This is a genomic window from Weissella minor (genome assembly GCF_001437425.1).
GTDB lineage: Bacteria > Bacillota > Bacilli > Lactobacillales > Lactobacillaceae > Weissella > Weissella minor.
The window spans coordinates 488,033-545,703 of record NZ_JQCD01000024.1; the positions used below are offsets into that span (position 1 = coordinate 488,033).

The window sequence follows — 57,671 nt, forward strand, 5'->3', positions numbered from 1 at the left end:
CACAGACTACATTCGCCGTATGTCCTTGAATAATCTCCTGATACATCATCATACATAGCTTAAATGCAACAACAGATGAATTAAACGAACCACGGCCACCTTTAAGAATGATGTTTGATTTCTTCGTGTTCCAAACCTTATAAAAATGTGGATTGATATTCTTAGATAGAACAAACGGTTTATCATTCATCATTCAAATCTCCTAATTCACTAATATCATCAACGATAACAGCCCTAGTTGACGTGTTATCACCCATCGACTGCGTATATTCAATCAATTGTTTACGGGCTTTATCTCGATCATGTAACTCAATATGTGGGCCATCTTTCCCAATGCTAATGTTCTTAATTAGGCTTGTGTCTATCTTGTCTTTGTCTTTAAATTGCATCCAAGACTTATGATATTTAATAGGTTCATCATTTGTATCTAGATATGCATCACCATCTGAATCTGTCGCCAACTCATCGTACTGACCAAACTCCACAAAGTCTCCAATGTCAGCTCTTGCTTCCGTAGCTAAGTCTTCCATAAAGTCAAACATACCGACTGATAGTTCTTTAAACTTGGCTTTACTCAACTCTGAAATGGCAGATTGAACGTTAGCATTTGTTAGCATGCTTGAACCATTTACTTTAGCAACTGAATAGCTAACATCATAGACATTTATGTAAGCTTGGGTTGCATTAGCCAGTCGCACATACTCTATTGCAAAGGCTTTTTGATTATCTTTTAATTCACTCTCAGCTAAATCTTCAATCGCTTTTTGTGTCACATATGACGTTGCAACGTTTTTATGTTGCGTTGCACTTTTGTTGCAACGCTTTCTGGTGGCGTATTATCAGTAATAGATTCATCGTCCCACTTATAGCGAGACTTCCAAGAACGAATAGTAGATTCTGACTTACCAGTCTTATTTGCAATGTCCTTAATCTTCATTCCTGCTAAGTAGTCTTGCTTAGCTTCTTCTTTAATATTCATTACATACACTCACCTCCTCTAATAAGTAGCCACTTGAGTCTTCAACTTAGACTTGTGTGGCTTCTGTTTTTTCTTATGTATTCCCTTTGTCTGCTTATGCTTTTTCTGCTTGTTATCAATTGTTCCAATAATCTGAACTTCTAGTCTGCGTTGCATTGTCACATCTGTTCACCTCCTAATTTTGTGTACAAAAAAAAAGCAACCAACTTAATGATTACTCTTTTAAAATCAATCAAGGTCTTCACTTGAAATTCCGCTTTGGAGCATTTTTCGGTACACTACTTTAGCTCTTTGAATTCTAAAATCCATATAATGATCTTCAAAATTTGCTTCATCATTTGCAAACAATCTTTGCAACTTTGGAATTATATATGCATATACAAAAATCTGTTTTTTAATATACTCTTTTGTTCTTTCGTCTAAGTTATAATCATCTTGCATGTCCATATATGTAATATTGCTTGGAATTACTGTTTTAGACGAGTCTATGACGGTCGTAAGATCATTATCAAATTTAAACTGAATTTCATATAAGGTACCCGTGTTGTCCTTTTCTAAAATTTTTAATCCCACTGTTTTAATTTTTTCATCTGTCGCAACATGCAAGTCAATCGCAGCCATCTGACCGATATCTTCACTTCTACCAGTTATTTTACTGTCATCTTCAATATTACCGATGTTACCTACAAATGCAGTCATGAACGGAATTTCAAAATAACTATCTAATTTTTTTGAATCTGAATATTTCCAATAAATCCAGCTGAACAAACGTAAATCTTTAATAGGATGTGTCTGAACGAAATTATCCCCTATTAAATTTTCATTTATTCTCTCCAGAGTCTTGTAATTTTGAGTCCATACGGTGTAGTAAAATCTATTTTCCATTTTAAAAAAAACTACTTGTATATATTCTTTCTTAACATTTTTATCATGGCTTAAAAGATCTGTCCGCTTATTTTTCCAAACATTCCTTGATGGCTTAGGTACAACTGCAGTTGCCAGAAGTACCTCCACTTGTAATTCTCCCTCATCAACTGTATTAATAATCTGCTTGAACATTACAGTATCTTCTTGCCATTCAGATTCCATTCTCAACCTGGGATCTTCTGGGCTAAGATTAATTCTTTTGAGTGAACGCTGATCTGCAGGTACATATTCAATTTTTTTATTTATTAAAATTTTATCCTTAATTTTCTCAAAAGAGTCTATCTCTGTACTTAATCCAAAATATGATATTGCCGCATTATTTTTCATCTAGTCTCCCCTTCTAAAACAAAGATACCATCAACACGCACCAACCCTCTAAGCAAAAAAGAAGGCAGTAAACTCCACTTAGGCTCTATTTTTAAAACCAGTTCATACGGGTTGCTTTGCAATCCCATCACACAAAAAATACTTGTGGTAATTTTTTTATCTCTTGAAGAATCCTTCAACGCGTCAAATGGCGAAATTTCAATCTTATCTCTTTCTTGGGTAACTTGATACATATTTGTAAGATTCTTCATGTACGCTGTATCCGTCAAATTAAACGTCATTGATGGTTCACTCTTAACAATTAATGATGCTTTACAATATGTCAATAATTTCATTTTCCATTTTTGAAGACCTATTATGTGCATCGTTCCTTCCAGAAAAAAGCCTTCATCAAAAGCTTCATTACTTAAAAATATAATGTCGTTTTTTGATGTATCACTATTATCTAATTCATAATTATTGGGATTCTCTATAATTTTATAATTCATATTGACTTGAATTCTTTTTACAAATGTTCTCCAAAACCAGACTAGGACTTTCCAAATTATAAAAGGACACATTCCTAGTAAAAACATAATACACGAGTTACCAAGACCATAAAAAAATTTCCCCGTGTTTTTATCAAACGAGTCATATATAAATTCTTTAACAAAGGCTTGAAGATAAACAGTATAAAAAGAAGTAAAAATTAAACTTATAAACCCTTTTATAAACTTGTCAAATTCCTCTTTAATATAATTAGGCATCAGTTATCACGCTATTCATAATTTTTAAGACATCAATTAAATTATTTTCATTAGTGTAAATACATTTTAAAATTCCAAGTCTAGTTAAACTGAAACTATAGGTCTTCGTTATGAGGTATATATTTTCGATGTTTTGTTCGTCTTTAAAATTCAATAACGGAAGATTCTCGGTTCCATCTATAATATATTTCAACTCTTCATTTATAACATCTTCATACACTTCATCACCATTTGTGGTCTCAATGGTGATTTTTCTTATATCACCATGTTTTAGAGCTAATTCAATGACTTGCTTAAAGTCGCATGTATCTAAAATAAAGGGGTGAGCATTTGTAGATTCAAACAAATTCCGGAATTTACCATTCACTTGTATCGCTTTATAGTATGCAGTAGAATCGTAAGGAACAGTCATTACATTCTCAAATTTTAGTATGTAATCTTGTTGTTTTGCTAAATCTACTTTACTGTTAACAATTAATAGCTTAGCTAGATAAGTCTTCATATCAGCTTCCCCCTTTCTTTATTACTACATTCTACCTAATACATATTTAAATGTCCAAATTCACACAGTGGAATATGGGGAATTTTTTCTAAGAGGGAAACAATTAATGCTCCCAATAGGATTTGAACCTACGACCCTACTGCTCTACCAACTGAGTTATAGTAACATGCAATATGTGAAATTATTTTAACTCATCGTTCTTTACCCCAGTCACTGCTTCCATGCCTTCAGTCGTTACTACCAGCTGCCTACCAAACTTACACACAGAACCTTCCGGGAACTTTTGTGGATATTTCTTTAACATCTGTCGTACATAGTCATCGGCTTTCCCCCATAATTTGGTGGCTTCCTTTGATGACATTATGTTTTCCACATTCAAGTCAATCATAGCTAACTTACATATTTTCATTAATAAAATGTAGAACAACTCCTAATAAAATCATTCCAATACTTGTAACAAGATACCACTTAATTTTTATATTTTTTTTAGACATATTAGTTATGATCATGGAAAAACTTAGATACATCAGTGAAAGAGTACTTCTCCCCTTATCTAATTATGTATTCTTTTTCCTTGATTGTTTCTCCTTTCAACATTTATTTTATATCATATTTTTTCTTTCCAATTGATACCGCGCATGAAAGCGAAATGTTCTTGGATCATCTAAATTCTGCTGTATCAAGAAATAGTCAGTAATATGAATACTACGCTTCAATCGCTTGTTTCCAAGCTGCATAATGTTTGCAATATCATGATAAGGTACTTTCGAACTGTTATGACCATAAATCATAAAATCAATATCACTGCTATATGTTTGCTTATTTTTTGCAAAACTTCCAAATAGCGCAACTTGTTGTAAATTGAATTCAGAGGCCATTTCTTCTGAAAATGCTTTAATCTCTTCTTGCGTTGGTGTTGTTACCAGTGATTTAACAGCCTCTGTATAGCTTTGCACCAATTCAGGCGTAAGTGTCATCCGAGCGGACTCTAACCTACTGACTTCACCGCTAGACATCCCCATAATATCAGCTATTTGATTGGTTGTAATTTGGCTGTCTATCCGCACATCCCACATTACTCCCATTTCAACTTTTAGTTCAGTTTCTTTACTAGCAAATTGTCCAATATCAAAGTTCATATCTCTTACCCCGAGCCTTTTATATACATCAATTACCTGCTAATAAATATTGATCGCAGATGATTTTTCCAAGGCAAGTATTTTTACTTTTTTAATGAATGGCACAACTAACGCAATTATTTGAAGGATAAGCGTTATCGTTAATAACTTTTCTGTTCGGCTAAATTTTTCCATGTTTACTCCTATTTTAAAATACAACAAAAAGAATCCCATTGTAGCAATTTACTTTCCAAACAAGTTTTCTTGTTATATGTCAGCCTTTTCCCTTTTTAATGAATATCCTTACTTTATAGTTCACTTTAACTTATTTTTCGTGCCAATTATTTGGATCAATTATATTAAATTTAACTAATCCATTATAAAAACTTTCTCTCAACTCAATTGTTTTAATAATATGGGTGCCATTTTTTGTGTAATCTACAGTTTTCACCATTTTTTCTTTAGACATATTAGGTTCGTTAAAAATGAAGATGCACAGAATTTAAAACTAAGCTGTGTTATTACCACGTTACATGATATTCATATGGGTACTATTGTGCGCTTTTATCAACTTTAACCGCAATTCTTATACCATTAATGAACTTCATTTCCCTTTCTAGTTTATTTTTTGTCGTTATTCAATTTTTTAAGTTCAGCCCATCTAAAATTGCTTGTGTCTGTTAATTTTCTAACACCACTTTACCCAGTAACGAATTTGATAATTAACAGAACAAATGCGGTAACGAACAACACACTTACTACCTGATTAACTAACTTCAACTTTTCATCTCTTGTCATAATCCCTCACTTGTTAAGTAATAAAATTACACGAAAACTGGCCAGCATGTAGTCTTTCATCTGAAACTCTTCCGTAATCATTGAGCTTCCAACCACTTCCCTAAGTATATTTATATTGTACTACTTTTAGCAGTCACTAAGTATTCATATTCAACGTTAACTAATATACTTCTTTTTTCCAAAAAGTTAAATTCGCTACAATTGTTACGCCTCTCACATTTACACTTTTTATACTTTTGTCACAAACTCCCACATTTTTTTGCCAGATTTTCATTAATCCTCGTCCATAATATTTAAATTTGAACAGTATTCAACATTTTTTTAAATAAACTTAGCATGTCACATCGCTTTATATACGCTTATTTTATCTGGCGTTTCTAAAACGGATATATTGTCACCTCTTTTCTGTAGTTGATTTTGATAAAATAAAACCGATTTAAAATTTATCAAATTCACAAAAAGCCACCACTGCGTGGCCACAGAAATTAGGTGCAATAAACTGATTCACATTAAAAGCTGTAGGAGTATTGTGTTATGGACAACAATAAAGATATCATTCAAAACGATACACAGAATGGGATAACTGTATATCCAGTAGATGATAATGCTACTAATGATGTTTATACTGAGCAGTCAGTTCCACACCAAGTAAAAGGATGGAATTGGGGTGCATTCATGTATCATATATTCTGGGGAATTGGAAACAATAGTTATCTTCCCCTCCTATGTTTTATTCCAATTTTTAATATTATTTGGATATTTGTTTGTGGCGCCAAAGGAAATGAATGGGCATGGAAAAAAGGAGACTATAAAGATGTTGAGACATTTATAGCCGTCCAAAAAACTTGGAATCGTGCTGGTATCGCTCAGTTCATTTTCTTGGTAATATCTCTTATTCTTTATTTCCTGTTTTTATTCATTCTTATGATAATCGTCGCAAGTATGTATTAATTTAAATTCGATATGAGGTAAATGTATGCATGGTGAAAAGACGTCAGTACCTGAAGAAATAAAAGGATGGAATTGGGGTGCTTTTAGTTTTAATATCATTTGGGGCATTGCTAATAAATCTTATTTACCATTACTCGCACTGATTCCAATTTTTAATATTATCTGGGTATTTGTTTGTGGCTTTAGAGGCAGTGAATGGGCGTGGAAAAAAGGTGGATTTCAAAATAATGCAACTGACATTGACCGATTCCAGCTTATTCAAAAAACTTGGAAACGTTCAGGGTTTTGGTTTTTACTTATTAATTTGATTGGAATTGTCCTTATTAGTGGGACCCTTGTAATAACACGACAACACGGTATCACGCCTACAAAAGTAGAAAAAGTAAAAATTGATCCAGTATTAAGTAAAAATAATGACAGTTCCACATACACAGAAGTTGTTTCTATTTTAGGAGAACCTGAAAAAACATTTCACCCTTCGCAACACGACATTACTTCTCTTAAAAATTTGGATACACCTGCCTCTTACACCGCCATTTGGGGTAACTCGAATAATCATGTCATAATGAATTTTACTGGGTTTGATTATACGATTGAAAACTCAAAAGTTACCGGTATAAATGCTGTATTTAGAAATGGTAAAGTTATACAAAAAGGCGACTTTTCTAATTAAAATAATTGCCACCCATTGGTGGCATACATAAATAAAGATTTTATCCTTAAAACTATGGCACCATTGTAGAAAGCCATCTCCAATAAGCTTATGGCAATTCAACGATTATTTTGGATGTTGCACCTATAAAAAAATGACTCCTTGAGAATCAACTCGTTTAATTTTGCCTATGACAGCAATTAAACGAGTTGGTTTCAATGAATCATTATTGTCAGCTTAAATTAAATCAATCTCAAATTTCATATTTTGAGCTCAAGCACCTTTTATGTTTATACAACAATTGTAATGCTTGAATTAATAATCACCATAATCAAGATCCTTCAATAAATTAATGAATATAGACAGTAATAACGGTTACCAATCCAAAAATAACCCCAGGCACATTTGAAATGATAATGGGCCAATCCTTGTAGGTCTTTAACCAACCATATGAAGTCCAAAGACAAGCATTAATTGTTGCAACAAGTGGTTGGATAACAGAAACGGGTTCTCCATTGAAGTTACTCATAATTTGTGGGATGTATGAAACATACATTGAAATACATGTTAACATCGCCAACTTACTAAGTAATTTTAGGTGCTTAACACGTTTAGGATCAACCGCCTCGGCTCCTTCAGGATATTTATCCGTATCTACTCTCATCATGTTTACCTCTTTTTTCTTAATTTTGAAATTATTATACATAAATTAAAACTAAATAAACAAAAGAAATTAGAATTTTCGACGACATTTACTTACCATGACAATGAATGACGTCTTTACTTATTGTCATTTTTTCAAAATAAAAAAGACTCCTAAATTTAGGAGCCTTTTTTATTACTGTGCCGTATAACCACCATCGACAACGAATTCAGAACCCGTTGCAAACTTAGATTCATCAGATGCTAAGTAGACACACATGTATGCAATGTCGTTTGGCTCACCTAAATGACCCATTGGTGTCTTCGTACGTTCAGACATCATGGCTTCAGCAGGTGTTCCTTCAACCATTGGGGTCTTAATGTAACCTGGGTGTACGGTGTTAATACGTACATTGTAGTCATTATTACTTGTGTACAACGCTGCTGACTTTGAGAGGAGACGTACGCCCCCTTTACTTGCATTGTATGCAACCAAATTGGGATCACCCACAAATCCTTCAATTGAAGACATATTAATAACAGATGCCCCTTTTTCTGAATGCTTCATGCGTTGCACCGCTAAACGTGTTCCAAAGAAGACACTATCCAAATTAACCCCAATTGTCTTATGCCAATCTTCAGTTGTGGCATGTTCGATATCTCCTGGCAATCCAATCCCAGCATTATTAACGAGTGTCGTAACAGGTCCGAACAACTTCTCAGTTTCATCAAAGATCTCCGTCCAACGTGTTTCTTCTGAAACGTCCTGCTGTAGGAAAACAACTTCATCAGCTGTTCCCAATTCTTGAGCGGCAGCCTCTCCAACTTCAGCCTTGCGACCTGTAATGACAACTTTAGCGCCTTCTTCAAGGAACTTTTGAGCTACAGCATAACCAATACCCATTGTTCCACCAGTAACAATTGCGACTTTTCCATCTAATCGATTTGACATATCTATATGCTCCTTTATGACATTCTTCATTTGTATACGCTTTCATTATACAACTTTACGCAGTATTTAACGAAAAAATTCATTCAAACAGCTAAATTTTATGCCTTTAACAATTAAAAAAAAGCAGATAGCTTAATCTACAAAGCTACCTACTTTTTTAATGTTTCCAGCGATCAAGTCCACGCATAAACTTTTTCGTGTACATATATTTCACAAAAAATTTCTCAATTTTATTCATATCTGAAGCTAAAAATTTTTCATAATTATATGTGTACATCTCATCAAAAGACAAATCTTGGACAAATGCACCATCTTGATAACAATTTTCACAATATTTAGTGGAAATTGTTCCGTCAGCGTTCTTACCACCCAATGTATTTTTATCAATTGGCATCCCACAGCTTTGACATAAATTAGTTTTCGCCATATCATGACTCCCTATCATCTCATTTTTATCACAGAAAAAAAGCAGCTCTTTAAGCTGCTTTCTTCATTAAAATTACTTATCTTCAAGTTGCTTTGAAATGTTTTCAAGATGCTTTTCCATCTTCTTTTTCAATTCAATATCTTCTTTCAAATATTCACGTACATCTTTAACAAATCCTGATTTTTCTAAGTTCAATCCCATCATTTCATCACCCTTTTCGCATTATTTAATAGTTAAAATTATATCGATTTTCTTGAATAAGCACAACTATTAAATTAATCATTATCCTGTATTCACCGCCCTTAAAACATGGTAGGATATTTAAAAATCAATAAGGAGCTTTCAGATGACAATTTCAAACATCTTAGCTATTGCTGGATGTGCCCTCGTAATCATTTGGTTTTTACTACGGTACCTGAAAGTTGAAGGCCAATTCACAGTTATTCCGGCGATTGGATTAGCATTACTCATTGCTAGCCTTTTATTCACATAATTGTAACCACATCTAGGTAATTTCTAGGATGTGGTTTTTTTATTGACTGAAAATGAGAAAAAGATTAGTATTGAATTCATAAACTATGAGACTTAAGCATTAAAGGAGCCTGCTATGACCAAAGAATTTCCAATTAATCAAAATTTAACACGTGTCGTCCCTAATATTATTCGCGCCTATGATGACCGTTTCAGCCAAATCGATGACATTATTAAATTAACCATCGGGGAACCTGACTTTAATGTTCCTGAGGTAAGTAAACAAGCCGTGATTGATAGCGTCACAGCCGATGATTCACACTATGCGCCAGCACTAGGAACAATCCCTCTCCGCCATGCCATTTCTGATTTTCTTTTAGATCGTTATGACTTAAACTATTCCGCAGAAGAAGAAATCATTGTGACAGTCGGTGCAACTGAAGCCATTTACGACACAATTGCTGCATTTGTTAACCCTGGTGATAAGGTATTGATTCCAACGCCAACATTCCCGCTCTATGAATCTGACACACTCATTATTGGCGCTGATCCAGTCTTAATCGACACAGAAAAAGACGGATTTATCCTGACTGCTGATGCGCTTCGCGCAGTACTAGATGAGTATGGTGATGCTGCTAAAGTCCTAGTCCTAAATTATCCAGGAAATCCAACTGGTCGTACTTATTCAGCAGATGAATTAAAAGCTTTGGCTGAAGTCTTAGCAGATACGAATATCGTTGTGATTGCGGATGAAATCTACTCAGAATTAGTTTATGATGAACCACACCATTCAATTGCTGAATACCTCCCTGAACAAACATTAATCCTAAATGGTGTGTCAAAATCACACGCGATGACCGGTTATCGCTTAGGCTTTATTGCTGGACCTAAGCCACTTATCAAAGGACCAGCCCTAGTACATCAAGTCGCTGTCACGACAACGCCAAATCCAATGGCTGCAGCTGCAACGGTCGCTCTTGGAACACCTGAAGGTAAGGCCGCCACAGAAGAGATGAAAGTTGCGTATAAAGAACGTCGTGACTACTTAGTTAAATCTTTGCACGAACTTGGCTTTGAATTAGAAAACCCAGAAGGTGCCTTCTACTTGTTCCCTCGTATCTTGCCATCATATGGCAATGATGACGGTCAATTTGCGATTGACCTTGCGGAAGAAGCCCATGTCGCAACCGTAACTGGACAAGCATTTGGTCCTGGTGGTGAAGGTCATTTCCGTATCAGCTATGCCTCAAGCTTGGAAACACTTCAAGAAGCCGTGGCACGTTTGACTGAATTCGTAAACAAACACGCATAATAAAAAGAGCTAACTCACGTAGTTAGCTCTTTTTTATTTTAAACAAACATACTTAGAATCAATACGACAATCAATCCAATTACGGCAATCAGAGTTTCAAGCACTGTCCAAATTTGCAGCGTCTGCTTAACGGACAAGTCAAAGTACTCTTTGAACATCCAGAACCCCGCATCGTTCACATGCGATGCTGCTAATGAACCGGCACCAATAACTAATACCATTAAGGCTGGGTTAACACCAGCCCCCACCATCAAAGGCTGAACCAATCCTGCAGCCGTCAAAGCGGCAACTGTCGCTGAACCAAGGGCTACACGAAGAATTACGGTAATAATCCAAGCAAGTAATAATGGTGATAATGATGAACCCATAAAGATCTTCGCAATCTCTTCAGAAATTCCACCATCAATCAAAATCTGCTTAAAGGCAGCACCACCACCAATAATCAATAGCAACATGGCAATTGATTTCACGGCTTCTTCAACTGTGGCACCAATTTGCTTCGCATTCTTACGTTGGTGCAAGCCCATTGACCACAAGGCGAATGCCAAAGAAATAATCATCGCACCAACTGGGTTTCCAATCATGGCCATAAATGAATCTAACCCAACTGGTTTTGCTGGCGCAACACCATCATGCATAACAACCGTATAAATGGTCGTCACACCCATTAAGATAACTGGGAATAAACTTGTCAAAATGGCTAGCCCAAATGAAGGCGTTTCAGCAATTTTGAATTCTTTAATTTCACCAAAGGCACTAAGCTTTTTCTTCATCTGAAAGGCTTCTGGGGCATAGCATTGTGCAACCTTAGTAAAGACTGGCCCGGCAATAACTGCCGCAATCAAAGCAATAATCAAACCATACATCAATACGTGCCCTGGGTTAGCGCCAAGTGCACCTGTAATTGCTGTTGGTGCTGGATGTGGTGGCAAAAATCCATGTGTAACGGATAGCGCTGCCGCCATTGGAATTCCCAAGTAAAGTAAAGGCACACCAACTTCTAATGCAATTGCAAAGACAATCGGAATTAAAATAACCATTCCAACTTCAAAGAATAACGCAATTCCTAAAATAAATGATGCAACCATCACCGCAATTTGCACATACTTGCGTCCAAAAATATCAATCAGTGTATGGGCAATTCGATAAGCACCACCTGAATCAGATACTAAACGCCCTAAAATTGCCCCGAATCCAAAGACAATCGCCAATTCCCCAAGTGATCCACCAATACCTTTTTCAATTGAAATAGGTATCTCGGCTAGGTTCATCCCCAAGCCAAGTCCTACTACAACTGAAGTAAAAATAAGTGAGATGAAAGTATTCATCTTCACTTTGATAATTAGAAATAGCAATAAAGCAATTCCTAAAAACAAAACTAAAATAGATTGCATGTCCGTACTCCATTCATCGAAATAAATTGTGAAATAATAGTTGATAACAGATATTCTAACACACTAGTCTATACATGTGAATGCGCTTACACAACGCTTGTGAAATTAATCTAAGCTGCTTGTATAAAATCGATATTTATTTCATATCTGACTCACAGTCGTCTGTCTATTTCTAGCATATGGATTGAGTTGCTAACTGGTTTCATTAAAATATTATTCTAAGCTGTTGACTTTAAATGAGATAAGTTTTAATATTACTCTAACAAAGCAACTAGAAACAGCTACACACATGATAAAGGAGCATCATCTATGACTACAAAACTTGGAATTATTGGAATGGGTCACGTTGGAGGCGCTGTCGCTGAAGGTGCTATCTTTCAAGGCCTAGCAGACGATTACGTCTTACTTGATTCAGATCCCGCTCGCCTTGATGCGGAAGTACTCGATTTAATTGAAGCACAACCAAATCTTGCCCACCACGCAAACATTATTTCAAATGACTGGGACGCATTAGATGATGCGGATGTCATTGTTTCAGCACTTGGGAATATCGGATTGCAAAAGACAGCTCCTGGTGGAAATGCCCGATTCATTGAAGCTGAATACAATGCTGAGCAAATTAAGAGTGTGTCAGAAAAGCTAAAAGCGACTAAGTTTAATGGTGTTTTGGTTGTCATTACGAATCCAAATGATGTCATTGTTAGTCTTTATCAACATTTTACTGGCTATGCTCGGGAAAAGGTGATTGGAACTGGAACCCTGCTTGATACAGCCCGCATGAAGACTGCTGTCAGCCATCTATTCGATATTGATCCACGTTCAGTCCAAGGCTATAATCTTGGAGAACATGGAAATTCACAATTCACGGCATGGTCAAGTGTCACTATTCTAGACCAACCCATTGTTGACGTTGCTGAAGAAAAAGGTATTGATTTAAACAAAATTGCTGAGACTTCTCGCGATAATGGTTTCCGTGTTTTCAATGGAAAAGGTTATACCAGTTACGCCATTGCCGCCTCTGCCCTCCGTTTAACTGAAACAATCCTAAACGATAGTCATGAACTACTACCTGTTTCAACATTCCGTGATGACAATGAAGTAGCGTTATCATTCCCAAGTGTTGTCGGTCGTGATGGTGTCCTTGGGCACAGTCAATTAGAACTTACCGATGAAGAAACTGAAAAGTACAATGCTTCATATGATTTCGTCCTTGGGCGTTATCAAGACCTCCTAGAAAAATTTGGCGCATAGTTAGCGCATAAAAAAAGATCAACCGGATGAACTTTCGGTTGATCTTTTTTTATTTAGAATAGGCCTGTAATCTTACCTGTCTCATCAATATCAATATCATTCGCTGCTGGATGTTTAGGTAATCCAGGCATCGTTAAAATACTTCCTGTTAACGCAACCAAGAAACCAGCTCCTAACTTTGGCACAAATTCACGAACATGAATGGTGAAGCCTTTTGGTGCCCCCAACTTCTTTGGATCATCTGATAACGAGTACTGCGTCTTTGCCATAATAATTGGTAACTTATCCCAACCATATTTTGCAAAACGCTTCAATTGTTTCTCCGCTTTATCTGAAAGTTCTACACCATCAGCCCCATAAATGGTCTGAGCAATCTTATTCAGCTTTGTCTTGGGGTCATCTAATGGCGCATATAGCGCTGTGAAGTTTGCAGGTTCCTCTGTTGCGCGGACAACACCTTGAGCTAGTTCTGTTGCCCCCGCGCCCCCTTGGCCCCAAACATCAGCCACATACGCAGGTACATCAAATTTGGCAGCATAACGTTCAATCGCCTCTAATTCTGCTTCAGTATCCGTAACGAATTGATTGATTGCCACGACCACCGGTACACCATAACGTTTCATACTAGTTAAATGTTGCCCTAAATTAGACAAACCTTGTTCAAGCGCATCAACATCAGGTTGTTTAAGTGCATCCTTTGCAACGCCCCCATGCATCTTTAATGCCCGTACAGTTGCAACAATGACAATTGTATCAGGTGTCTTGCCCAACAATGGTACCTTAAAGTCTAAGAACTTTTCACCACCTAAATCAGCCCCAAAACCAGCCTCTGTCACTGTATAATTTGCTAAGCGTAATGCCGTTTTAGTAGCTTGAACCGAATTTGTGCCTTGTGCAATATTAGCAAATGGTCCACCGTGAATCAAAGTCGGTGTATGCGCCAGTGTTTGCACTAAATTAGGGTGAATCGCATCTTTTAGTAATGTGGTTAGTGCCCCGGCAACACCTAAATCTTTAACGGTAACGGGTTCACGATCATACGTATAACCAATGACAATTTTTTCAATACGTTGCTTCATATCCATTAAATCTGATGACAAAGTTAAAATGGCCATCAATTCAGATGCAACGGTAATATCAAAGCCATCTTCTCTAGGAACACCACTCGTGGCACCACCTAAACCAATGGTTGTATGACGTAAGGCACGATCATTTACATCCAGTGCGCGTTTCCACAAAATACGGCGTGGATCTAAATTCAAAGGATTTCCTTGATAAATACTATTATCAATCAAAGCCGCCAAAGTATTATGCGCGCTCGTTAATGCATGGAAATCACCGGTGAAATGTAAGTTAATATCCGCCATCGGAATCACTTGTGAATAACCGCCACCCGTAGCACCACCCTTTAATCCCATCACAGGTCCCAAAGAAGGTTCACGCAATGCTATCATTGTCTTCGGATCAATTTGAGCAAGTGCATCTGCTAAACCAACTGTAACCGTTGATTTTCCTTCGCCAGCAGGTGTTGGATTAATCGAGGTCACTAAAATCAGCTTACCTAATTCATCATTTTCATGACGATCATCTAAGACCACCTTGGCCTTATCCCAGCCATAGGGTTGCCATTCCGCTTTAGACAATCCAATCTTTTCAGCAATTTTCTCAATGGGCCAAGTTTCAGCATTTTGTGCAATTTCAATATCGCTTAACATCATTTTTCTTTCCCCGCTTGTTCTGCGTCTAGTGCTTGCTTTCCAATATCATGCCGATATAGCAATTCGGTTTGTGTTTCATCTAACATCACACTTAAGTCAATTTGAGCTGCCGTCATTGTTGGTCGCTGTATAACCGCTGTTAATACACGCCCTGATGTGGCACTAATGAATTGCCCTGAGCGCTCCTCGACATCTTCAAAATCAATTTCAACTTCTGCTGGTAATTCAGGAATAGGAACACCCTTTTGTGATTGCCCAGGATAACCAGGCGCAACCAACGTCGCACCTAGAAAGATGTTGTCTTTCTGCCAATTCATGGCAGTTGGTGTTCCATCTAACAATTGCGTGATAACTTCAAATAAATCAGATTTTAACTGTGGCAGAATAACCTGCGCTTCCGTCTGCTCAAAATTAGTATGGTATTCAATCAACTTAGGTCCATCATCCGTTAAAATAACATCCGTTTGCAACACCCCCTTAAATGGTGTCCCTTGTTCAACTAAGCCTTCTAATAGTGGGTCAATTAAATGGGCTATCGTTTGATCAATAATTGCTGGGTTTAACCATCGGATGGGACTATTTGCCCCCATACCAGGTGTTAATGGACCAACTGAATTATCATACAAACGTTTATTACTTTGTACAACTGGTGCATGTAAAACTTGATCGATACCAACAAATGAACAGATTGAGAACTCTGGACCATGCATAATATCTTCCATCACCACCGTTGCATGACGGTCAGCCATATAATATTGATTCACAGAAATTAATGCATCCGTTCGATTGTCGTAAATACCAACTTCCTTCGTGCCTTTCGCTCGATCTAATTTCATAACAATCGGATATTGGAGTGTTTCTAAGACCGCCTTGGCTTCAAGTAACGTTTCCGTTTTAACATAAGGTGCCGTTGGTATTTTCAAGGCATTAACTAAATCAATCATGTGGGCCTTTGTTTGGTTGAACCTACTAGCTTCATTGGTCGGCCCATAAGCACGCAAACCAACTTTTTCAAATTCATCAACAATTCCAGCTTCAACTAAGCTCGCGTCCCCCATTAAAGTCAAATCAATTGTCTCTGCTTGTGCAAAACTTACAAGTTCATCAATTGTCTTGAAATCAACCAATTGTACTGTTTTGGTGGCTTCTAACATACCAACATTTCCTGGGGCAACGAATATTCTTGAAATCTGTTTATTTTTTAGGAAAGCTCTGACAAATGCATGTTCTCGTGCGCCAGAACCAACGATCAAAATCTGCGTCATGGTTCTCTCCTTTGCGAATGCGAACAATTTTTCCTTATCGCTATCTTAATTGTAACATTAGTTCAAAATTTGCCGTAACAATAATTTCGGTGTTCATTGACAAATCATCATTTATACAAAATACATTTATATCAATATAATATTTTCATTTACATTACATCCGTATTGCGTCTTGTTTTCATGTAACAACTAGAATACAGTTGAGACAAATTTCGGTTTAAACTAATTTCGTTTAAATATATTAAATAAAACGATTAAAATGACCCTTTTTACAAAAAAACACACGAATATTTCACTTTAAATCGTTTTAAAATCTAAATGTGCCGCCGCTAAGCCCAATTGTCGTTATGTAATAATGATATATATTTGTTATATTCCCGTCTTAACAAGCACAGCTAATTGACGTATACTAAAGTTAAATTAAAGCGTTTTCAAAAATGGGGAATTCGATATACCGAGGGGGGCGTCATGCACGAATCAAATCAAGTGCTAAGCTTAAAAGAACAATTGCAACCTACAGCGGCATTTAATCTGCTTAATAATACAAAAGACTTAGATTGTTTAACAAAAAACATTGATGAAAGTGAACATATCGCAGCCTCTGTTCAAGGTCAAATCGACAATGATGATATCACGGTCATTTTAACTAATAAACATATTTTCTTTTTATCACACGGCTTACTCGGAAATCCGCATTGTGATGATGTCGAAATCGCAGATCTTAAAAATTTAAACTATTCCACCGGCCTCGCTTTTACCAAAATCGAATTTTGTAATGGGTCGACCACCACCATTCTTAATGCCATTAAAAAGGAAGATGGTGTGCAATTCATCACTGAATTGAATCATGCTATCACAAATATTGAAAATGATCGGATTATTGCCAATAAAGTTAATCAAACAGCTAACGCCAAATTCGTTCAAGATGAATTAGATCGACTTACCCGCTTGCATGATCATGGGATTATCAATGATATTGATTTTAACAACGAAAAAGCCAACCTCCTATTCACCCAAAGCTAAAAAGCCGACACAGGAATGTGTCGACTTTTTTATTGCCAAGGACTTTCTTGTAACCAAATTTTTGCCTGATCCATGTCCACTTTTACATCGATACCATAGGGAATTGATAGACGTGGAAAACCATGTCCAAAATTAACATTATAGAGCACTGGTAAATTGTGCCGTTTTGCAAGTTGCTTATAAATTTTTTTATATTCATTGTAATAAGCATCGTTTTGCGTCTTTCCGATTATTAAAGCTGTTGCCTGATCAAACATCCCCGTTTGTGCTAAACGATGTAAATAAATAGATAAGGTATGTGGATTTGGATTCTCTTGACTCGGCTCTAAAAAAATCACTTTGTTTGCCCAATCATTTGGCCATAACTGATATTGCTCATTAATAGCCGGTTCATCAGCATACGAATTACCGGTTAACAGATCAAATAAGCTCTCAATACAGCCACCCAACAATTGACCACTATAAATTCCTTGGCCGTATAAACTTTCATATCCCTTTTTTTCACGATGCGGCATCCGACTTACATTCCAACTAGCTTCAGAAAAATCTTGTCTTTCATCATACCAAATTGGACTAGATTTCAATTCATAGGGTTCAGCCTTAAAAAAGTGTTCAAAGTTTTCAATTGAAAATGGCAGCATTTCAGGACCAATATCAGCAAAGTCATTCAAAAAACTGGGACCATAAAAGGTATTCAACCCTAATTTATGAAAAACTAGATGATTGAGGGTTGTATCAGAAAAGCCCATAAATACTTTTGGATGTTGCTGGACGGCCGTTACAAACTCTGGATCATCAAGTAAGAATGGCGCTAAGCGATATGTATCGCTACCACCAATGGTACAAAGAATTGCTTGGACCTCATTATCCAAAAAAGCAGCTTTTAAGTCCGCTGCCCTAATTTCAGGATGGTCAAATATAAATTGATGGTGTTCTTGTGCATGCGGCATGACTTTTAACTTAAGCCCAAAATTGGCTAATCGTTTCCGCCCTAGTTCAACAACGTTATCGGCCTCATACAATGAGCCTGCAGATAAAGTAACAAGCGCAACAGTATCACCCTTTTTTAAACGATTTGGTTTTAATCCCATAGTTGAACCTCCATTTTTTACGGATTTAATTTAAAAACCGCACTGACTTCTAAGCCAATGCGGTTTTTTCGCAACACCAATAATGTAATCATATATGGTTGTATATTCATGTTACTTTTTTGGAAAGGTCATTACGGCGTTGCTTATAGACATCATTATAAAACATTTAGATGAGAATTAAAAGTATTTTCTCATCATTTTATTATAATTAGTCTTTATCGTCTGTTTTTTGTTCAGCCGTTTTTAAATCTGGCTGCGGTGCGCCCTTCCATGCTGGTACTTGAGTCCCATTACTAGTCTTATTAATATAATCAGCCACATTCTTTGATTGATAAGACTTCACAAGTGCCTTGGTATACCATTTATTCTTATCTTTTTTGTTGGCTGCAATAACATTAATGTATTGATGGGTATGCTTATTGTCCACATTCCAAACATAAATTGCGGATTGCGGATCACGCCCCGCTGCTTCTACGAATGTCGCTGAAATAACGGCCGCATCCACTGATTTCAAACTGGCAAGGGTTTGATCTGCAGCCAATTCCTTAATTTTCAGATTCTTCTTACTTGATACCACATCCCGGGCAGTTGGATTATCTTCGCCCTTTTTCAATTTAATTAAGCCTGCATCCTGTAGCAAGAATAACGCACGTGCCTCATTGGTTGGATCATTCGCAACTGCAATCGTCCCACCTTCTGGAATATCTTCTAATCGCTTATGTTTATCTGAATACAAACGGCCGGTTCCAGAAACCGTTTGCCCGACAGCCGTTATATCAGCCTTGTGTTTATCGTTCCAATCGTTTAAAAATGCATAATGTTGAAAAGCATTGGCATCAAGATTTCCATCATTTAAAGCTTGATTGGGTTGATTAAAATCAGTGAAGGTCACTAATTTAATATCGATACCTTCTTTTTTACCGTTTTCTTTAACACGCTTCCATACGCCTTCATCCGTCTTTGAAGGTGAGTTAATCCCAACTTTAACTGTTTTCAAATCGTCCTTATTTTTATCTGCGGCATGCGATACAGTCGTCGTTGCAATTGTTGCTACCCCGAACACTGTTGTTGTAATTGCAATTTGCTTCAATAATTTTCCCATTTTCATTGTCCTCACATGTCCATCACTCCTGGTAATACATCACATTTTTATTTTGGCCAAAATAAAAACGCCCTAGAAAACCCTTTTTGGATTCTCTAGGACGATTTGCTCGTGTTACCACCTAGTATTTCTCATTTCATTACTGAAATAAGCTCAGACGTACGCCACTTCCGTTGGACTAGTCAACAACGTTCGGATATACGCTGTGCGATAACGGGCACTTCCGGCATCAGCTAACTTAATGAATAAGCTCACCGATACTATGACTCCAAGACCATTTTCTACCGCTTCCAATTACTAATTCACACCAACCATTAGCTCTCTGAAAATCTTTCACGATATACTTCATCTCTTCTTTGTCAACACAGCTAATAGTAAATGATACCCATATTAAAGTCAACACTTTTATGAGATTTCAAACATGAAATATGATAGATTTGCTCATTTTACATTTGTTTTTTATCTAAAATAAGCGTAAAATTAGCGTCAATTAAAAGAGGAGGCTGTTTATGTCAACAATTAGTAATGAACAAACGCAAGCTTATCGCGCAGCATTTTTGCAGGATCCGATTCACCAGGCAAATCAACGGAGCGTCTGGAAAAACGGGATTCAAAATTCCGCACAAAACCAAGAAACTTTTGTCACGAATACACCCCAATTTTCAATTGATTTGAACACTGGAAAAGTTGCAAATCAAAAGCAATCTGGTCGTTGCTGGATGTTTGCCGCATTAAATACAATGCGCCACAAGATGAGTAGCGATTTGAATTTAGCTAATTTTGAGCTATCTCAAAACTATACATTTTTCTGGGATAAATATGAAAAAGCAAATTATTTCTATGAAAATATTCTTGCAACAGCCCAACAAGAACGTACAAGTCGTGAAGTGTCATTCCTTTTGCAAACACCACAACAAGATGGTGGTCAATGGGATATGATTGTTTCAATCTTTCAAAAGTATGGTGTCGTGCCTAAAGCAGCGATGCCTGAAACTGCAAGTAGTGAAAATTCAACAGAATTAAATGTTTATTTGAATAAATTATTGCGTAAGCATGCCATTATCTTACGTCAATTAGTCGCTGAAAATGCATCTGATGAGACTATTAAAAGCAAGCGAACTGAGCTTTTGCAAGAAGTTTACGACCTTTTGGCAACAGCACTTGGTCTCCCACCAGAGACATTTAACTTCGAATATCGTGATGAAGAAAACAACTTCATCCAAGAACTGGATCTGACGCCCCACACTTTTTACGACAAATATATTGGCATTGATTTGGACAATTATGTCAGCGTAATCAATGCCCCAACTGATGACAAGCCATTTATGCACAGTTATACAGTTGATATGTTAGGTAATGTTGCTGGTGGTAAACAAGTTAAATATTTGAATTTGGATATCGCCGATTTGAAAGAACTGGCCCTAAAGCAATTGCAAAGTGGTGAATCAGTTTGGTTTGGTAGTGATGTTGGTCAATCTTCTCTTCGCGATAAAGGGATTATGGCAACGGATGCACTTGCTGTTGATGATTTATTTGGCGTTGACTTTAACATGACCAAGGGAGAACGCCTAGACTATGGTGAAAGTCTTATGACCCATGCCATGGTATTGACTGGTGTTGACCTAATCAACGATGTTCCAACTAAGTGGAAGGTTGAGAATAGTTGGGGTGAAAAAGTTGGAACTGATGGTTTCTTTGTCATGAGTGATGCTTGGATGGATGAATATACTTACCAAGTTGTTGTTCGTAAAGACTTACTATCAGCTGAACAACAAGCTGCCTTTGATGAAGAACCAACTGTACTTGCCCCTTGGGATCCAATGGGTGCCTTGGCTAATTAATTCGAGGTTTTTATGGTAACAATTCGTCCTGCAACAAAAACTGATTTACCGGAACTTTTAAGGATTTATACCCCTTATGTTGAAGCATCAACGGCCTCTTTTGATGAAGCAGCGCCAACATTAAGCACGTTTACGACGCAATATGAGCAAATTCAGCACGACTATCCTTATTTAATTGCTGAAAGCGCTGGAGAATTACTCGGTTATTGCTACGCCCATGCCTATAGTAATCGTAACGCCTATCAGTGGAGCTCAGAAGTCACGATTTATTTGAAGCCAGCTGCACAAGGTCAACATGTAGGGACTCAATTATACCAAGCCCTTGAACAACAATTAATTAACCAGAATATCTACAATGTCTTCGCATGCATCACTGGATCAAATGAAGCGAGTCTTATCTTTCATGCCCATTGTGGTTACGCAGAAGTTGGTCATTTCAAAGCAAGTGGCTTTAAACATGGACAATGGTTAGACACGATTTGGATGCAAAAAGAATTGCAACCATTATCCGATAATCAACCACAACCGTTTATGGCACGTACCAACTAATTGCGTTTTAGGATAAAAGCAAATTAAAAGCACGTATGTTAAAAGACATACGTGCTTTTTAAATGGTTTTAATTACCGTCCTGCGCCATCATAGCGTCTTAATCCGCATAACCACATTAATCGACTTAAAACCAGACTCACAAGCGCTAACACAATAACACCCAAGAATCCGAACCATGTCAAACGCCCTAGTAATGCGAGTGCAGTTGGCGTCGCAATCATCCCCACTGGTAAAATGACCAAGAATATTAACTTTCCAAACCCACGATAAATGGTATTTGGATAACGTCCCATTTGAATCACACTTAAAAACAAATCAGAACGCCCGAAATTGGTTGGTAACCAAAATACCGTAATCGTCCATAAAAACCAAATCGCATAATACAGGATACAACCGGCTAGCATGCATAATAATGCTATCGGTAAATAAAACCAGTTAATTGATAGATGAATCAACGCATAAATCGTCACAGTCAATCCAAAAATAAAATTAACAAGCTGTGTAAAATCGACTGCATAGAAAAAATAATAAAGTTGGGTATCAATTGGTTTTAAAAGAATTGAATCTAACTGCCCTTCTCGAATATCGTGTTCTAATGTTGGTAAATTTTGGACTAAAAACGTCATCATTAATCCATCAACCATTGTGTAAATGCCAACTAATAATAATGTTTGATACCACGACCATCCAGCAATTGTATCGACATTTAAATAAATCATTTTAAAAAAGACAATTGGTATGCCTAACCAGAGCACTGCTGACAGGATGCCAAAAATGAAATCAGCACTGAATGACGCTGAACGCATCAAACTCATTTGTAAAAGCTTTTGAATTGTAGAAATCTGTGATCGCATCTAGTCTACCCCATAACATCTGAATAATGGCGCGCACCTAATCGATTTAACCAGTAACCGATGCCATATAATGCAATCAGCCACATAAGTCCAATTAAGATGCCAATGCTCCAATTGATTGGCAATGTTTGCTTCAATAATGTCTGAATTGGAAAATAACTGAAGTATTGAAAAGGCAACAGATTAGATAAGTTTTTTAGGATTTCTGGAAATAAATTCAATGGTAAGTAATAACCAGCTAGAAACGAAACGACAATTTCTTTAACGATTAACACAAAAAATAAATTTTCAAACCAATACGCTAAACAACCAATCACGTAACCAAATGCAAACCATAATAACATCGCTAATAAAATCGTCATGAAGACTTGCCCGAACCAGATGACATCAAGGGAAAAAATATGTTTTATATGCATAACCAGTATTATCAAGATGATTGGCGCTAAGACCATTAAATTTGCGATACGATCGCCCAACATCCGCGAGAAATAATAACCCATCATATTAACTGGTCGTCGCACAATATTAGATAATTCACCTGAGTGAATATCGTCATTAAGTTCCCAGTCAATCGCATACCAAACAAAAAAGTTCACAACATTAACACCAATATAGTATTTGATCATTGTCTCTGCGGTCATCCCTTGAATTGCTGAGTGCCCTGGTAAAATACTGGTCCATAGATAAGCCATGACGACGGTTGGAATAAGCGCTTGTGCCAATAAAACAAAGATACTACTCTTAGAGGCTAAGACGGATTTCATCGAAGTTTGAGCGACCGCAAGATACTTTTTCATCCCTGTGCCTCCATATTAAAAACTTCTAAAATAATATCGTCTAACTGCAAATCTTGAACAGTCACTGCTGTACCTAGCCCATTAACAATTAATCGATTTGTCATCACATTAACTTCTGCGGCCGGAACTTTTATGGTCACGCGATCAAATGTTTCTTCCATTATCGGAAAACCTAACTGGTCTGCTTGATAAGCCGTTCCTTTTTCAAAACTCAGATAACGATAATCATCAAATTCCTGCATTAATTGTGACAGCTGTCCATCCCAAATAACTTCACCATGATTTAGGAGAATCATTTGATCACATACTGCTGAAATATCTTCCATGTCATGACTCGTTAGAAAAATTGTCGTCTGTTTATCGCGATTCAAACATCGAATAAATTGTCGGATATCTCTTTTTGACTGAACATCTAAACCAATTGTTGGTTCATCTAAGAAAAGCACTTGTGGGTTTGTGGCAACCGCTGCCACAAATTCAACCTTCATCCGTTCACCTAAAGACAACTTGCGTGCTTGTACATTTAAGCGATGGTTAACATGCAACAATTCCGTCATTTCATTAACATTTTGTTCAAAGGTGATTGGATCAACATCGTACATGACTTGAATTAATTGGAGATAGTCATTTGGTGTTAAATCCAACATAATTTGTGCTTTATTGCCCATAACAACTGAAATATCACGCCTAAATGCTTGTGTGCGTTCACTTGGATTGAAACCTGCCACATTGATACTTCCTGATGAGGGATATAATGTGCCCGTTAACATTTTAATTGTCGTCGTTTTCCCAGCACCATTTTGACCAATAAAACCAACGATCGTACCAGCTGGAACTGTAAAATTAATCTTGTTAACAGCAGCAATCTGTTTTTTATGTCGCTTAAATACAGTTGCCAGGGCGGATTTAAGTCCCGGTGCACGCTCAGTCACGACAAAATGCTTTTCAAGATTATTAACCTCAATTGTGCCACCCATCCTGATGCTCCTTTGTTTTAAAACATTTTGATTCGAATCAAGTTCTCATCATACTGCCCAGTTATAAGCCTCAGTATACAATAAAATGAAAGAAAAATGTGCATTTTATTAGAAATGATTGCAAATAAAAAGCTTGCTCTGCCTTTCAAGCAAAACAAGCCTCTTGTATCTGTTCTTAATCAAGCCATTCAACAAACCGTTGATCCCAAATATTTTCATAAAAATTTCGAGTTGCACTGGCACTCATGTACGCATTATCATAAGTCGTTGATGCACCATGTTGCATCAATATTTTATAGCCACGGTCAAATGCTGCTTTAATGGTACTATCGACACAATATTCAACCTGTGCCCCCATAATCTCAATCGCATTTGCAGACAAGCGACCTAATAAGTCACTTAATTCCGTATGATAAAATGAATCAGGATGCGTTTTACTCATAATTTTATCAGTACCAATCGCAACATTTAAGTTATCCAACAATTCATATGCTTCTGAATCCGGTTGAATTTGGTCATCTTGATGTTGAATCCAGATGACTGGCAATCCAATTTGGTGATAGAGGGTCACACGCTGATTAATCACTTCCGTCATTTCTGATAAACGATTAATATCTTCACCATTGTTTTGACAAACCCCTTTTTGCATATCAATAATAATCAATGCGTCTGCTACTTTTCCCACTCGTATCACCTCTGAACTTATTTTCTCTCAAATGTTTCAAACAATATCAAATCATCTGACTTAAAATCACGTTGCTTAACCTCTTTGAACAACGGTTCAAAAAAGGCAATATGTGCTTGTTGCCAATATGCTAAAGATAAGTCGCCTTCTCCTTCACGTTTAGCATGGGCCTCCGTAATTGCATTAAATGGTAATATTTCAACTTGCGTGGTCTGGATAACGGCAACTGGCTGACTATCTCCATCCAAAATGATTGAATAATCACCCACTTGCGGCTTAGCTTCGTCATCTTCATACAGTGCCAACGCACTAGCTGTTCCACGTTTTGTACCATCAACAACTAATTGTGCCAATTCATTTTGCATGTCTTTTGACATACCAAAACCAAAAGCCGCATAAAGATGTGCATCTACCAGTTGATTTTGCTCACAAAAATTCTGCCAATAGGCTTCTACTGGTGTCATCATAAAACTCCTAATTATTCGCCATGCTTCTTATAACGTTGCATGTAACGCTGACTATGCAAAGTAATTTCAGAAAGTTCAAGAATAGTCGCAATTTCTGTTAGTGGTACATTATCTTGCATTAATTTTGAAAAGCGACGGTAACGTTCTTCGTACCCTTGATGTAAACGATCACTTTGTGAAACATGATAGTTCACCTCATCAACGTCTTTCGCCACTGAAGGGTTCCCCGTCACATCAACATGTACCTTCAAATTATCATGTGTCGTCTTGTTGAAATTATAATCTCCTACTTTTCCGAGCATTTTCAAACCTACTTTCACCATGACGGCTTATTTCGACAGTCATGCAATGTGTTGCTTGCCGCATAAAATTAAAATAAGTTTTGCGTGTCATTAGAAATTAATTATAAACCTATTTTGGACAGAATACCAATTTGCCCACTTTTACAAAAAAAGCCATTGGCCCATTACCAATGACAATTATTGTTCTAACTCTTGAATACGTGCTTCGATTGTTCGTAAACGACGACGTAAATTCTTTTGTCGCTCCAAAAAATCGGTGCTACGTGTTCGACTTGAATAGATCTCATTTAATTTCATTTGCACACGGATGTGTTCATTCTTTAAAGCTCTTAATCTAAACCATTTTGATAATGCATTCATATAAAAATCCCCCTTTGTAACGAATCGTATTTCCTATATGATAGAGATTAATCACATAGAAGTTGAAAAATGTTACTTTCTTTCTCAACCAACTGAATACTGCTTAATCCTATATTATAGCAGAGATAATAAATAAAGCAACACCTTCTTCCAATAATCTGAAAGGAAAATTTATGTCTAAAATCATCATCATTCGAGGAAATTCCGGTAGCGGAAAAACCCATCTCGCCAACGCCTTGAACGTCCACCTAGACCAACAGACCTTAATGCTACATCAAGATAGCTTAAAGCGCGAATTCTTATCAACGCATGAAACACCGGGTCATCTAACCCCTTCTCTGATTAACGCTAACATTGATTGGGCCTGCGACCATAATCTTGATGTTATCCTAGAAGGCATTTTAGACTACAAACATTATCAAGCTGTATTTGATCACATACAACATTTACCGGTCATCGCAGTCTATTTAAATCAAACCTTTGAACAGACTTTAGCAAAGAACGCTCTAAAAGAAGTTCCCTTTTCCAGCAAACAATTGGCAGATTGGTGGTTACCAACAGGCGGTGCACCATTGCCTATTCCAGAAACCTTTTTCCCAACGCAATGGCGTACTTTAGAACAAATCAACTGGATTTGTTCCAAAATGAACTAGTTTTACAGCTACTTACAGTGCTAGGATACAGGTAGAAACGGAGGGTTTATATCATGACAAAGACAATTTTAGTAACTGGCGGCAATCAAGGCATGGGCTTAGAAATTGCCACTGAATTAAGTGAACTTGGACAAACGGTAATTATTGGATCACGTTCCATTGAAAAAGGTCAAGCAGCCGTTAAGCAATTGGCTCAATCGAATTTACAAATTGATTTTGTCCAGTTAGATGTGACGAACCGCACGTCCATTGACGTAGCAATCCAATATATTACTGACGAATACGGCCATTTAGATACATTAATTAATAACGCCGGCATTGCGGTTGACGACCATATCGCCCCTAGTCAGTTAAGCACAGAAAAAATGCGACAAGATTTTGAAGTTAACTTTTTTGGACTAGTCGAGATGACGCAAGCAAGCCTCCCCTTACTTAAAAAAGCCCCAGAAGGACGCATCATCAACATTTCAAGCATGATGGGATCACATGTGGCTGCGCTTGATCCAAACTCTGAAGTATTCGGTGCAAGTGCCACCGGTTATCAAGCCAGCAAATCAGCAGCTAATATGTTTACCATTCAGTTGGCCAAGGAACTCGAACAATCGCACGTAAATATTAGTGTTAACGCCGTTGACCCCGGCATTGTCGCAACTAATTTTGGTGGTACACCCGCGCAACAGTCCGCGGCGCGTGGGGCTCAATCACCAAAAGCCGGCGTCGCACGCACAATTGAACTTGCTACTGCCGATCATGTTGCCACCGCAAGTTTCACCAATACAAATGGCAGTGTGCCTTGGTAAAAAAACGACTCATTTATATGATAAATGAGCCGTTTTTATTAAATTTCTGCAAGCGCAGTGTCAATTGCAGCATCCCCATTTTTCATTTGAATGATGGTCCCTGCTGTTCGTGGATAATTAATTAATTCAGCTAGCACCTGTGCCACATCAGGAATTGTATTCCCTTTAGCCGCTGTTTTTTCTGAAACAAGTAATTTTCCAGTTTGATTAACTGGTGTCAAAACGACCTTACCAGTTGGTTCCGCTTCAAGCAAAGAACCTGCTTGAAGAATGGTATATGGCAATGTACTTTGTAAGACCCATTGATCCGCAAAGTAACGTGCAACATTGTAGTCTTGTAAACTTGCAAAATGTGCTTCTTGCCATTTCGTTTGATCTAAAGCACTTCCTGATGATAATTGTACAAAGCGTTCAACACCCACTTGTTCGGCAGCCATTGCCACTTTCACATTACCATTCAAATCAACTTGTAATAAATCTTTTCCACGTGAACCAGCCGTGAAATAAACAATATCAAAACCAACCAATGCTGCACGAATCGTTTCAAAATCGGCATGCAAATCTAATTGGATAAAATGCTGATTATCACTCACATGACTTGATGTTCCAAACACCTCATAATGCGCATCTTGCGCTAAAATATCCATTAATTCACGACCAACGCGACCACTTGCACCTACAATCAAAATTTTCTTTGTCATTACAAATTCCTCTTTCACATAAAATGCTAAGGCTTCACATACGACCATCATACACGGCTCTAAATATAATTGAAACACTTATTAAGGGTTTAATTTTTAATATCATCTAGTGTATAATGTAGTTTGACTAAAAAATTAATGGAGAGGCATACATGCTTTATATTATAATATTCGTTTTAATCATCATGCTAAGCATTTTATGCTATCTGTATTTGCAATTAAAACAAAAATACAATGAATTACTTGAAACAAGTAAGATGCGTGAATCAGTTGTCGATAATAAAATAATTGAATTATCTAATATCAGTGATTCAATGGAAAACAATAAAACCCTTCTTATCCGTGAACGTGAACGAATCGATAAAATGATTATTGATTTATCAAATGAAGAAGTGTCAGACAGCCAAACACCATTACAATAAAAAAACGTTTATGAGTCATCTGCTCATAAACGTTTTTTTATTTATTTGGCATCGTACCAAGTAGCACCTTCATGACTTGAAACTTTCAAAGGCACATCTAATGCCATGGCCGAATCCATCACTTTAGGTACTAATTCATGAATAATCTCTAGTTCCGCCTTAGGTACTTCAAAAATCAGTTCGTCATGCACTTGCAATAACATACGTGTTTTGAGCCCTTCAGTTTCTAATGCCTTTTGAACATTCAACATCGCGATTTTAATAATATCCGCTGCAGAACCTTGAATTGGTGTGTTCATAGCCGTTCGTTCAGCAAAACTACGCACATTAAAGTTTTTAGCATGCATATCTGGCAAATAACGACGACGATGGGCCATTGTTTCAACATATCCATTTTCGCGTGCAAAATCAATAATGTTTTCTGACCATTGTTTAATACCTGGGTACTCCGCAAAGTACGTATCAATAATTTCTTTGGCTTCCTTACGACTAACACCAATATTTTTAGCCAAACCGAAATCAGAAATGCCATAAACAATTCCAAAATTCACGGCTTTCGCTTTACGACGCATATTTGGATCAATGTCTTCACCTTCTGGCAAATTAAAAATGCGACGAGCCGTTGCTGCGTGAATATCTTCATCTGCATTAAATGCAGCTTGCATATTTTTATCACCAGAGATATGTGCTAAGACGCGCAATTCAATTTGTGAATAGTCAGAGCTGACAAGGACACAATCTGATGAGCTTGGAACAAACGCTTGGCGAATCAAACGCCCTTCTTCCAAACGAACTGGAATGTTTTGCAAATTTGGATCAGTAGAAGATAAACGACCTGTTTGCGTTAAGGTTTGAATATAATGCGTGTGCACTTTTGAATCTGAGCCATGTACAACGCGCAGCAAGCCTTCAACATAGGTTGATTTAATCTTTGCGATTTGACGATATTCCAAAATCATCTTCACGATTGGAACATCTTGCATTTGCTCCAAAACTTCAACACTGGTTGAATATCCTGTCTTCGTTTTCTTGATTGGCTTATAACCCATCTCTTCAAACAAAACGACCCCAAGCTGCTTTGGCGATTGAATATTGAATTCATGCCCCGCTTCTTGATAAATCTTCTGCTCTAAATCACTTAAGCGCTCAGCCAAATCATTGCCCATCATTAATAAGCGTTGACTATCCACCTTAATTCCGGTTGCTTCCATTTCTGCTAATACAATTGAAAGTGGCAATTCCATATTCTTGTATAAATCAGTCTGTTCACGATCATCTAATTTTTGCAATAAACGTGCTGGTAATATTTCTAAGGCTCGGGCTTTTTGTCCCAAATGTTCAAAGAAAATCTGATCATCTTCTGGAATTTCAAACTTTACACCCTTACCATACACCGCTTCATCGGTTTGAACATCATAATAATCATTTTGTTGCGCTAATGCGCCTAAGTCATTACTATTATCATTCGTATCGACCAAATATGACATTAATAAGATATCATACTCAAGTCCTTGCAACTCAACCTCATAACGTAAAAACAAAACATACAATGCTTTCGCATTGAAAACACGCTTTTTCACATCCGCATTTTCTAGCATTGTTTTCACTGGATCAATCAATAGCACATCAATATCACGCCCGACAACATAACCTTGCGCTTCATTACCAAAGATAAAGCCAACCGGTGCCGCAGTATGATAGTCGGCATCGTCTAATTCAACGTAAAAACTAATCTCGTCAGTATAATCAGGAATTAGGTCGGTTGGGTCTTCTGATAAACGAATCAATGGTACTGGAGTTGTTGAAGGCGCAGCCGTTTCTTCAGATGCATCCCCGGATATGGATGCCCCAAGCACATGCCCTTGATTCGCTAACTTAGCCAATTGTTGTTTGAAATCTAACTGTTGATAGAACGGAATAATGTTCTCATAATCCGGTCCGGTATACTTCAAGTCGTCTAGTTCAAATTCCACCGGTGCATCCGTCCGAATACGAGCTAAATCACGCGACATCTTAGCATCGGCTTCCCCATTGACCAACTTTTCTTTTTGTTTATTCGCCTTAAGCTCATCAATATGCTCGTAGAGTTCCGGAATAGAATGATAGGCTTTGATCAACTTAATTGCCGTCTTAGGCCCGATTCCAGCAACACCTGGATAATTATCCGATGTATCACCCTGTAGACCCTTAACATCAACAATTTGTGCCGGCGTTAGGCCATCATATTTTTCATCAACCATGGCCAAGTCATTATGTTCAAGTTCTGAAACACCTTTTTTAGTAATCCAGACTTCAATATGCTCATCTACCAACTGCAACATATCACGATCACCAGTCACAATCGTGACATCAAAACCCTTGGCTTGGGCATCTTTAGCCGTTGTTCCGATAATATCATCGGCTTCGTAATTTGGTAATTCATAGCTATAAATACCATGCAAGGTCACCATTTCACGCAAGTATGGGAATTGCTCACTTAACTCAGATGGTGTCTTATCACGGTTCCCCTTATAATCATCATACTTATCAGTTCTAAAAGTTGTCTTCCCAGCATCCCAAGCAACGAGCGCATAATCCGGGTCAAATGGTTCGACAATTCCATCCAAAAAATTATTGAAAGCAACTAACGCGTTTGTATGCAAGCCTTCATGATTAACGAAACGCTCCACTTGGTTAATCATGGCGTAAAACGCCCTAAATGCCAAAGAATTTCCATCAATTAATAATAATGTTGGTTTAGCCATATTCATCTCTCTTTCGGCCATATCAGCCTAAATTATCTACTCCCTATCATAACAGAAAAAGACGCCCGTTTCTCAACAGACGTCTTTTTTAAATCATTAATCGTTATTTCCAAATGCTGTAAATAGTTGTAGCAAGTACAAGAACAAGTTAACGAAATCAAGGTATAAGCTCAACGCACCAGATACCGCCAAACCTTGTTCAGCTGTTGCACCAGCACCACTTTGATTAAATTCTAAGTACATTTGCTTTAGTGTGTTCATGTCATACGCCGTCATCAATGCGAAGACCACCACACCAACCATGGCTGTTACCATGTACACGATGTTATTGAAGAAGAAAATTTGAAGTAGGCCGACCAAAATCAACCCAATCAAAGCTCCCATCAACACACCACGCATTGAAGCAAGTGAACGCTTAGTTGTGAAGCCATAGAATGCCATTCCAACGAATAAAGCAGCCGCTCCAGCTAATGCCATTCCAATTGTTGCGACATCGAATGACAGTCCAATTACGGCAAATGTTGCCCCATTCAACACAGCATAACCCATTAGCATTCCAAAAGCAGCACCAGGATTACTATACACACGCTTTGAGAACAGATACACAAATCCAATCATCACAGCAAACATCACAAGTGACATCATTGGTGTATTAAAAATTGCAGAAATTTGTTGGGCAAAGAAACGAACCCCAATGTATGCAGTCACAAATGAAACAAGTAATGCAATTGCCATGTATTGGTAAACCTTCATAAAGAAGCGATTCAACCCACTAGCCTCTGTATTTGAGAGACTAGATTGATCATAATTATTCATATGATTCCTCCTAAAATTTATTTAATTTATAATATTCATATTTAACAAGTATAACGATTAAAGTTTAAAACTACCCTAACTTATTGTAAGTTTGTTTGCGTATTTGCAAGTAACTTTTCAAAAGCAAATTCTGTGTTTTGCAAGTCACCAGCTCCCATAAATACAAACACACCATCTTCATGATCAAGCAAAGGTGCAACGTTATCTGGTGAGACAATATCACGGAATTTACTAATTTCAGCCCCTAACTCAGCAGAACTAATATTCCCTTTTTCTTCACGCGCAGAAGCAAAAATGTCAGTCAAATAAACGTGGTCAGCTAAATCAAGTGTTTTAGCAAAGTCTTCCTTATAAGCAATTGTTCGGCTAAATGTATGTGGTTGGAAGACAGCAACAATTTCACGATCAGGATACTTTTGACGCGCTGCATCAATTGTCGCCTTAATTTCTGATGGATGATGTGCATAATCATCAATAATTGTAACCGGCCCAACTTGCTTTTCAGTAAAGCGACGTTTAACCCCTAAAAAAGACAATAATTCTTCTTTCACAAGGTCTTGATCCATATCTTCAAAGTGCGCTACGGCAACAACAGCAAGTGAGTTTAACACACCATGTTGTCCGTACAAAGGTACTTCGTAGGTTCCCAAGAATTCATCGTGATAATAGGCGTCAAAAGCAGAACCCTTAGTAGAACGCTTAATATTTGTTGCATAAAAATCATCAGTTTCAGGATTAGTTCCATAATAATAAACAGGTACATCAACTTGCATTTTACGTAATTGTTCATCATCACCCCAAGCGAAGATTCCCTTCTTAACATGGGCACCAAATTCTTCAAAGGCTGAACGGACATCATCGATACCTGTGTAGTAATCGGGATGATCAAAGTCAATGTTGGTCATAATGGCATAATCAGGATGATAGTCCTTAAAATGACGACGATACTCATCAGCTTCAAAGACAAAGAAACGTGGGTCAGGAACCCCTTTACCACTACCATCTCCAATCAAGTATGATGTTGGTGCAATCCCTGAAAGCACGTGTGCCAAAAGACCGGTTGTTGATGTCTTTCCATGCGCTCCGGCAACACCAATTGATGTTGATTGTTCAATCAATTCTTCAACCACTTCTGGGTAAGTGACAACCTTAACTTCACCAGCTGCTTGCATCTTTAGTGCTTGTGCCACTTCAATTTGATCATCTTCAAAAGCATTTCCACGAATGACAGTCATACCGCTCTTAATATTTTCCGGTGCAAAGGCCTTAATTTCAATGCCTGCGTCTTCCAATGGCTTTTGTGTAAATGTATATTCATCAATGTCTGAACCAGAAACTTGATAGCCCTGGTCATCTAAGATGCGCGCTAAAGAGCTCATCCCTGATCCTTTAATACCAATAAAATAATAGATTGTCTCTTTATCCATGATGTATGTTATCTCCAAACTTCTTATTGAATCTCTATAGACCATAATAGCAAAAAAAAGAGTCAACACCTAGGGTTGAATCTCTTTTATTTAGAGTCTTTAAAATAATTAGACTGTGTATTTTTGGCTGCCTGTGTTTCCTCACCAAAAATCGAATCCAAGCTCAATCCCAAGCCAGTCATATTTTCCGGATGTGACGCTGCTTGAGCTTGTGGTTTATTTTCTTTTTTCACCGCAGCCTTGTTAGCCTCAGGCGTCACCGGAGTTGAGGTAACACTAGCTTTTGCTTTAGGTGTTACCTCAGGAATAACTGGTTGTGTCTTAGCAATCGGCTTTTTTGGTTCCAAAATTTCTGCTTGAACAACAGCCGTTGGAAGGTCGATTGACTCCGTCGGTTTAGTTTGTCGCTCAGCATCAGAAATCTCATTAGGTGCATCACGCGTTACTTCATTTTCTGTTTCAACGAGATCTGCTTCAGTGGCAAACAAAATATAATCGGTTTTTGCTGCCATAATTTCTCGCACTTGTTGATCATAACGAACTCGGCGTAAAGTTTCAAAATGAACAATCGGACGTCGATTAATCACCATTATTACATCCTCGCTTCATTATTGAAATAAAGCTTGGGCTTCAGGTGACTTGGCATCAAATGGTGTCCCAACTTCAGCATAGTCATCTGGCAAAATAAGGGCACCCGGTTGTTGTGGTGCATTTGGCAATCCCAATTCGCGTCCAGAAACGATCATCCCGTTTGAGGCGACACCACGTAATGCACCTGGCCAAATAATTAGACCAGATGGCATCATTGCGCCCACTTTAGCAACGACGACCTTAATGCCCGCTTGCATATTAGGTGAACCTGAGACAATTTGTAGCGTCTCACCACCATCGATTTGTGTCGTCGTCACTTGCAAATGATCTGAATCTGGGTGTGGTTCAGCTGATTCAACATAGCCAACCACAAATTTAGGTGCCACATCGGCAACTAACTCTGGCTCAAAACCATTTTGTTTTAAAACAGCATTCAAAGTTGCAACTTGTGCTTCATCTAAATGAACTTGACCATCCATCTCAGCCGTCGCTAAATGATCACTCGCGTTTAAAATGTTAAAGCCAATGGTCTCTTGTTTTTCATTTAATAGGCGGACCACATGTCCTTTTTGTTCACTCGTTGTCTTTTCTGATTTGGGTGCTGTTAGCAAAACGAGTACATCCCCCATACCAGCAGCATTATAACTTGCAATTAACATAGATAATCTCCTTTATAACTTATTCTTTTTCTCAGCGTCTAAAATCACACGTAATTGGGCTTCAATCATGTTAATCCCAACTTCATTTTGACCACCCTCTGGCAAAATAATATCAGCATAGCGCTTAGTTGGCTCAATAAATTGATGATACATGGGTTTAACTGTTTCCATATATTGATTAACGACTGAATCAATCGTGCGACCGCGCTCTTCAACATCACGTTGCATGCGTCGGATGAAACGAATATCATCATCAGTATCAACATAAATCTTAATATCAAGTAAATCACGCAAAGCTTCTTCAACAAATAATAATACACCTTCAACGATGATGACATTTGCAGGTTCAATCGTGACTGTTTCAGGGGCACGGTTATAATCCGCATAGTTATACGTTGGCTGTTCAATGGCATGGCCATCAATCAATTGTTTTAACTGTTCAACCAATAAGTCTGTGTCAAATGCATCTGGATGATCATAGTTCACCTGTTTACGTTCATCCATCGGCATATCTGTTTGATCATTATAATAAGCATCTTGTGGCAACATCACCATTGATTCACCAGCTAAACGCTCAAATATTTCATTGCTTACGGTCGTCTTTCCTGAACCGGAACCACCGGTTACACCAATAACAACAGGTCGCTTCATTTCTTCCATCTCATTTCAACTTTCTTTATTTTTCAATTTGATTTGGGATAACTACAGTAATTTTTGTGCCAACCCCAACTTGACTATCAACATAAATTGAACCACTAAGTGATTCAACCAAGTCATGCACAATTGCAAGACCTAACCCCGTTCCAGGGATTTTTTTATTGTGTGATTTATCAATGCGATAAAAACGTTCAAAAATTCGTTCTTGCTGATCACTTGGTATCCCCATTCCCGTATCGGAAACCGTGATAAAACATTGTCGTTGATCGGCATGCGCAGAAACACTCACACTACCAGCCTGTCGATTATATTTAACGGCATTGACAATTAAGTTGGTCAGAATTGTTTGTACGTCCTCTTCACATTGATTAAAAATCGTTTTGGCTGTTACCTCATTTTTCAGAGTTAAGTCCAGCTTTTGTCGCCCTTTTTCTTGCATTGAAAATACCTTATCAACAATGGGGGCAACGTGTACTTCTTCAATTAGTTTATCACTACGTGGTGACTTGGCTAAGGTTAAAATATCATTCGTTAATGCCAATAAATGCTCAGCTTCATCATGAATAATTTCAATAAATTCTGATCGCACTTCTGGATCATCTTGAGCCCCATCGAGTAATGTATCTGAGAACCCAATAATCGAAGCTAATGGTGTTCTTAACTCATGTGAAGCATTCGCAGCAAAATCAGCTTGCATATTTTGCAAACGTTTAACTTCCGTCATATCATACAACAACACCAATAACTCATCATGGCGCTCTCTTAACTGATAATACGTGACAAAAATATCAACATCAAGTTGATCAACCATAATTTGTTCGCGAATACTCTGTTGTTGTTCCAACGCACGATTCACAATTGATAATAATTGATGGTTTTTAAAAACATTTTCAAACGGACGCCCTTCGACATCATCTGGTAAGTGCAGCATATGAATGGCCTGCGCATTCGTTTGCACAATTTTATGATCTGGTTGAATGCGTAAAACACCTAGTGGCATATTTTCCAACAATGCATTTAGGGTGCTAGCCTGTTGCTGCAATATTTTTGTGCGACTGCGGTTTAAACTTTGCACATTATTGACTGCATTTGCAAGTGGTGCGAGCGGATCTTCAGGGCGGAGGAGTACCTTCCCGCCATATTCAGTATCATGGCGCATCGCTTCCATTTTGGCAATGAACAAGTTAATTTGCTCACGTTGTCGGCTTGTATTCCACATCAGAACAATTGCAACGACAAAGGCTAAGCCAATTGAAATAACGAGTAATAGCTCCCACAAATTGGGATAATCAAGTGCTTTTGATGTAATGCGATTACCCAGAATTGCGGCGATACTCGTCACAATAAAAAAGAGCACCGAAAAGAATGCAAAGGACTTAAAAAATGAAATCAATTTTGGCTTTAACATCACTTGTCCTCAGCTGTAGGTTTCTCAAAACGGTACCCCATTCCACGGACTGTTTTTAACAGCGCTGGATGCTTTGGATCTAATTCTACCTTTTCTCGTAAATGTGAGAGATGCATATCAACCATACGTGTATCTGGGCCACCATAATCATAACCCCACACACCATGTAAAATCGTTTCACGATCTAAGACGCGACCCTCACGTTGTGCCATATATGTCAGCAACTCATACTCTTTTGGTGTTAATTTAACATTATCACCATTCAGTTGAACGGACATCTTATCGTAATCAATCGCTAGTGGGCCATACATTTGAATGTTATCTGATCGTGAATCTACTTTCTTACCATGTTCAAATCGACGCAAAACAGCTTTAATACGAGCGATGACCTCTCTAGGACTAAATGGCTTTGTAATATAGTCATCTGCTCCCATTTCTAACCCGACGATTTTATCAACTTCATCATCCAGTGCCGTCACCATGATAATGGGCACATCAATTTTAGCCGACCGAATATCACGGGTGATATCAACACCATTCTCATCTGGTAGCATCACATCTAATAATACTAAATCAATCTGTTGCGTTTTGATGGTTTCAATAATGTTTTGTCCATCGTTTTGCGAAAATACTTCGTAACCTGATTTTTTTAAATTATAGGTTAGTAAAGTTACTAACGCAGGTTCATCATCTACCACAAGAATCTTTGTCATTTTTATACCTCAAGTATACATTTATACAAAATGGTTTTCACTTATTTTAACATGAAAAAAAAGATAACTGCACGGTTTACAGTTATCTTTTGTTTTCTTTTATATTTGTGCGGCTTGGTAACGACGACGCATATATAACTTAATCAAAATCATCCCAACAATCATCATCATTCCAATCACCAATAGGCTCCAAACGCCCATTTTTGAAACACCGTATCCAAAGGTAATGCTGACAATCGGAACAAATAAGTCTGTTGCAAAGAATGATAATCCAAATACACGCCCTAGATATTCCGATGAACTTTCTTCTTGTCGAACCGTATTCACTTTAATAACAAAGGCTGATCGTACGAAACCATTCAAAATAATTACAAGAATTAATGCCCACATAATGTTAATAAATGCTGCCAATACAAAGGCCAAACCGAGGACAAAGAAATCAGTATAAAGAGTATCTAAGTTATTAAACTTTGTATACCTTGCCAATATAAAGCCGGCCGCAATCCCAGATACCGCCGCTGCAGTTAACGCCAATGAATACTCTTGGGCTGACCCATTGTAGGTTTTTTGAACCAAAAATGGCATTGAGATAATAAAGGCTTCAAAACAGAAATTAGCCCAAACTGTTACCAACATTGATTCAAATAACTTTGGCATGCGGTATACATATTTAAATCCATTTTTCAGACTTTCAACGAAAGATTCAGACGTCTCAACAATTGGCTGTGGATGTGTCTTAATAATCAAATTTATTCCAGCCGTTACTAACAACAACATTCCGTATAAGAACATAAAGCTGCGTAAATTAATCCAGTCCATTCGAAGCAAAATTCCACCAATTAGCGGTCCTAATGCTTGTCCTGCTGAAAATGCAGCACTGACATAAGCATTAAATCGGGCTAATGAAGATTTTTTAATAACGTCTGGTAGAATTGCACGACCAGATGGATACGCATATGAAATGTCAATATACATTACAGCCGTAATCGCAAATAATATCCAGGTCTGTGGACTATCCGGATTAATCATCAATGATAAAGCAATCATCCCAATTGCACCAAACAAATCCGACAGGACTAATACCCATTTTCGATTGAAGCGGTCCAATACCGCACCAACATACATATCATTCAATAAATAAACGATAAAACCAAACCCAGTTAACCACCCCAAAAGTTCAGCGTTTCCATACGTTGAAACTAAGAACCAATTCAATCCAAACCGATAAACACCTTCACCAAAAACTGATGCAAAGTTTGATGTTAATAGCGGTAAACTAAATTTTGCTAATCTCTCTTGACGCTTTTGTTCTTGCGCTGCATCCATAATCCTTAACTCCCTTCTTCTTTCCAAAAATAAAAAGCCGGAGAACAATAGACATTATCCTCCGACTTTTCAGTCATCTTTTCAACATGAATTTTAATCCAAGAAATCACGCAATTGCTTTGAACGTGATGGGTGGCGCAACTTACGAAGCGCCTTGGCTTCGATTTGACGAATACGTTCACGTGTAACGCCAAATTCTTTACCAACTTCTTCTAATGTGCGCGTACGTCCATCATCTAATCCGAAACGCAAACGCAATACTTGTTCTTCACGATCTGTTAAAGTATCCAATACTGATTCCAATTGAACCTTCAACATTTCATAAGCCGCTGAATCGGCTGGAGAAATCGCTTCATTATCTTCAATAAAATCACCTAGGTGTGAGTCATCCTCTTCACCAATTGGTGTTTCCAATGAAACTGGTTCTTGTGCAATTTTCAAAATATCACGAACCTTGTCCGTATTGATGTCCATCTCGGCACCAATTTCTTCCGGTGTTGGTTCACGACCCAGATCTTGCAACAAGTTACGTTGAATACGAATCAACTTGTTGATTGTTTCAACCATGTGCACGGGGATACGAATTGTACGAGCTTGGTCAGCAATCGCACGTGTAATCGCCTGACGAATCCACCATGTAGCGTAAGTTGAGAACTTAAATCCCTTACGGTAATCAAACTTCTCAACCGCCTTCATCAATCCCATATTACCTTCTTGAATCAAATCCAAGAATTGCATACCACGACCAACGTAACGCTTCGCAATTGAAACAACCAAACGCAAGTTAGCTTCAGCCAATTCTTGCTTGGCTTCTTCATCACCTTGTTCAATACGTTCAGCCAACTCAACTTCTTGATCACCAGTCAACAATGGGACACGACCAATTTCCTTCAAATACATACGAACTGGATCGTTAATTTTCATCCCAGTTGGTGCATCAGCAGCCTGCTTCAATTCTTTTTCAGATAAGGCCGTCTTACGATTCTTCAATGCACGCTCGGTTGGCTCACCCTTTTCATCGACAATTGAGATTCCAGCAGATTCAATTTCGTCATAAGCTTCATCAATTTGTTCTGAATTCAATGCCAATGGCTTAATCAATTCAGCTTGCAAATGATCTTCTTGAATTTGCTTATCAGCCTTGTGGTCTTTAATGACCTTCTTGATCGCTTTAGTTAGGTCTTCTTGTGACATTTCATTTTCAGTTGTCTTCTTGTTTTCTGCCATCGTCGGCCTCCTTAATTTCTCATTGCTTGTTGCTCTTTTAAGGCGTTTATTAATTCTACACTTAATTGGGCGATTGCCGAGGTATTTTGCATTTGTTTTGCTTCAGCCAAATCACGTTTTAAATTAGTAATCTGAGTTTGCAACGGTTCATCTTGCATAATAACCTGTACATAGGCTTGAACTTGATTCCGATCTTCAAATAGCGCTTCTGGAATTTCATCCATGGTCGATAAGATACGAATCAGTTCAGGCTTTTGAACATAGTCCATAAACTCATTCAAATTACTAATCGTCGTTAACTGATGCTGTTCTCGATAACCGGTTGCTAACATATAAAGCGTCTCATAGCTGACATCCGAAAATGTAAAATCAGGCTGTTGGGTCACTTCTAACCACACATCATTATCCCGTAGCATCCAGGCAAGTAATACTTGTTCTGCCCTGGTCACTCGAGACATGCCTGACTCATATGTCTGTGCGGTATCTCCAATTGGCGCCACTTGTTCAACCGGTGGCATTGGTGGTACATCAGCATCATACGGTACAGCTTGTTCATTCCCTTGTGTCGGACGATTTGCTTGTCGTTGCATTAGCATTGGTCTAATCTGATCAGATAATGCTTCTAAACTAATATTAAAATCATCGGCCAGTTGTCGCAAATAGTTTTCACGAACAACAGCTTCATCAATTGATGAAATCAACATCAAGGCTTGATTAATATAGTCAAATACATCATTTTGATTTGAAAAGTCTAAGCCTCGTTTTAAAAATCGTAAATTAAACGCAATTGGATTTTCCGTATGCTTCAATAAAACATCCGCCAATGCTGCTGCATCGTGACTACGCAAATATTCATCAGGATCTTGATTATCTGGAATATGGGCGACCGCAACCGACATTTGACTATTCTGCTGAATCAGATCTAATGCACGTTTCGTTGCATTTTGACCGGCCGCATCCGAATCGTACGCGACTGTAATATGGTCAGCATAGCGATTAAGTAAATGTACCTGATCAATTGTTAAAGAGGTTCCCATCGAAGCAACACCATTTTTAACATCTGCCTGGAAAGCAGCAATGACATCCATAAAACCTTCAAAAAGAATAACTTGCTTCCCTTTTTTAATCGGTTCACGCGCTAAGTCTAAATTAAACAGTTCGTTTGATTTATCAAACAAGTCACTTTCAGGACTATTAATGTACTTTGGTTGTGTATCATCAGCTTCTAAGCGCCGACCTGAATACGCAATCGGACGACCACGTTCATCACGAATTGTGAATAATAATCGGTTTGAAAATCGATCATGTAAACTACCATCATCCCAAACCACAAACAGCTCTGATGTACGCAAGAGTTGATAATCAACCTGCTTATTTTGGAAATAATTTAACAGAAAATCATCACCCGGTGCATACCCTAGCATGTAGGCATCAATTGTTGCATCATCTAAACCACGGTCATGCAAATAATTTAACGCATGTTCACCAGTTTGCGTATTAACAAGAATATGATGGTACACTTTGGTGGCATCTTGGTACAAATCAAATAGTGCTTGTGTCTTTTCATCAACAGGTTGCGTTGTTTCATTTGAAAGATATTTATCATCCAAATCAACACCAGCGATTGGTGCTACTTTAGCAACGGCCTGTGGAAATGAAACTTGTTCAATGTCCATAATAAAGCTATAAACATTGCCTCCACGTCCACATGAAAAGCAATGAAAAATTTGTTTGTCTTCATTTACAGAAAAAGATGGCGTCCGCTCCTCATGGAATGGACACACACCAAACAAATTTCGACCTTGCTTTTTTAATGGTACGTAAGGTGATATGACATCAACAATATTTACACGTTCCCGAATCTCGGTTACAACTTCCTCTGGAATTCGTGTTGGCATCAACGTCACCTCCAATCACTCTAAGGGCATAGTTTCACTCCATACTATTATACCCGTTCTTAAAGAGATTGCAACATTTTAGGCATGCTTAGGCAGATACTTTTTGACCCCCAAAAATACGATGACAGAGATAACCATTAAGATGGCAATTAATGCAACACCGTACTGTGAACCCAGCACAACACCATGTGCATGCAAATCAACATTACTTGCAAAAATTTGTGCAACGATTGCGGTTGCACTAGCCCCCACAAATTGCTGCAAAGTATTCAAAATACTGTTTCCATCTGCACTTTGTGATTCAGGTAATGAACCCAGCGTAACGGTCATCAAATTACTATAAGACAACCCGGTCCCAACCATGAGTAGCATATGTGCTAATAGCAATGTCCAAAAGCTCAAAATTGGGAAAAAGACACTCATAATAACGAGCGCAGTTGCTGATGTTGCAATTCCAAACAAAATTGGCTTACGTGGTCCAATTTGATCTAGGATACGACCTGATAAAGGTGCCAAAATAGCACCAATCACGGCACCAGGGAACATGAATAGCCCCGCCTGAGTTGACGTGACGTGCAAACCTAGTTGTAGATAATTTGGTAGCACAAAAGAAATTCCTAATAATGTTGCTTGATAAACCAGAAAGCTATAAGTCAAAGCATCAAACTTTGCATTTTTGAAAACTGACAAGTTCAACAATTGCAATTTCTGATTAAACCAATAGAAACCACCTAAGAAGACGATACTAATTAGCAAATATTGCCATGACATCTTCTCAACAGAAATTAGCAGTGAGCTTAATCCAATCATCAAGGTGACAAAAGCTCCCCAATTAAAGCGCTCCGTCCGTGTCACATTTTCAGCTGGAATACTCCATAAACCAAGGACTAAGGCAATTAACAATAATGGCACTAGGAACCAAAAAATACTACGCCACCCCAAGCTACTTAACAAAATTCCACCATATGTGGGTCCAATTGCGGGCGCAATTGAAGTTGTCATTGTTCCAATCCCCATCATGACACCACGTTGTGACATTGGTGATTTCGTTAAAATAATATGGAACATCAAAGGCAAAGCAATCCCAGTTCCTACTCCCTGAAAGACACGTCCAACCAATAAAATTGACAAAGTTGGCGCCCAAGAATCCAATAACAAACCAATCAAGAACAGTACGTTTGCTGTAACGAATAGCTTTCTAACCGAATAACTTTTTAACAAATACGCACTTACAGGTACAATAACGGCAATTGCCAACAAGTACCCTGTTGTCACCCATTGAATACCATTAGCATCCGTATTAAATTCTTCCATCAAATGTGGAAATGTCACATTCATCGAGGTTTCAATTAACACACCACTAAAACTCATCAATCCAGCTGCGATAACAGCTGCTAAAACATGCCATTCTTTCGTTTTCATCGTCTTCACACTCCTTTTTTTGACACAATAAAAGACGAAATACCAAAAATGGTACTTCGCCTCTTTTATCGGTATGCCTTGATGGCACACTATCTGTACGAACTAACTCGATAAATCATAACAAATAATAAATGAGTCGTCAAATTTAATTCTGTAATTTTTCAACCGCTTGATCGAATGTTTCAACTGGAATTACTTTCATATCTGGTGCATACTTCTTGGCGGTTTCCTTAGCAACTTGATAATTTGTTTTACCATTTTCTTCATACTTCAAATTTTCATCAGTTGGCTTCACATATGGCGCTAAGAAAATATCCACACCTGCACGGTGCGCAGCAATGACCTTCTTATCAATCCCACCAATTTCGCCGACATGTCCGTCTTTGTCAATGGTTCCAGTCCCGGCAATTTTACGACCACGTGCCAAATCTTTAGAAGTTAGTGCATCATACATTTCTAGCGAAAACATCAAGCCACCCGATGGCCCACCAATCTCACCTAAATCAGCCGAAACCTGTCGATCTGATTTCACATCGACATCATCAGTTAAAATAATACCAATTCCAGCCATATCCTTCGCACCAGCCAGTGCGACCGTCTTAGCTGTTGTTTCTTTAACTTTACCATCACGCTTATAACCGACCGTTAAATCCGTACCAATTTTTTGACTACGAATTTTAGTTTGAAAGGCCTTGGCACTATCATATTTTTTATGATTAACTGATTCAATCGTATCTCCGACTTGTAATTTATTTTTAAAATTCGAATCAGGTTGAATTGCCATCACATAAATACCGTTGAAGTTACGATTATACGGTATTTTAGCAGCTTTATAGGCATTTGCTTTCGCTTCATTAATCGATGTTTTCATGTAAATTTGATTAATGCGCGCGTTATCCGCCATCGAATCGCTACCGCCCAAGGCTTGACTTTTGGTTTGGATATCTACGGTTGGATCAAATGCTGCAAACACTAAACTAACTGTATTCAGTGGTGCAATGCCAACCGAGGTTAACATAAATTCACCATTGAGTTTTGGCTTTTTATCATCAACTTTAATATAGTTTGCTAAGTCTTCCGCACTACCTGGTTTTTCAGCGTAAAGGGGTAAAGGAACAAAAATACCAATGATAAACAATACCGCCATCATTGATAAAATAATAACGCGATTGCGTTTAAAAAACGCTCGTATTTTCCTCCACATCACTGTACCTCAAATTTATTTTTTAGACGTTGATTCACGATTTTCGGAACGAATGCACTGATATCACCTTTTGCTCGCACCACTTCCTTTAATAACGAGCTGGAAATCATTGCATTTTCAGGCCGTGCCAATAAAAACATTGTCTCAACATCAGTTAAGTGATTATTCATCACCGCAATTGGTTGTTCATATGTGAAATCTTGGGTATTCCGTAACCCACGGACTAGCACATCGATGGCATGTTCTTTAGCAAATGCAGCTGTCAAACCCGAAATCGTCACGACTTGTACATTTGTTAAATCTACTAATGCACTTGTTGCCATCTCTTTTCGTTCATCCAAAGTAAATAAACCATTTTTTCCTGTATTTTCAGCTACACCAACTAAAACTTCATCAAATAATTGTGAAGCTCGTTGAATAATATCAATATGTCCGTTGGTGATAGGATCAAAACTACCAGGCATCAATGCTCGTTTCATCTGCTAACCTTCATATTCATAAATTGTGATGACTGTAATCCCATAATCACGTTGTTTCACCATCGTAAACGCGCCAATTTGATCAGGCAAATCTGCATGTTGATCTGTTTCTGCCATAACAATTGCATTTTTAGCAACTAAGTCATTTGCCACAAGTTTTCCCAAGTCTGCTTCAATTGTTTGTTTTGCATATGGTGGATCAAAATAAAAGACATCAAAAGGTTGTGTCCCTTTTAACTGATCAATGACACTCTGCGCTGGTTTTTTAATCACTTGAAACCGTTCAGGTTCCTTAGTCACTTCAACGTTAGATTTAATTGTTTTAATCGCAGCAAATTGACGATCAACTAAAACAGCTTCATCAATGCCACGTGACACACCTTCAATCGATAAGCCACCTGATCCAGCATATAAGTCCAATGAACGTCCACCATCAAAATAAGGACCAATCATATTAAAAATCGCTTCTTTAACTTTGTCAGTTGTTGGACGCGTTGCATCACCGGGCACAGCCTTTAGTGGACGTCCACCAAATTTACCGCTTACAATTCGCATTACAATTCCTCTTCTTGTGCTTCGTCTTCAAAGACATCATCCGTATCTAATGAAAAATCAATTTCTTCGTTCTGTTGACCCCCAACCGTCGTATCAACTTCTGGCCAGTGTGATACATCAACCCGATCGACGAATCCCAACTTTTCAATCAATTGTTTCTTTGTCTCTACATCTGCATCATCAACATAGACTGAAGCATACTTCATTTTATTTGACACATAATTAACAATTCCAAAACGACGTAGTTGTCGTGCTTGGCGCGCATTTTTCAAATAAACAATCAATGCCCTTCTTTTTTTTGCTTCAAATTCCATCTTCACTCACCTCATTACGCCTGATCCGTCTGCATACGTAATCGGCCAATAATATTTAAAACAATGCCCATCATAATTCCTAATGATAGTAATGATGATCCCCCATATGATATCCATGGGAAAGTCACACCTGTGATTGGTAAAACACCTGTTACACCACCAAGATTAATCAACACTTGCACCATAATAAACATAGCTGTTCCGTATAAAATCAATCGGAATTCCATATTACGTGTTCGTGTTCCATACATCATAATGCGCCAAACAATAATGCCAATAAAGATTAGAACCAGCACAATTGTAATGGCCCCTAGCTCTTCTCCAACAACCGCCATGATAAAGTCGGTATTTGGCTCTGGTAAAAAGCCTAATTTTTGAATACTGTTACCCAAACCACGTCCAAATAATCCACCATTACTAATCGCATAGTATGAATTAATTAATTGGTGGCCTGCATCTCCAGCGCTCCATGGGTCCACAAAGGCTTCAAATCGTTGCAGTTGATAAGGCATAAATCCAAGATGTTCCAGATACGGAATCAAGGCCGGCATACTCAATAAAATCACTAAGATTAAAAAGACAATTAAACTCATCCAGACCACGGGCAATCCTGCCGTCATCAACATCACACCAGCAATCGCAAGTAAGATACCAAATCCACCCGCGTCAGGCATTGATAATGTAATTAACATACCAGCAACGGGTAATGTTGTAATACGCCAATTCAATAACATTGGCATTAATTGTCGCCCAGGAGCTGCTTTTTTTCTAACAACATTTGAAAACTTCATGGCTAGCCACAAAATCATCGCAATTTTAAAATACTCAACGGGTTGGAATCCAAATCCAGCAAAATAAAGCCATCCATGGGCTCCACTTGTAACGGGACCAAATAATCGCGTTATCCCCAGTAATAGCACTAACCCAATCAATGCGTATTGAACTAAAACAGCATAACTCTTCTTTTGCCACGGAATTCCTATCATAAACAAAAAGAGCATAATACTTGTTGATAAGCCAACAAAGAATAGTTGTTTTATGAAAAAAGATGTTGCGGATCCAGTGGCCATATTGGTACTAGATGTAAAGACCATCGCTGTACCAAAAATCATCAAAATCATAATTGAACCAAGAATCCATGGGTCCATATATTTAAACTTCAAGCTCAGTGCTTTAAAAAAAGCGCCGATGCCATTTTCTCTTTCAGGTTGACGCTTCGAACCATTCGCTTGCATAAAAGCATCACTCCTTTTCTTATAGTCGTATTTCTTATTTTATCACACTTCCGAACAGACACCGATAAGAACTCGGTCTAAATTCGATAAAAAAAGCATCTACCAATTATATTGGCAAATGCTTAATTGTAGATTTAAATTAACCTTGTTGTGACATCTTGCGCTTCTTAGCAGCCTTTTCACGTTCACTTGTGTTCAAAATTTGCTTACGAACACGAACATGTTCTGGTGTAACTTCGGCAAGTTCGTCTTCAGCCAAGAATTCTAATGATTCTTCAAGCGTCATATCACGAGGTGTCTTGATTGAAGCAGTTTGGTCCTTGTTTGAAGAACGCACGTTAGTTTGGTTTTTAGCCTTTGTAACGTTAACAGAAATGTCGTTGTCACGAGAATTTTGTCCAACAACCATTCCTTCGTATACTTCATCACCAGGATGTACGAACATTGTTCCACGATCTTCAACACCCATGATAGCATAGGCAGTTGTTTGACCTTGGTTAATTGAAACCAAAGTACCGTTACGGCGACCAGGATTCCAGTTCTTAATCATTGGTTGGTATTCAGAGAATGTGTGGTTGTAAATTCCATATCCACGCGTCAATGACATGAATTCTGTTGCGTAACCAATCAAACCACGTGAAGGAACTGAGAATTCCAAACGTGTTGTTCCAGTACCAGTTGGTTCCATGTTAATCATGTCACCCTTACGGTTTGACAATGATTCGATAACTGAACCTGAGTATTCGTCAGGTGTATCGATTTGGACGCTTTCGTATGGTTCTGAATCAACACCATCAATGTTCTTGAAGATAACTTCAGGACGTGATACTTGCAATTCAAATCCTTCACGACGCATTGTTTCAATCAAAATTGACAAATGCAATTCACCACGACCTGATACTAACCAAGCACCAGCTTCGTCTGTATCTTGGACACGCAATGAAACGTCAGTATGCAATTCACGACGCAAACGGTCTTCAACTTGACGAGCCGTCACAAACTTACCTTCACGACCAGCGAATGGTGAGTTGTTTGTACGGAAAGTCATTTGCAAAGTTGGTTCGTCAATACGTAGGATTGGCAAAGCATCTGGATGATCAGGTTCTACAACTGTTTCACCAACAGAGATTTCTTCCATACCTGAAACCGCAATCAAATCACCTGATTGTGCAGATTCGATTTCAATACGGTCCAAACCATTGAATCCAAACAACTTTGTAACACGGAAGTTACTCTTTGAACCATCAAGCTTCATAACAGTAACGCTGTCTCCCAATGAAATCTTTCCATTGAAGACACGTCCGATACCAATACGACCCAAGAAGTCGTTATAGTCAAGCAAAGCCACTTGGAATTGAAGTGGTTGGTCTGATGTATCTTCGGGTGCAGGGATGTACTCAAAGATGTTATCAAAGACTGGTTGCATCGTGTGTTCTTGTGTAGAAAGATCAGGATCAGTTGATGATGTTCCGTTCATTGCTGAAGCGTAAACAACTGGGAAGTCCAATTGGTCTTCGTTTGCACCCAATTCAATAAACAAGTCCAAAACTTCGTCAACAACTTCTTCAGGACGTGCACCTGGACGGTCAACCTTGTTAACAACAACGATTGGTGTCAACTTTTGTTCAAACGCCTTCTTCAACACGAAACGTGTTTGTGGCATTGTTCCTTCAAAGGCATCAACAACCAAAAGCACACCGTCAACCATACCCATGATACGTTCAACTTCACCACCGAAGTCCGCGTGTCCTGGCGTGTCCAAAATGTTAATCTTCTTGTCGCCAATTTCAACAGCGGTATTCTTTGACAAGATCGTAATTCCACGCTCTTTTTCAATATCGTTGGTGTCCATTGCACGGTCACCTAACTCAGTACGTGCATCAAGTGTATCTGATTGCTTCAAAAGCTCGTTCACCAAAGTTGTCTTACCATGGTCAACGTGGGCAATGATTGCAATATTACGTAAGTTTTCACGTTTTGCCAAAATTCTATTCTCCTTAAATCTTCTCTTCCAAAAATTAGCTTGCTCCACAACACAGCCGCAAAATTAGGAAATATTCATAAATGAATATTCAACGTCCATTTAGACGCTTTTTAACTGATTCTCAATTCTCATGATATCTTCATGAGAACTGGGTGTCGAAACAACTACTGTCCCTGATGATAACATATCGACTGCATGACCGTCAACGTCTGTCACAGCAAGCCCTAATGTAAGCGCTAACGCAATTCCAGGAGCAAAATCCCAAGGTTTCATCACACTGATATAGCCCAATGCTTGCCCTTTCATCACATGGCAGTACGAAATGCCTGCTGACCCATAAACACGAAAGCCTAGCGCTTCTTTGGCAATTTCTGGTAAACCAATTTGATTTCCTAATAATCGCGCCCCTGACATCACAATCAGGCCGTCACTTAATGCTTTATCTTCAAACCCATCGACGTGCTGCTTATTGACAAATACACCGATCGTTGGTCCGCCATGAACAACTTCATTATTCATCACATCCATAATCCAAGCCAAAACTGGTTTTCCATCATGATAGAGCGCTAACATGGTTGCAAATTCATGATGTTGCTCGACAAAGTTCAAAGTTCCATCAATTGGGTCGACAAACCAGACATCTCCATCCAACGTGGTGACCTCATCCCCATAGCCTTCTTCGCTGATGACGGATGCATTTGGCATAAAATCATGAATCTTTTGGATGTAAAACTGTTCGATGCGTTTATCGACATTTGTCACAAGGTCGCGATGACTCGTTTTTTGATTGACTTGCATTGGTTGCTTCAATTGGTCAAGAATCGACAGACGTGCTTCTTGTAACCAACCAAGGACTTGTTGATCAAGTTCTGCTACTGATAACGCCATGACACCGAGTCCTCTAGTCTTTCATTCGAATACGAGTCGTTTGTTGCTCACGAGCAGCTTTGATAACGGCATAAATTGAATACCCACTATCTTTACCAAATTCTCGGTCTAACTGCTTTTCTTCAGCCTTACTTGGCACAATTTCTTTGAACGCTTGGTAGGCAGCTAATAATTCAGCGCGATCAATGCCAACTTCATATGCATTTGCCACAGCATCATATAACGCACTAACTGTGATGATATCTTGAGTTGACCAACCTTCTAAAAAGGGATAGTTAAAATTTTTGTCTGCCATATGTTTTTGTCCTTCTTAAATATACTTTGTGCGATCATGCTCTTCCCACGGATTTTCTTTATTAATGTGGTCATAATAAAGCACACCGTGTAAATGATCAATTTCATGCTGGAAGACATCCGCTGGATAACCTTGGAGCTTTATTTCTTGTGGTTCCCCTTGTTCGTCTTGATACTTTACCGTAATGCGGTAAGCACGTTCCACGAATCCAGGCTGATCTTCATCAACTGACAGACAACCTTCACCACCAGCTAATGCTTGTTGCTTAACTGATTGACGTGTAATCACAGGATTATAAATTGTCCCCTTAAAGAAAAAGGGATTCTCAGCATCTTCTTGTCCATCAACATCTTCATTTGGAATCAAAATTGATGAATATTGCTTTGATACACCCACTTGTGGTGCGGCTAATCCAACACCTGGACGCAATCCATATTTTTCATTTTCTGTTTCATCTTGGCTAATTACCAAGTATTCCATCATATCTTTAGTAACCTGTTGGTCTTCTTCTGATAGTGGAAAAGTTACTTTTTCTGCTTGCTTACGAAGTACAGGATCTCCATCCCGTACTACTTGGTCCATACGATACATAAACTCACACGTCCTCCATCTTGTTTTTTTCTATGAAAAATAGTATAGCATTAATCCAGCTGATTGAGACATCTTAAATCATGTAAATATGATAGTGTTTCAGCATTACATATATGTGCCACATCAATATGGACTAAGGGTTGCTTATTATCAAACCATAAATCAGTAATAAGCATCGCTGGTTCGTCTGCATCAAATGATTTCATGCCATTGGCTCGCGTGTATGCAATTAAATCGTCATTCAATTGTTTGCGTAAAATGTCACGATTAACAGCACGTTCAATTGGAATTGAAAATTCAAACGCCATCACTTCGTGACCCCAGATATTTGCAACCAAAGTTGAACGAAACTGTTTGTCAGACGTTTTAACGCCTAAACTCGCATCCAGCTCATGCAGCGCGGCGTTCATTGCAGCATTAACCGCTTGCTGTGAACTAATAATCTGTCGTTCCGTCAGCCGACGACCCGTTCGTCTAAAAATTGTGAGCAACACTAATATGACAATCAGCGTTGCGATTAAAATGAATATCTTCATGTGTAACCACCTAACTACTTGGTCTTCTGATTTGAACGCTATATAAACAGTATGCCACAACTAGGTTAATTTTTCTTAATTTTAAATCATCCGTCCAAACTCAAAAACGCTTAAATGTTGTCGTGGCTAGTATTTCTATCCCATTTCTGCTATTATATCTTATAAGACTATTCGGAAAAATTTAAGTATTAAAAGGAGTTTTACATGATTTTCAAAGTATATTATCAAGAATTAAAGCAACGTAATCCAAAGCGTGAGGACACTCACTCACTTTACCTAGATGTTCCTGACTTGCCTACAGCACGTAAGCAAGTTGAAGCACACACAGATTACAATGTTGAACAAATTGAACAACTTTCAGAACAAGCGCTTGCTTACGAGCAACAAAGTCCTGACTTCAAGTTAACGGAGTTTTAATCTATGAGCAATATGGAGCTAAACATTAACCCAAATGAAGCAGCGGTTTATGCTTTGGGTGGTTTAGGTGAAATCGGAAAGAACACCTATGGAATTCAGTATGGTGATGAAATCATTATTATTGATGCCGGTGTTAAATTTCCTGAAGATGAATTATTAGGAATCGATTATGTCATTCCTGATTACACATACATCAAAGAAAATCGGGATAAGATTAAAGCCTTAGTCATTACACACGGTCACGAAGACCACATCGGAGCAATTCACTTCTTCTTACAAGCTTTAAATGTTCCTGTATATGCCGGTCCATTAGCGATGGCCTTAATCAAGAATAAGCTTGAAGAACACAACCTACTCAAGACCACTGAATTACATGAAATTGATGAAGATTCTGTCCTAACCTATGACAATCTTAGTGTTGAATTCTTTAGAACAACCCACTCAATTCCAGATACATTTGGTGTCGCTGTTCACACACCCGTTGGGACAATTGTTGAAACAGGTGACTTCAAATTTGACTTTACGCCAACAACAAAGCAGCCACCTAATCTTCAAAAGATGGCCCGGATTGGTTCTGAAGGCGTGCTCTTATTGATGTCTGATTCAACTAATGCTGAACGTGCTGAATTTACCAAGTCAGAACGCTGGGTTGGTAAAACCATTCATAAATTATTTGACGAAATCGATGGTCGTATTATTTTCGCGACATTCGCCTCAAACATGTCTCGTGTTCAAATGGCAACGGAAGCTGCCTTAGAACACGGACGTAAGATTGCAGTCTTTGGACGTTCAATGGAAAGTGCCGTCAACAATGGCTTGGCCCTTGGCTACTTGGACATTCCGGAAGATATGCTGATTGATGCGCATGAAGTTAATAAATTACCACCTGAAAAAGTTTTGATTCTATGTACTGGTTCACAAGGTGAACCTATGGCTGCCCTAGCCCGCATTGCCAACGGTACACACAAGCAAATCAAGATCCAACCAAATGATACAGTTATCTTCTCTAGTTCACCAATCCCTGGAAATACGGCTTCCGTTGACCGTGTGATTAATGAATTGGAAGAAGCCGGTGCCCGTGTTATTCATGGTAAAGTGAACAACATTCACGCATCTGGACATGGTGGTCAAGAAGAACAGAAATTGATGTTGTCATTAATTAAGCCTAAGTACTTTATGCCAGTCCACGGTGAATACCGTATGCTTAAAGTCCATGAAGGCCTCGCCCACGATATCGGTGTGCCTGAAGACAATACTTTCATCTTGGACAATGGGGATGTCTTAGCCTTAACCGAAGACTCAGCGCGCGTTGCTGATCACTTCCCTGCTGAAGATACGTATGTTGACGGTAACGGAATTGGTGATATTGGTGCGGCCGTGCTCCGTGATCGTAAGTTACTATCTGAAGACGGTTTGGTTGTGGTTGTGGCTACCATCGATCTAGCCAACAAAGAAATTACAGCCGGACCAGATATCTTATCACGTGGATTTATTTACATGCGTGAATCTGAAGACTTAATCAATGAAGGTCGTAAGGAAATCTTCCATACCATCTTGATGGCAATGCGTGAACCTAACGCAACCGAACATAGTATTCGTAATGCTGTTGTTTCACACTTGCAACGCTTCTTGTATGGCAAGACTAAGCGTCGCCCATTGATTTTGCCAATCTTTATTATGGTTTAAAATTAAACAAAAAGCCCCTTAACATCGTTAAACTCATGTGAGCCTAATCCCATGTTAAGGGGCTTTTTTTATGCAGTCATTTGCTGGATAATGTCAATCCATTAGTATCAGCATGCGTTCATTATATAAGGACTTCGCGTAAAGCAGCATAGCTAGCGACTGTGTATGTTGGTTGAATCGATGATGGCGTTGGTAAATCCTTAAAATTGACCCACATCGTATCAAGTCCCGCATTTTGGCCACCTAACATATCCGAAGCAACTCCGTCACCGATCATTAACGTGTTCGTTTGACTCATTGCTGGGTTCTCACCAAAAATAATGTCAAAGAACACCTTGTTTGGTTTAGCAACACCAATTTCATCAGAAATATAGACCTGTTCAAAATAAGGTCGCAATCCTGTATGTTCAAGCCGTAAATGTTGCGTCTGAGCTTCGCCATTAGTCCCAGCAATTAAATGGTAACCAGCCGTTTGTAAATCCTTTAAGAGGCTTTCAGCGCCTTTTAACAGCCGATAATTATGATTCAACTCTTGACGATAGTCTTTTTCAAAAGACAATCCATCACCACTAAGACCAAGTTGCGCCAAAACACGATCAAAGCGTGTCTCATGAATCTCAGACTTCTCAATTTCACCTTTTTCAAAAGCAGCCCATAATCCACGATTTATCTCAACATAAATTGCCATTGCTTTTTGCGTTAAATCAGATGAAAAGCCATGATTCATAAAGACGTTTTCTAAGCCAGCCATCTCGCCACCTTTAAAATCGAAGAGCGTATCATCTAAATCGAATATTAAATATTTATATGTCATCAGTTTCCATCCTAATTTGTTATTTAATTAGGCATACTAACACAAAAAAACAGGCTACACTAGCCTGTTCATCTAAATATTTAATGCGCTGATTGTAAATTAAGTCGAATAATCTCACTATAGAGTGCTTGGGCTTTAGCATTTGCTAGTCGAACCGGGCGTTTATTAATCATAATTTGATTATACCCATTCTCCTTGAGCACCTTTTTAGCCCATGATTTCGTTCCAGTTAGATTCATTGTCGTTACCTCCTCAGATTCTATAAAACTACTAACAATACCACAATCCTCGATTGCTTGACTTTATTATAGCACTTGCTAACTTTATTTTTTATTAAACATCCGCCATGGACTAAAGAATAATCCCAAAACATCATTCCCCAGATACAACACATATGTCGCAAACAAAACCCAGTTGGCGTCACCTTGCTGCGCTGTCATAAACCATAGCAGCACTGATGTAATCCCTTGAATTGACCATAGCACATATTGTGATGAATATTTCCCCAACATCAAAGCTGCTCCGGTAAAGCCAACGGCAGCAGAAAAGGCATCAATCACCGGACGTGGTGAAATAAAAACATGTGTATCGATCCAGAACAAAAATGTAAACATTACCAAGAAAGTCCCAATCAAAATGAGCCAACCTTGATGATCCATACGATGAATTTCACGTTCATTCCACGCATTTCCAAATAAAATTACCGGCACATCTAAAGCCAAAACATATCCCATTTGCATAAAGATATCCGCATTATTATTTGCATGCCACGCGACATAAGCAATCAAAAAAGCAGAAACGAAGCCAAGCACCCCATTTAAACGTTTTGCATTCGTAATGGCAAGCGTACATGTGAAACCAATTGCGCCCCCTAAAACTGAAATCAATGTCATTGTTGAAAAGCCGTGCATGAACCCAGTTCCAATGATGACTGTAAGTCCAATCGCCAACCAAATGTATGACTGTCGCGTCCAACCTGAAAAACCTTCACGATAGTAATTTAATGTAAATACATCATGAATGTTTTGCTTAATATGCCCCCAACTTAACCAATGCGCTGCTGAATCTGTCGTTGATTTATCCATCAATCATTCCCCCTATAAAGTAACTGTCACAAAAAACAACAGGTATTATCTTACTGCAATTAAAACGTTTTAACATTATGGTTTTCTCATCATAAATTTTTTAACTCTAACAAAAAAAGCAAGGACCGCTGAACACCCCTGTTCAACTTCCTTGCTTTTTTTCATGTCTTATTTTCGCGTTTGACAATGACACCATTTCGGTATATGTCAGTTTTTGAAATTAATAAAACGCCGACAAATCAACGTTTATAATTAAACGATTATTCATTTATAAACTGAGCGCTTGTGCCACCACTTTTCTAACTTGGGCCTCCACAACTTCACTCCATTGTGGAATCGCAAAGTCGACTGGCCACATCTCACCTGCATCTAATTGGGCCTGGTCATTAAAACAAAGCAAACCATAACGCATATCAAACTTCTCGGCATATTTAAAATAAACCACAACTTGCTTTTTTTCATCTGCATATGCTGGCATCCCATACCACGTTTTTGGTGTTAAATTGGGTGCAAGCTCATGCATAATTTCATGAAGATGCGAAGCAATTTGCGCACTAGTATCGCTCATCTCCGCAATCGCTTCTAAGACATCCGCTTCCGGATTTTTCTTACTACGTTTATTTTCTTGTTCACGACGTAACTCTGCTGCACGTTCCTTCATCGCTGCTTTTTCAAAATCTGAAAAACTCGTCTTTTCTGTCATATTAGCTCCCTAAGTAGCCTGCCGCTTGTAACGTTAATTTCACCGCGATCAAAACCCCTATTACTAACAGTCCGTAGCAGATGGCACTGTAGCGATCATGATCTCGTAGTCCCCGATATATGCCCAAGCCACATAACACAAGAATCAAAAGATTCGCGAAAATAATCACGGTGTATACTGTATAAACATCAAAATGCACTACTCCGACTCCTTTAGCCTAGCGTTTATAGTCATTGTACAACTTTTAAGCTAGCTTAGGTGAACAAATTAGGCTAATATGGCCCAAATGTATTATAGAGTAAATCAACAATGAAAATAATAATCCCAATTGGAATCACAACCCGGAACAAAACCTTGAATCCAAATTTTATTAACCACCATACAACTACAATTGCTAATAATAATATGATTATCTCAAGCATTATTTCATCATCCTTTCATTCAGCGTTATAATGGTGCATATAAGCAATATACGGAATTAACCTTAGAGGAGTTATAAAATGACAACTACCATCACTGACTCTACCGCTGTTACAACAATCATCGATCACTTACAAAATTGGCCGACCATCACGACAATTGAGTTTAATGCACATGCACAAAGCATCAGCATTAAGCAAAACGAACAGGCCTTTGAATTATTGCGCCTGTCAGGCGGACAAGTTCAGACACAAGTTTTATCAAGTTCTGAACTGTCCACACTACTAGCTGATGAAATTGTAGATTTACGCTTTATCAATCTGACATACCATGGCGTACCCATGGCTCGTTTTACACGACAAGCGCCCGACACATGGACTGAAATCTATCAAAAAAATATCCATGGCGACCCGATTGATTTAACTGAAGCCAAGGCTTTATTATCTGATACCAAAGGCCATTGCTAAAAAAACCATCCCCGTATATAACCGGGGATGGTTTTTATTAATGCTCAAACTAA

67 protein-coding genes and 1 other annotated feature (2 of these 68 running past the window's edge) are annotated in these 57,671 nt (G+C 38.2%); of the genes, 13 read left to right on the plus strand and 54 right to left on the minus strand.

Translation table 11 applies throughout. The features are described 5' to 3' along the window. The 10 genes from IV67_RS05800 to IV67_RS09515 all read right to left on the minus strand — a co-directional run. A protein-coding gene (locus tag IV67_RS05800; RefSeq protein WP_057788027.1) for a phage terminase large subunit crosses the window boundary here: on the minus strand, positions 1–193 show its 5' end (the start). 503 nt of this gene lie to the left of the window's left edge; 193 of the gene's 696 nt are visible here — the first part of the coding sequence; the start codon lies at positions 191–193; its stop codon lies beyond the left edge, outside the window. Next, positions 183–773: a terminase small subunit gene (locus tag IV67_RS05805; RefSeq protein WP_236698257.1), complete on the minus strand. Its 591-nt coding sequence runs from the start codon at positions 771–773 to the stop codon at positions 183–185. The genes IV67_RS05800 and IV67_RS05805 overlap by 11 nt, the downstream gene beginning before the upstream one ends. Next, positions 770–979, minus strand: coding sequence for a terminase gpP N-terminus-related DNA-binding protein (locus IV67_RS09510; protein WP_236698258.1), 210 nt, complete (start codon positions 977–979; stop codon positions 770–772). Before IV67_RS09510 ends, IV67_RS05805 begins: the two co-directional genes overlap by 4 nt. Positions 980–997: 18 nt before the next feature. After that, entirely contained in the window at positions 998–1,141 is a 144-nt protein-coding gene (locus tag IV67_RS09285) for a hypothetical protein (protein WP_157050295.1), read from the minus strand. Positions 1,142–1,207: 66 nt separating this feature from the next. Then, a complete protein-coding gene (locus IV67_RS05810; protein WP_057788028.1) occupies positions 1,208–2,233 on the minus strand; it encodes a hypothetical protein in 1,026 nt (341 codons plus the stop codon). After that, on the minus strand, positions 2,230–2,979 hold the full coding sequence (locus IV67_RS05815) for a hypothetical protein (RefSeq protein ID WP_057788030.1): 750 nt from the start codon (positions 2,977–2,979) through the stop codon (positions 2,230–2,232). The genes IV67_RS05810 and IV67_RS05815 overlap by 4 nt, the downstream gene beginning before the upstream one ends. Beyond that, a complete protein-coding gene (locus IV67_RS05820; RefSeq protein WP_057788033.1) occupies positions 2,972–3,481 on the minus strand; it encodes a hypothetical protein in 510 nt (169 codons plus the stop codon). The genes IV67_RS05815 and IV67_RS05820 overlap by 8 nt, the downstream gene beginning before the upstream one ends. 181 nt (positions 3,482–3,662) lie before the next feature. Continuing rightward, a complete protein-coding gene (locus IV67_RS05830) occupies positions 3,663–3,869 on the minus strand; it encodes a helix-turn-helix domain-containing protein (protein ID WP_057788261.1) in 207 nt (68 codons plus the stop codon). A gap of 214 nt (positions 3,870–4,083) precedes the next feature. Then, a complete protein-coding gene (locus tag IV67_RS05835; protein WP_057788034.1) occupies positions 4,084–4,620 on the minus strand; it encodes a nucleotidyltransferase domain-containing protein in 537 nt (178 codons plus the stop codon). Between the two features lie 304 nt (positions 4,621–4,924). Then, positions 4,925–5,068 carry a hypothetical protein gene (locus tag IV67_RS09515; RefSeq protein ID WP_157050296.1) on the minus strand — a complete coding sequence of 48 codons (144 nt, stop codon included), beginning with the start codon at positions 5,066–5,068 and terminating at the stop codon, positions 4,925–4,927. Between the two features lie 863 nt (positions 5,069–5,931). Between IV67_RS09515 and IV67_RS05840 the strand changes: the two genes are divergently transcribed. Together IV67_RS05840 and IV67_RS09590 are read left to right on the plus strand one after the other, a co-directional pair. Then, a complete protein-coding gene (locus tag IV67_RS05840) occupies positions 5,932–6,348 on the plus strand; it encodes a ribonuclease G (protein ID WP_337250198.1) in 417 nt (138 codons plus the stop codon). A gap of 25 nt (positions 6,349–6,373) precedes the next feature. Then, a complete protein-coding gene (locus tag IV67_RS09590; RefSeq protein ID WP_201782732.1) occupies positions 6,374–7,021 on the plus strand; it encodes a hypothetical protein in 648 nt (215 codons plus the stop codon). 328 nt (positions 7,022–7,349) lie between these two features. Here IV67_RS09590 and IV67_RS05850 read toward each other — a convergent pair whose 3' ends face one another. The 4 genes from IV67_RS05850 to IV67_RS09560 form a co-directional block, all read right to left on the minus strand. Next, on the minus strand, positions 7,350–7,664 hold the full coding sequence (locus IV67_RS05850; protein WP_057788265.1) for a SemiSWEET family transporter: 315 nt from the start codon (positions 7,662–7,664) through the stop codon (positions 7,350–7,352). Positions 7,665–7,838: 174 nt separating this feature from the next. Continuing rightward, complete coding sequence (locus IV67_RS05855) at positions 7,839–8,594, minus strand: NADP-dependent (R)-specific alcohol dehydrogenase (protein WP_057788036.1); 756 nt, start codon at positions 8,592–8,594, stop codon at positions 7,839–7,841. A gap of 157 nt (positions 8,595–8,751) precedes the next feature. After that, positions 8,752–9,021, minus strand: a complete 270-nt coding sequence (locus IV67_RS05860) for a zinc ribbon domain-containing protein (protein ID WP_057788039.1) — start codon at positions 9,019–9,021, stop codon at positions 8,752–8,754. A 72-nt stretch (positions 9,022–9,093) separates the two neighbouring features. Continuing rightward, positions 9,094–9,222: a hypothetical protein gene (locus IV67_RS09560; RefSeq protein ID WP_269082763.1), complete on the minus strand. Its 129-nt coding sequence runs from the start codon at positions 9,220–9,222 to the stop codon at positions 9,094–9,096. Positions 9,223–9,628: 406 nt separating this feature from the next. Between IV67_RS09560 and IV67_RS05865 the strand changes: the two genes are divergently transcribed. Then, the gene (locus tag IV67_RS05865) at positions 9,629–10,804 is read left to right on the plus strand and encodes an aminotransferase class I/II-fold pyridoxal phosphate-dependent enzyme (RefSeq protein WP_057788041.1); all 1,176 of its coding nucleotides are present in this window, start codon (positions 9,629–9,631) and stop codon (positions 10,802–10,804) included. 38 nt (positions 10,805–10,842) lie between these two features. On the opposite strand, the gene IV67_RS05870 is transcribed toward IV67_RS05865, so the two are convergent. After that, on the minus strand, positions 10,843–12,198 hold the full coding sequence (locus IV67_RS05870; RefSeq protein ID WP_057788043.1) for a gluconate:H+ symporter: 1,356 nt from the start codon (positions 12,196–12,198) through the stop codon (positions 10,843–10,845). A gap of 309 nt (positions 12,199–12,507) precedes the next feature. On the opposite strand from IV67_RS05870, the gene IV67_RS05875 reads away from it, so the two are divergent. Beyond that, positions 12,508–13,449, plus strand: coding sequence for a lactate/malate family dehydrogenase (locus IV67_RS05875; protein ID WP_057788045.1), 942 nt, complete (start codon positions 12,508–12,510; stop codon positions 13,447–13,449). Positions 13,450–13,502: 53 nt separating this feature from the next. Here IV67_RS05875 and IV67_RS05880 read toward each other — a convergent pair whose 3' ends face one another. After that, on the minus strand, positions 13,503–15,164 hold the full coding sequence (locus IV67_RS05880) for a formate--tetrahydrofolate ligase (protein ID WP_057788267.1): 1,662 nt from the start codon (positions 15,162–15,164) through the stop codon (positions 13,503–13,505). Next, on the minus strand, positions 15,164–16,432 hold the full coding sequence (locus tag IV67_RS05885) for a phosphoribosylamine--glycine ligase (RefSeq protein ID WP_057788047.1): 1,269 nt from the start codon (positions 16,430–16,432) through the stop codon (positions 15,164–15,166). Before IV67_RS05885 ends, IV67_RS05880 begins: the two co-directional genes overlap by 1 nt. 468 nt (positions 16,433–16,900) lie before the next feature. On the opposite strand from IV67_RS05885, the gene IV67_RS05890 reads away from it, so the two are divergent. Then, the gene (locus IV67_RS05890) at positions 16,901–17,455 is read left to right on the plus strand and encodes a PH domain-containing protein (protein WP_057788049.1); all 555 of its coding nucleotides are present in this window, start codon (positions 16,901–16,903) and stop codon (positions 17,453–17,455) included. 29 nt (positions 17,456–17,484) lie between these two features. Here IV67_RS05890 and IV67_RS05895 read toward each other — a convergent pair whose 3' ends face one another. Then, complete coding sequence (locus IV67_RS05895) at positions 17,485–18,546, minus strand: S66 family peptidase (protein ID WP_057788051.1); 1,062 nt, start codon at positions 18,544–18,546, stop codon at positions 17,485–17,487. A gap of 208 nt (positions 18,547–18,754) precedes the next feature. Next, complete coding sequence (locus tag IV67_RS05900) at positions 18,755–19,648, minus strand: MetQ/NlpA family ABC transporter substrate-binding protein (protein WP_057788053.1); 894 nt, start codon at positions 19,646–19,648, stop codon at positions 18,755–18,757. A gap of 93 nt (positions 19,649–19,741) precedes the next feature. Next, positions 19,742–20,014 (minus strand) — a binding site (T-box leader). Between the two features lie 143 nt (positions 20,015–20,157). Here IV67_RS05900 and IV67_RS05905 point away from each other — a divergent pair. Both IV67_RS05905 and IV67_RS05910 read left to right on the plus strand, forming a co-directional pair. Beyond that, on the plus strand, positions 20,158–21,489 hold the full coding sequence (locus IV67_RS05905; RefSeq protein WP_057788055.1) for a C1 family peptidase: 1,332 nt from the start codon (positions 20,158–20,160) through the stop codon (positions 21,487–21,489). A gap of 12 nt (positions 21,490–21,501) precedes the next feature. Beyond that, positions 21,502–22,038 (plus strand): GNAT family N-acetyltransferase, encoded by a 537-nt coding sequence (locus tag IV67_RS05910; RefSeq protein ID WP_057788057.1) that lies wholly within the window; start codon positions 21,502–21,504, stop codon positions 22,036–22,038. A 72-nt stretch (positions 22,039–22,110) separates the two neighbouring features. Here the strand turns inward: IV67_RS05910 and IV67_RS05915 are convergent, their stop codons facing one another. The 7 genes from IV67_RS05915 to IV67_RS05945 form a co-directional block, all read right to left on the minus strand. Continuing rightward, the gene (locus tag IV67_RS05915; protein WP_057788059.1) at positions 22,111–22,893 is read right to left on the minus strand and encodes an ABC transporter permease; all 783 of its coding nucleotides are present in this window, start codon (positions 22,891–22,893) and stop codon (positions 22,111–22,113) included. A 5-nt stretch (positions 22,894–22,898) separates the two neighbouring features. Further along, positions 22,899–23,690, minus strand: a complete 792-nt coding sequence (locus IV67_RS05920) for an ABC transporter permease (protein WP_057788061.1) — start codon at positions 23,688–23,690, stop codon at positions 22,899–22,901. Then, positions 23,687–24,667 carry an ABC transporter ATP-binding protein gene (locus IV67_RS05925; RefSeq protein ID WP_057788063.1) on the minus strand — a complete coding sequence of 327 codons (981 nt, stop codon included), beginning with the start codon at positions 24,665–24,667 and terminating at the stop codon, positions 23,687–23,689. Before IV67_RS05925 ends, IV67_RS05920 begins: the two co-directional genes overlap by 4 nt. A gap of 175 nt (positions 24,668–24,842) precedes the next feature. Further along, positions 24,843–25,352, minus strand: coding sequence for an isochorismatase family protein (locus IV67_RS05930; protein WP_083486687.1), 510 nt, complete (start codon positions 25,350–25,352; stop codon positions 24,843–24,845). A 17-nt stretch (positions 25,353–25,369) separates the two neighbouring features. Next, on the minus strand, positions 25,370–25,816 hold the full coding sequence (locus tag IV67_RS05935; RefSeq protein WP_162261078.1) for an ASCH domain-containing protein: 447 nt from the start codon (positions 25,814–25,816) through the stop codon (positions 25,370–25,372). A 14-nt stretch (positions 25,817–25,830) separates the two neighbouring features. After that, the gene (locus tag IV67_RS05940; RefSeq protein ID WP_057788066.1) at positions 25,831–26,121 is read right to left on the minus strand and encodes a hypothetical protein; all 291 of its coding nucleotides are present in this window, start codon (positions 26,119–26,121) and stop codon (positions 25,831–25,833) included. Positions 26,122–26,298: 177 nt separating this feature from the next. Further along, positions 26,299–26,481, minus strand: coding sequence for a hypothetical protein (locus IV67_RS05945; RefSeq protein WP_057788068.1), 183 nt, complete (start codon positions 26,479–26,481; stop codon positions 26,299–26,301). A 173-nt stretch (positions 26,482–26,654) separates the two neighbouring features. Between IV67_RS05945 and IV67_RS05950 the strand changes: the two genes are divergently transcribed. After that, positions 26,655–27,134 (plus strand): P-loop NTPase family protein, encoded by a 480-nt coding sequence (locus IV67_RS05950; RefSeq protein ID WP_057788071.1) that lies wholly within the window; start codon positions 26,655–26,657, stop codon positions 27,132–27,134. A gap of 53 nt (positions 27,135–27,187) precedes the next feature. After that, complete coding sequence (locus IV67_RS05955) at positions 27,188–27,934, plus strand: SDR family NAD(P)-dependent oxidoreductase (RefSeq protein ID WP_057788073.1); 747 nt, start codon at positions 27,188–27,190, stop codon at positions 27,932–27,934. Between the two features lie 38 nt (positions 27,935–27,972). Here IV67_RS05955 and IV67_RS05960 read toward each other — a convergent pair whose 3' ends face one another. Continuing rightward, on the minus strand, positions 27,973–28,635 hold the full coding sequence (locus IV67_RS05960) for an NAD(P)H-binding protein (protein WP_057788075.1): 663 nt from the start codon (positions 28,633–28,635) through the stop codon (positions 27,973–27,975). Positions 28,636–28,820: 185 nt separating this feature from the next. On the opposite strand from IV67_RS05960, the gene IV67_RS05965 reads away from it, so the two are divergent. Further along, positions 28,821–29,057: a hypothetical protein gene (locus IV67_RS05965; protein ID WP_157050298.1), complete on the plus strand. Its 237-nt coding sequence runs from the start codon at positions 28,821–28,823 to the stop codon at positions 29,055–29,057. 41 nt (positions 29,058–29,098) lie between these two features. On the opposite strand, the gene polA is transcribed toward IV67_RS05965, so the two are convergent. The 22 genes from polA to IV67_RS06075 form a co-directional block, all read right to left on the minus strand. Next, positions 29,099–31,801 carry a DNA polymerase I gene (polA, locus tag IV67_RS05970; protein WP_057788078.1) on the minus strand — a complete coding sequence of 901 codons (2,703 nt, stop codon included), beginning with the start codon at positions 31,799–31,801 and terminating at the stop codon, positions 29,099–29,101. Between the two features lie 96 nt (positions 31,802–31,897). Further along, complete coding sequence (locus tag IV67_RS05975) at positions 31,898–32,617, minus strand: Bax inhibitor-1/YccA family protein (RefSeq protein WP_057788081.1); 720 nt, start codon at positions 32,615–32,617, stop codon at positions 31,898–31,900. 80 nt (positions 32,618–32,697) lie between these two features. Then, the gene (gene murC / locus IV67_RS05980; protein WP_057788083.1) at positions 32,698–34,044 is read right to left on the minus strand and encodes a UDP-N-acetylmuramate--L-alanine ligase; all 1,347 of its coding nucleotides are present in this window, start codon (positions 34,042–34,044) and stop codon (positions 32,698–32,700) included. 86 nt (positions 34,045–34,130) lie between these two features. Continuing rightward, a complete protein-coding gene (locus tag IV67_RS05985) occupies positions 34,131–34,634 on the minus strand; it encodes a hypothetical protein (RefSeq protein WP_057788085.1) in 504 nt (167 codons plus the stop codon). Between the two features lie 18 nt (positions 34,635–34,652). Further along, positions 34,653–35,294, minus strand: coding sequence for a YtpR family tRNA-binding protein (ytpR, locus tag IV67_RS05990; protein ID WP_057788087.1), 642 nt, complete (start codon positions 35,292–35,294; stop codon positions 34,653–34,655). A gap of 12 nt (positions 35,295–35,306) precedes the next feature. Then, positions 35,307–35,954, minus strand: coding sequence for a uridine kinase (gene udk, locus IV67_RS05995; RefSeq protein ID WP_201782733.1), 648 nt, complete (start codon positions 35,952–35,954; stop codon positions 35,307–35,309). A 16-nt stretch (positions 35,955–35,970) separates the two neighbouring features. Next, on the minus strand, positions 35,971–37,359 hold the full coding sequence (locus tag IV67_RS06000; RefSeq protein ID WP_057788090.1) for a sensor histidine kinase: 1,389 nt from the start codon (positions 37,357–37,359) through the stop codon (positions 35,971–35,973). Then, positions 37,359–38,072, minus strand: coding sequence for a response regulator transcription factor (locus tag IV67_RS06005; protein WP_057788092.1), 714 nt, complete (start codon positions 38,070–38,072; stop codon positions 37,359–37,361). The genes IV67_RS06000 and IV67_RS06005 overlap by 1 nt, the downstream gene beginning before the upstream one ends. A 99-nt stretch (positions 38,073–38,171) precedes the next feature. Then, on the minus strand, positions 38,172–39,398 hold the full coding sequence (locus IV67_RS06010; RefSeq protein ID WP_057788095.1) for an MFS transporter: 1,227 nt from the start codon (positions 39,396–39,398) through the stop codon (positions 38,172–38,174). Between the two features lie 93 nt (positions 39,399–39,491). After that, complete coding sequence (gene rpoD / locus IV67_RS06015; protein ID WP_057788097.1) at positions 39,492–40,625, minus strand: RNA polymerase sigma factor RpoD; 1,134 nt, start codon at positions 40,623–40,625, stop codon at positions 39,492–39,494. 11 nt (positions 40,626–40,636) lie between these two features. Then, on the minus strand, positions 40,637–42,523 hold the full coding sequence (dnaG, locus tag IV67_RS06020) for a DNA primase (protein WP_057788099.1): 1,887 nt from the start codon (positions 42,521–42,523) through the stop codon (positions 40,637–40,639). A gap of 78 nt (positions 42,524–42,601) precedes the next feature. Continuing rightward, positions 42,602–43,945 carry an MDR family MFS transporter gene (locus IV67_RS06025; protein ID WP_057788101.1) on the minus strand — a complete coding sequence of 448 codons (1,344 nt, stop codon included), beginning with the start codon at positions 43,943–43,945 and terminating at the stop codon, positions 42,602–42,604. A 145-nt stretch (positions 43,946–44,090) separates the two neighbouring features. Beyond that, on the minus strand, positions 44,091–45,095 hold the full coding sequence (locus IV67_RS06030; protein ID WP_236698259.1) for a SepM family pheromone-processing serine protease: 1,005 nt from the start codon (positions 45,093–45,095) through the stop codon (positions 44,091–44,093). Positions 45,096–45,148: 53 nt separating this feature from the next. Then, entirely contained in the window at positions 45,149–45,628 is a 480-nt protein-coding gene (gene coaD / locus IV67_RS06035; protein ID WP_057788105.1) for a pantetheine-phosphate adenylyltransferase, read from the minus strand. A gap of 3 nt (positions 45,629–45,631) precedes the next feature. After that, positions 45,632–46,183, minus strand: coding sequence for a 16S rRNA (guanine(966)-N(2))-methyltransferase RsmD (rsmD, locus tag IV67_RS06040; protein WP_057788108.1), 552 nt, complete (start codon positions 46,181–46,183; stop codon positions 45,632–45,634). After that, positions 46,183–46,497 (minus strand): YlbG family protein, encoded by a 315-nt coding sequence (locus IV67_RS06045; RefSeq protein ID WP_057788110.1) that lies wholly within the window; start codon positions 46,495–46,497, stop codon positions 46,183–46,185. The genes rsmD and IV67_RS06045 overlap by 1 nt, the downstream gene beginning before the upstream one ends. Positions 46,498–46,511: 14 nt before the next feature. Beyond that, positions 46,512–47,732, minus strand: coding sequence for an FtsW/RodA/SpoVE family cell cycle protein (locus IV67_RS06050; protein WP_057788112.1), 1,221 nt, complete (start codon positions 47,730–47,732; stop codon positions 46,512–46,514). 139 nt (positions 47,733–47,871) lie between these two features. After that, entirely contained in the window at positions 47,872–49,716 is a 1,845-nt protein-coding gene (gene typA, locus IV67_RS06055) for a translational GTPase TypA (RefSeq protein ID WP_057788114.1), read from the minus strand. Positions 49,717–49,815: 99 nt separating this feature from the next. Beyond that, positions 49,816–50,604: an inositol monophosphatase family protein gene (locus IV67_RS06060; RefSeq protein ID WP_057788116.1), complete on the minus strand. Its 789-nt coding sequence runs from the start codon at positions 50,602–50,604 to the stop codon at positions 49,816–49,818. Positions 50,605–50,617: 13 nt separating this feature from the next. After that, complete coding sequence (locus tag IV67_RS06065) at positions 50,618–50,899, minus strand: UPF0223 family protein (protein ID WP_057788118.1); 282 nt, start codon at positions 50,897–50,899, stop codon at positions 50,618–50,620. A 15-nt stretch (positions 50,900–50,914) separates the two neighbouring features. Next, positions 50,915–51,490, minus strand: a complete 576-nt coding sequence (gene def / locus IV67_RS06070; protein WP_057788120.1) for a peptide deformylase — start codon at positions 51,488–51,490, stop codon at positions 50,915–50,917. Positions 51,491–51,540: 50 nt separating this feature from the next. Then, the gene (locus IV67_RS06075; RefSeq protein ID WP_057788122.1) at positions 51,541–52,026 is read right to left on the minus strand and encodes a hypothetical protein; all 486 of its coding nucleotides are present in this window, start codon (positions 52,024–52,026) and stop codon (positions 51,541–51,543) included. A gap of 204 nt (positions 52,027–52,230) precedes the next feature. Here IV67_RS06075 and IV67_RS06080 point away from each other — a divergent pair, with 204 nt between their 5' ends. Together IV67_RS06080 and rnjA are read left to right on the plus strand one after the other, a co-directional pair. After that, positions 52,231–52,443, plus strand: coding sequence for a DNA-directed RNA polymerase subunit epsilon (locus tag IV67_RS06080; protein WP_057788124.1), 213 nt, complete (start codon positions 52,231–52,233; stop codon positions 52,441–52,443). A gap of 3 nt (positions 52,444–52,446) precedes the next feature. Further along, positions 52,447–54,129, plus strand: a complete 1,683-nt coding sequence (gene rnjA, locus IV67_RS06085; protein WP_083486688.1) for a ribonuclease J1 — start codon at positions 52,447–52,449, stop codon at positions 54,127–54,129. A gap of 121 nt (positions 54,130–54,250) precedes the next feature. Here rnjA and IV67_RS06090 read toward each other — a convergent pair whose 3' ends face one another. The 4 genes from IV67_RS06090 to IV67_RS06100 form a co-directional block, all read right to left on the minus strand. Beyond that, positions 54,251–54,943 (minus strand): YjjG family noncanonical pyrimidine nucleotidase, encoded by a 693-nt coding sequence (locus IV67_RS06090; protein ID WP_057788126.1) that lies wholly within the window; start codon positions 54,941–54,943, stop codon positions 54,251–54,253. An 80-nt stretch (positions 54,944–55,023) separates the two neighbouring features. Next, on the minus strand, positions 55,024–55,182 hold the full coding sequence (locus tag IV67_RS09410; protein ID WP_169790531.1) for a hypothetical protein: 159 nt from the start codon (positions 55,180–55,182) through the stop codon (positions 55,024–55,026). 84 nt (positions 55,183–55,266) lie between these two features. After that, positions 55,267–56,028 (minus strand): nicotinamide riboside transporter PnuC, encoded by a 762-nt coding sequence (gene pnuC / locus IV67_RS06095; RefSeq protein WP_057788128.1) that lies wholly within the window; start codon positions 56,026–56,028, stop codon positions 55,267–55,269. Positions 56,029–56,296: 268 nt separating this feature from the next. After that, complete coding sequence (locus tag IV67_RS06100) at positions 56,297–56,731, minus strand: DUF1801 domain-containing protein (protein WP_057788130.1); 435 nt, start codon at positions 56,729–56,731, stop codon at positions 56,297–56,299. 500 nt (positions 56,732–57,231) lie between these two features. On the opposite strand from IV67_RS06100, the gene IV67_RS06105 reads away from it, so the two are divergent. Beyond that, positions 57,232–57,618, plus strand: a complete 387-nt coding sequence (locus IV67_RS06105) for a hypothetical protein (RefSeq protein WP_057788132.1) — start codon at positions 57,232–57,234, stop codon at positions 57,616–57,618. Between the two features lie 49 nt (positions 57,619–57,667). Here the strand turns inward: IV67_RS06105 and IV67_RS06110 are convergent, their stop codons facing one another. Continuing rightward, positions 57,668–57,671, minus strand: the 3' portion of a protein-coding gene (locus IV67_RS06110; RefSeq protein WP_057788134.1) for a hypothetical protein. 548 nt of this gene lie beyond the right edge of the window; only the last 4 of its 552 coding nucleotides appear in the window; its start codon lies beyond the right edge, outside the window; the stop codon is at positions 57,668–57,670.

Excerpts from the sequence above, each read along its gene's own strand:
- IV67_RS05905 (WP_057788055.1), top strand. The coding sequence starts at position 20,158 with ATGTCAACAATTAGTAATGAACAAACGCAAGCTTATCGCGCAGCATTT.
- IV67_RS05870 (WP_057788043.1), bottom strand. The coding sequence starts at position 12,198 with ATGCAATCTATTTTAGTTTTGTTTTTAGGAATTGCTTTATTGCTATTT.
- IV67_RS05915 (WP_057788059.1), bottom strand. The coding sequence starts at position 22,893 with ATGCGATCACAGATTTCTACAATTCAAAAGCTTTTACAAATGAGTTTG.
- IV67_RS05900 (WP_057788053.1), bottom strand. The coding sequence starts at position 19,648 with ATGGGAAAATTATTGAAGCAAATTGCAATTACAACAACAGTGTTCGGG.
- IV67_RS05975 (WP_057788081.1), bottom strand. The coding sequence starts at position 32,617 with ATGAATAATTATGATCAATCTAGTCTCTCAAATACAGAGGCTAGTGGG.
- IV67_RS06060 (WP_057788116.1), bottom strand. The coding sequence starts at position 50,604 with ATGGCGTTATCAGTAGCAGAACTTGATCAACAAGTCCTTGGTTGGTTA.
- IV67_RS05850 (WP_057788265.1), bottom strand. The coding sequence starts at position 7,664 with ATGAGAGTAGATACGGATAAATATCCTGAAGGAGCCGAGGCGGTTGAT.
- IV67_RS05835 (WP_057788034.1), bottom strand. The coding sequence starts at position 4,620 with ATGAACTTTGATATTGGACAATTTGCTAGTAAAGAAACTGAACTAAAA.
- rpoD (WP_057788097.1), bottom strand. The coding sequence starts at position 40,625 with ATGGCAGAAAACAAGAAGACAACTGAAAATGAAATGTCACAAGAAGAC.
- IV67_RS05890 (WP_057788049.1), top strand. The coding sequence starts at position 16,901 with ATGCACGAATCAAATCAAGTGCTAAGCTTAAAAGAACAATTGCAACCT.
- IV67_RS09515 (WP_157050296.1), bottom strand. The coding sequence starts at position 5,068 with ATGTCTAAAGAAAAAATGGTGAAAACTGTAGATTACACAAAAAATGGC.
- def (WP_057788120.1), bottom strand. The coding sequence starts at position 51,490 with ATGTATCGTATGGACCAAGTAGTACGGGATGGAGATCCTGTACTTCGT.
- IV67_RS06065 (WP_057788118.1), bottom strand. The coding sequence starts at position 50,899 with ATGGCAGACAAAAATTTTAACTATCCCTTTTTAGAAGGTTGGTCAACT.
- IV67_RS05935 (WP_162261078.1), bottom strand. The coding sequence starts at position 25,816 with ATGACACCAGTAGAAGCCTATTGGCAGAATTTTTGTGAGCAAAATCAA.
- IV67_RS09510 (WP_236698258.1), bottom strand. The coding sequence starts at position 979 with ATGAATATTAAAGAAGAAGCTAAGCAAGACTACTTAGCAGGAATGAAG.
- pnuC (WP_057788128.1), bottom strand. The coding sequence starts at position 56,028 with ATGGATAAATCAACGACAGATTCAGCAGCGCATTGGTTAAGTTGGGGG.
- IV67_RS09560 (WP_269082763.1), bottom strand. The coding sequence starts at position 9,222 with ATGGGATTGAACTTAGAAAAATCAGGATTTGTTAAAGATGTACGTGAA.
- IV67_RS05865 (WP_057788041.1), top strand. The coding sequence starts at position 9,629 with ATGACCAAAGAATTTCCAATTAATCAAAATTTAACACGTGTCGTCCCT.
- polA (WP_057788078.1), bottom strand. The coding sequence starts at position 31,801 with ATGGCTAAACCAACATTATTATTAATTGATGGAAATTCTTTGGCATTT.
- IV67_RS06025 (WP_057788101.1), bottom strand. The coding sequence starts at position 43,945 with ATGAAAACGAAAGAATGGCATGTTTTAGCAGCTGTTATCGCAGCTGGA.
- IV67_RS05910 (WP_057788057.1), top strand. The coding sequence starts at position 21,502 with ATGGTAACAATTCGTCCTGCAACAAAAACTGATTTACCGGAACTTTTA.
- IV67_RS06100 (WP_057788130.1), bottom strand. The coding sequence starts at position 56,731 with ATGACAGAAAAGACGAGTTTTTCAGATTTTGAAAAAGCAGCGATGAAG.
- IV67_RS05955 (WP_057788073.1), top strand. The coding sequence starts at position 27,188 with ATGACAAAGACAATTTTAGTAACTGGCGGCAATCAAGGCATGGGCTTA.
- IV67_RS05945 (WP_057788068.1), bottom strand. The coding sequence starts at position 26,481 with ATGAATGCATTATCAAAATGGTTTAGATTAAGAGCTTTAAAGAATGAA.
- IV67_RS06000 (WP_057788090.1), bottom strand. The coding sequence starts at position 37,359 with ATGTTAAAGCCAAAATTGATTTCATTTTTTAAGTCCTTTGCATTCTTT.
- IV67_RS05815 (WP_057788030.1), bottom strand. The coding sequence starts at position 2,979 with ATGCCTAATTATATTAAAGAGGAATTTGACAAGTTTATAAAAGGGTTT.
- IV67_RS05965 (WP_157050298.1), top strand. The coding sequence starts at position 28,821 with ATGCTAAGCATTTTATGCTATCTGTATTTGCAATTAAAACAAAAATAC.
- IV67_RS06045 (WP_057788110.1), bottom strand. The coding sequence starts at position 46,497 with ATGGAATTTGAAGCAAAAAAAAGAAGGGCATTGATTGTTTATTTGAAA.
- IV67_RS05840 (WP_337250198.1), top strand. The coding sequence starts at position 5,932 with ATGGACAACAATAAAGATATCATTCAAAACGATACACAGAATGGGATA.
- IV67_RS05855 (WP_057788036.1), bottom strand. The coding sequence starts at position 8,594 with ATGTCAAATCGATTAGATGGAAAAGTCGCAATTGTTACTGGTGGAACA.
- IV67_RS05875 (WP_057788045.1), top strand. The coding sequence starts at position 12,508 with ATGACTACAAAACTTGGAATTATTGGAATGGGTCACGTTGGAGGCGCT.
- rsmD (WP_057788108.1), bottom strand. The coding sequence starts at position 46,183 with ATGCGAATTGTAAGCGGTAAATTTGGTGGACGTCCACTAAAGGCTGTG.
- IV67_RS05830 (WP_057788261.1), bottom strand. The coding sequence starts at position 3,869 with ATGATTGACTTGAATGTGGAAAACATAATGTCATCAAAGGAAGCCACC.
- IV67_RS06075 (WP_057788122.1), bottom strand. The coding sequence starts at position 52,026 with ATGAAGATATTCATTTTAATCGCAACGCTGATTGTCATATTAGTGTTG.
- IV67_RS05810 (WP_057788028.1), bottom strand. The coding sequence starts at position 2,233 with ATGAAAAATAATGCGGCAATATCATATTTTGGATTAAGTACAGAGATA.
- IV67_RS09410 (WP_169790531.1), bottom strand. The coding sequence starts at position 55,182 with ATGAATCTAACTGGAACGAAATCATGGGCTAAAAAGGTGCTCAAGGAG.
- IV67_RS06030 (WP_236698259.1), bottom strand. The coding sequence starts at position 45,095 with ATGATGGCGGTATTGTTTATCATTGGTATTTTTGTTCCTTTACCCCTT.
- IV67_RS06080 (WP_057788124.1), top strand. The coding sequence starts at position 52,231 with ATGATTTTCAAAGTATATTATCAAGAATTAAAGCAACGTAATCCAAAG.
- coaD (WP_057788105.1), bottom strand. The coding sequence starts at position 45,628 with ATGAAACGAGCATTGATGCCTGGTAGTTTTGATCCTATCACCAACGGA.
- IV67_RS05860 (WP_057788039.1), bottom strand. The coding sequence starts at position 9,021 with ATGGCGAAAACTAATTTATGTCAAAGCTGTGGGATGCCAATTGATAAA.
- IV67_RS05880 (WP_057788267.1), bottom strand. The coding sequence starts at position 15,164 with ATGTTAAGCGATATTGAAATTGCACAAAATGCTGAAACTTGGCCCATT.
- IV67_RS05895 (WP_057788051.1), bottom strand. The coding sequence starts at position 18,546 with ATGGGATTAAAACCAAATCGTTTAAAAAAGGGTGATACTGTTGCGCTT.
- ytpR (WP_057788087.1), bottom strand. The coding sequence starts at position 35,294 with ATGTTAATTGCAAGTTATAATGCTGCTGGTATGGGGGATGTACTCGTT.
- IV67_RS05985 (WP_057788085.1), bottom strand. The coding sequence starts at position 34,634 with ATGGTGATTAATCGACGTCCGATTGTTCATTTTGAAACTTTACGCCGA.
- IV67_RS05925 (WP_057788063.1), bottom strand. The coding sequence starts at position 24,667 with ATGGGTGGCACAATTGAGGTTAATAATCTTGAAAAGCATTTTGTCGTG.
- IV67_RS06005 (WP_057788092.1), bottom strand. The coding sequence starts at position 38,072 with ATGACAAAGATTCTTGTGGTAGATGATGAACCTGCGTTAGTAACTTTA.
- IV67_RS05960 (WP_057788075.1), bottom strand. The coding sequence starts at position 28,635 with ATGACAAAGAAAATTTTGATTGTAGGTGCAAGTGGTCGCGTTGGTCGT.
- IV67_RS06105 (WP_057788132.1), top strand. The coding sequence starts at position 57,232 with ATGACAACTACCATCACTGACTCTACCGCTGTTACAACAATCATCGAT.
- IV67_RS05820 (WP_057788033.1), bottom strand. The coding sequence starts at position 3,481 with ATGAAGACTTATCTAGCTAAGCTATTAATTGTTAACAGTAAAGTAGAT.
- IV67_RS06050 (WP_057788112.1), bottom strand. The coding sequence starts at position 47,732 with ATGCAAGCGAATGGTTCGAAGCGTCAACCTGAAAGAGAAAATGGCATC.
- murC (WP_057788083.1), bottom strand. The coding sequence starts at position 34,044 with ATGGATAAAGAGACAATCTATTATTTTATTGGTATTAAAGGATCAGGG.
- IV67_RS05920 (WP_057788061.1), bottom strand. The coding sequence starts at position 23,690 with ATGAAAAAGTATCTTGCGGTCGCTCAAACTTCGATGAAATCCGTCTTA.
- IV67_RS06010 (WP_057788095.1), bottom strand. The coding sequence starts at position 39,398 with ATGGATGCAGCGCAAGAACAAAAGCGTCAAGAGAGATTAGCAAAATTT.
- IV67_RS05950 (WP_057788071.1), top strand. The coding sequence starts at position 26,655 with ATGTCTAAAATCATCATCATTCGAGGAAATTCCGGTAGCGGAAAAACC.
- rnjA (WP_083486688.1), top strand. The coding sequence starts at position 52,447 with ATGAGCAATATGGAGCTAAACATTAACCCAAATGAAGCAGCGGTTTAT.
- IV67_RS06090 (WP_057788126.1), bottom strand. The coding sequence starts at position 54,943 with ATGACATATAAATATTTAATATTCGATTTAGATGATACGCTCTTCGAT.
- dnaG (WP_057788099.1), bottom strand. The coding sequence starts at position 42,523 with ATGCCAACACGAATTCCAGAGGAAGTTGTAACCGAGATTCGGGAACGT.
- IV67_RS09590 (WP_201782732.1), top strand. The coding sequence starts at position 6,374 with ATGCATGGTGAAAAGACGTCAGTACCTGAAGAAATAAAAGGATGGAAT.
- udk (WP_201782733.1), bottom strand. The coding sequence starts at position 35,954 with ATGGAAGAAATGAAGCGACCTGTTGTTATTGGTGTAACCGGTGGTTCC.
- IV67_RS05885 (WP_057788047.1), bottom strand. The coding sequence starts at position 16,432 with ATGACGCAGATTTTGATCGTTGGTTCTGGCGCACGAGAACATGCATTT.
- IV67_RS05940 (WP_057788066.1), bottom strand. The coding sequence starts at position 26,121 with ATGCTCGGAAAAGTAGGAGATTATAATTTCAACAAGACGACACATGAT.